Genomic DNA, 57070 nt, shown 5'->3' with positions numbered 1-57070 from the left:
CGCCCTGGCCGCGGTGCTCGGCCCGGCCCTGGCCCGGCTGTCGATGACCTTCCCGGACCGGGCCGCCTACCGGGAGTTCTGGCAGCGCCACCCGGCCTTCGGGCCGGTCTGGTCGGCGGAGCTCGACGCCTACACCGGGCGCGACCTGGTCGGGGTGGAGCCCGACCTCCGCTCATCCTGCGTGCTGGAGGCCGTGCAGGCCGACGGCGCCCAGGTGCTGCTGGACCGGGAGGCGGCGGCCGCCGTGCACCGGCTTTCCTGCCCGGCCGAACTCATCTGGGCCGAGCGCGGTCTGCTCGACGAGCCGCAGGGGCTCTACGACCACCGGCGGATCGGGCTCGCCGGGCTCGATCCGGCCCGGGTGCCCGCCTCGCCGGTGCCGGACACCAACCACTACTCGATCCTCTGGGGCGAGCGGGGGGCCGAGCGCATCGTCCGCGGCCTGCTCGCGGACGCCGGCGTCGGGTGACCGACCGGGCGGCACCGGCCCGGTCGGCGGAACGGGTGCCCGCCGACGGGGCCGCCGGCGCCCGGGTCGGCCGTCCGGCCGGGACTCAGCCCCGCGGGTCGGCTGTCCGGCCGAGCCTCAGCCCGCCGCGCCGAGGAACGTCTCCCAGCCCCCGGCCGGCGCCTGGCCGACGTTGAGGGTGCGCAGCTTGCGCAGGGTGGACTGGTCCTGGACCTCGAGCCATTCGACGAGCTGCCGGAAGGAGACCAGCCGGACGTCCGGCTTGCCCGCGATCGTCTTGAGGGTCTCCTCGACGGCGTCCATGTAGATGCCGCCGTTCCACTGCTCGAAGTGGTTCCCGATGAAGAACGGTGCGCGGTTGCTGTTGTAGGCGCGGTCGAAGCCGGCGAGGTAGGCGTCCTTGGCCTGGGTGCGCCAGTCGTTGTACTTGGCCGGGTCGCCCTTGGTGCTGCCGGCGGACTGGTTGGCCAGGATGTTGTAGTCCATCGAGAGCACCTGGAAGGTGTGCCCGGGGAACGGGATGGACTGCAGCGGGAAGTCCCAGACCTTGCCGTCCTGCACCTTCTGCGGCCATATCTGGAGGCCGCCGGAGGAGCTGGCGTCGTACTTCCAGCCCAGCTTCGCGGCCGTGGGCAGCAGTGCCTTCTGGCCCTCCAGGCAGGGGGTGCGGCCGCCGATGAGCTCCTTCTTGTAGTCGAAGGGGAGCGGGTCGACGTCGGTGAAGCCGGTGTTGGTCCGCCACTGGGTGACGAAGCCGATCGCCTGGTCGATCTCGCTCTGCCAGTCGTCGGGGGTCCACATGTTGACCCCGTTCTTGTCGGGGCGGCTGGAGCAGAAGTGCCCGTTGAAGTGGGTGCCGATCTCGTGCCCGGCCAGCCACGCCTGGCTGACGAGCTTGAGCGTGGCCTTGACCGCGCCGTCCGACAGGTACGGGATGTCGGAGGCCCCCACCGAGTGCTTCGGCGGGTGGTACAGGTCGGCCTTGCCCTTGGGCAGGGCGTATATACCGGAGAGGAAGAAGGTCATGGTGGCCTTGTACTGCTCCGCCAGCTTGAGGAAGCGGGGGAACTGGCCGTCGTCGGTGCCGCCCGCGCCGTCCCAGGAGAAGACCACGAACTGCGGGGGCCGCTCGCCGGGCTTGAGCTTCTCGGGCTTGGGCTGGTTCGGCTGCGGACCGGTGTCGGCGGTGGAGCCGTCGCCGATCGGGGTGCCCTTGGGGACGGTGGTCCTGGTCGGGTCGGCGGTGTCGGCCGAGGTGGTGCCCGGGCTGCCGCCGGCACCGGGGGAGGACGTGGAGCCGTGGCTCGAACCGGATCCGCCGCTGGAGCAGGCCGCGACCGCGCCGAGGGCCGCGGTCGCAGCGGTCGCACTGAGCACCGTCCTGCGCGAGATGCTGGTCATGGTCTCCCCTGGGTGCCGATGCCGGTGGTGAGGGCGGGTCGGGTCCGCAACCGGCCAAATCGGGCAATTGATGTATTTTCCGCTGTAAGCATGTCATGTGGTCGCAGCGGCGACCAAGGCCGCCGATGTCCGACGTAGGACAACACGCCGACCGCACCGAGCCGGGCTGCAGGAAATTCTCATCTGTTGCCGTCCTGTGACGCTTCGCACCTCGCGCCGTCGGGGCAGTACGGTACCCCCGGTTCGACCGTGTGATCAGAGTTCGTCAGCGCTCGGTCCGGCCGGTCGCCCGTCCGGGCGGACGGCACTCGCCGAGGGGTCGGTCCGGCCGGGTCGAGGGTCGGAGGGGGGTGCTCGCCGGGAGGCTTCGGCGAGCGGTCAGAGCGCGGCCAGTCGCCGGTTGCGGCGGACTATTCGGGCGATCGCGGTGCTGACGAAGGTGGCGGCGGTGCAGGACACCGCCAGGCTCAGCCAGGCGGTGTCGAACCAGTGGCTGTTCAGCCAGCCCAGCGTCACGATGTAGGCGGCCCAGACCAGTGCGGCCAGCGCCGACCAGTGCAGGAAGCGGTGCGGATGGGCGGGTGAGTGGCCGATGGCCACGTCCAGGACGGTCCGGCCGGCCGGGACGAACCGGGCGATCACCACCATCGCCGCGGCCGCCCCGTGGGGGCGTTCGACCAGGGCCTGCTGGACCCTCGCCACGCTGGCGGCCAGCTTCGGCCGCCGGGCGAGCCGCCGTTGCAGGACGGGCGCACCGCGCCGGGCGAGGTGGAGCAGCAGCAGGTCGCCCAGGAACGAGGCGACGGCCACGCCCAGGCCGAGCAGTATCGGGGCGCCGTCGATCCGCGCCGTCTTGAGGACGGCCAGGATGACCAGCGTGCCGCTGGGGATGAAGGGGAGGAGGGCGTCTCCGAGTACGGCGAAGAGCGCCAGGGCGCAGATCCACGAGGATCCGATCGCCGCCACGAAGTTCAAGGCCCGTACTCCCTCCACGCCGCCCGGGGGAGCAGGTGGCTGCTGGGGTCAACGCTAGCGCCTCGACTTTTCATGCCATGAAGCACCCCGGTATGCCGCGGATCACAGGAGGTGGGCGGTTTGCCGGGAATTGGCGCGAGCCCCCGGAGCGGTGTGCCGCTCCGGGGGCTCGCTGGGATCGGTCGGCACTGGTCCAGCCCGCCGATCTTGTTCGCGGAGGACGGATCCCGTCGGGTCGTCCGCTCCTGATCACCAGCCTGCCGGAGGCCGCCGCCGATCGCGAGCCCTGGGCCTGGCGACTTCCGGCTCTGGCGTGAAGTCGCCATCCGGGCGGCGGTGCTGTCCCTCCGTCAGGTGAACGGAGGGGCGGGCCCGGGGCGGCCCCGTCGGCAGCGCCGGGGCGGATCCCGTCGGAGCGCGGGAACAGCCGGCCCGGCGGCGTGGTTGACCCCGGTCGGCAACAGCGATCGCCGGGCGTTCGACACCGGCGGTCGACCACGACGGGCCGGCTCAGGGAAGGCCAGGAGGGCGGACGGCATGACCACCGAGGACCAGCAGGAGCACGGGGCCGGACCGGGGCCCGGCGCGGCGGTCCGCGGCACCGCCCGCGGTACCGCACCCGCCCCGCTCTCCATCCTCGACCTCGCGACCGTGGGCGTCGGCTACACGCCCGCCGAGGCCCTGGCCGCGACCACCGCGCTGGCCCGCAGCGCCGAGCAGTGGGGGTACCACCGCTTCTGGGTCGCCGAGCACCACGGCATGCCCGGCGTCGCCAGCTCCACCCCGGCCGTCCTGCTCGCCCACCTCGGGGCCCACACCACGACGCTGCGGCTCGGCTCGGGCGGCGTCATGCTCCCCAACCACGCCCCGCTCGCCGTCGCCGAGCAGTTCGGCCTGCTGGAGGCGCTGCACCCGGGCCGGATCGACCTCGGGCTCGGCCGCGCCCCCGGGACGGACCCGGCCACCGCCCGGGCACTGCGCCGGGGCCTCTCCGAGGGGGCGGACGACTTCCCGCAGCAGCTCGCCGAGCTGACCCACTTCCTCGACGCGGACTTCCCCGACGGGCACCCGTACGCGCGGCTGACCGCCGTCCCCCGCGGGGACGGCCGCCCGCCGGTCTGGCTGCTCGGGTCCTCCGGCTTCAGCGCCCGGCTGGCCGGTCGGCTCGGTCTCCCGTTCGCCTTCGCGCACCACTTCAGCAGCGTCAACACCGTTCCGGCCCTCGACCTCTACCGGGAGTCCTTCCGGCCCTCGGAGGTGCTCGCCGAGCCGTACGCGCTGATCGGGGTGAGCGCGGTCGCCGCCGACGACCGGGCCTCGGCCCGCCGCCTCGCGCGCTCCGCGGCCCTCGGGATGCTCCGGCTGCGGCGGGGCAACCCCGGCCCGATCCCCACCCCGGAGGAGGCCGAGGCCCACCCGTACAGCCCGGCCGAGGCGGACTTCATCGACGGCTGGCTGGAGAACGTGGTGCTGGGCGCGCCGGGCGAGGTCGCGGACGGCCTGGAGGCCCTGCGCAAGCGGACCGGGGTGGACGAGCTGATGGTGACCTCGCACATCCACGGCCACGAGGCCCGGCTGCGCTCCTACGGTCTGATCGCCGAGGCCTACGGCCTGACCGCCGGGGCCTGACCGCCGGGGCCTGACCGCCGGGGCCTGACGGCCCCGGCCCACCGCCCGAGCCCGCCCCGGGTCAGCGGCCGGCGCCCCGGCCGGTGCGGTCCTCGCGCAGTATGGCCGCGACCAGCTCGGCCTCCCCGGGCCGGGCGAAGTACCAGCCCTGAGCCGTGTCACAGCCGGTCAGCCGCAGCCGCTCGGCCTGGGCGGCGCTCTCGATGCCCTCGGCGGTGACGGTCAGGCCGAGCGTGTGGGCCAGCTGCACCATCGCGCCGACGATCTGCTCGTCGGCGTCGCTGCGGCGGGAGCCGAGCTCCGGGCGCTCCGGGCGGCCGCCGCCGGCCGGGGCCGGGTCGCGGAAGCCCTCGATGAAGGTGCCGTCGAGCTTCAGCACGTGCACCGGCAGCCGGGAGAGGTAGGCCAGGTTGGAGTAGCCGGTGCCGAAGTCGTCGATCGCGATCCGCACGCCCATGTCGGCCAGGGCCTGCAGGGCCTGCAGCGGTCGGCCGCCGGGGCCGAGCAGGGCGCTCTCGGTGATCTCCAGCTGGAGCAGCCGGGCCGGCAGTCCGGTGCGTTCGAGCGCGCGGGCGACGTCCGCGACCACGTCGGAGTCCCAGATCTGGCGGGCCGCCAGGTTGACGCTCACGAAGGTCTCGGTCTCGGGGAACTCGGTGAGCCACCGTTTGGCCTGGCGGCAGGACTCCTCCAGGACCCAGGTGCCGAGCGGCACGATCGCGCCGGACTCCTCGGCGAGCGGGATGAAACGGTCCGGCGAGAGCTTCCCGTACCGCGGGTGGTGCCAGCGGACGAGGGCCTCGGCGCCGTGCACGGCGCCGTCGGCCAGGCCGACCAGCGGCTGGTACTCGATGGTGAACTCGCCGCGCTCCAGGGCGGGCCGCAGTGCGGTGGCGAGCAGCTGGCGGGTCAGCTGGTGGGCGCCGCGGTCCGGGTCGTAGAGGGTCCAGCGGGCGCGTCCGTCGGCCTTGGACCAGTAGAGGGTGGCGTCGGCGTCCTTGACCAGGTCGGTCGGGGTGGTCTCGTGCACGGACCGTTCGACGACGCCCACGCTGGCGGTGACCACCAGGCGGTGCCCGGCGACGTCGAAGGGGCGTTCCAGCTCCCGGAGGATCCGGGCGGCCAGCTCGGTCAGCTGCTCGCTGCCCCGGCTGTCGGTGACCAGGACGGCGAACTCGTCGCCGCCCATCCGGGCGACCAGGTGGGCGTCGCGACCGGAGAACCCGCGGCGCAGCCGGGTGGCGACGGCGATCAGCAGCTGGTCCCCGATGTGGTGGCCGAGCGTCTCGTTGATCGCCGCGAAGCCGTCGAGGTCCAGGTAGCAGACGCCCACCCGGCGCCCGTCCGCCGGCGGGAGGGCCGGCTCGGCGGCCTGGAGGACGTCGGCGGCCTGTACGGCGGCGTCGAGGGCGAGGGCGTCGGAGGGGGCGACGGTGGCGGTGGCCGTGAGGCAGGCGGCGTCGAGCCGCTCGAAGAAGAGGGTCCGGTTGGGGAGCCGGGTCAGCGGGTCGTGCAGGGCCTGGTACTCGAGGCGGTCGCCGAGCCGGCGCTGCTCGGTGATGTCCTCCACCAGCGCCAGGGTGTAGAGCGGTCGCCCTGCGCCGTCCCGGATCAGCGAGACGGTGACCTTGCTCCACACCGTGCGGCCCTCGCGGTGCTTGAGCTGCTTCTCCACGCGGAACCGCTCGCGGCCGCCGTGGACGAGTTCGGGGAAGAGCCGGTGCGGCATGCCCTCGGGGTCGATGATCTCGTGCAGGTGGGTGCGGACCAGCTCGCCGACGCCGCGTCCGATGAGGGCCGCGAAGGCGGGGTTGACCTCGATGATCCGGTCCTCGGGGTCGATCAGGGCCATGCCGATGACCGCGTCGCAGAAGGCGGCCCGGAACCGGGACTCGCTGGCCCGCAGGGCGGCGAGCGGCCGGTCCGTCCCCCCGTCCTCCGGGTCGGCGCCGCCGGCGGGGCCCCGGTGCGCGCCGTCGTTCAGCGGCTTCGAGCAGGTGGGGCAGAGGAGCGCGCCGGGGTCGGCCGGGGAGATGCCCGCCGTTCCGGACGGGTCGATCGGACCGACGGAAGCGACCGACCCGACCGGGTCGACGGTGCCGACCGCCGCGCCGACCGCCGTGCCGGCGGAGCCGACGGCGGGCCGCCGGGCCGGTGCCGTGAGGTGACGGTGGTGCGGTGAGTCCTCGTGCCGCACGCCCGGGTGGTGTGCGTCGGCCCCCTCGTTCTGGCCCGGCACGGCATGCTCCCGTCCGCTGCTGACGCCTGATGCTGGTCCGGCCGGCCACTCGGGACTCCGGCGGCCGGCTCCGCACTCTGTCGCGGTCCTCGGAGTCGGTCCGGTGCGGGGCGCCCGGCGTGGGGCGCTGTCGCGCGGAGACCCGCGTGAAGGACAGGGCGCTGCGGCCGATCATAGGCCGCGGTGACAACGGGCGGTGACCGCCGCCAGGGTGATTCGCCCGCTTCGTGGCCATGAGTGGCGGTACGGGTGGACGCCCCGGGTGTACATCACATGAGGTGTGCCGGGGGCGTGTGAGCCGAATCCGCGCCCCCGGGCGCTGGTTGCGCGCCGGGAGCGGGAACGAGCTGACGCCGCGCCGGATCCGGCGGGGCGTCAGGCCAGCGTGGCGGTCAGGGTGATGGTGGTGCCGGTGAGCGCCTTGCTGACGGGGCAGTTGGCCTTGGCGTCCTCGGCGGCCTTGACGAAGCCGGCCTCGTCCAGGCCGGGCACCTGTCCGGTGACGGTCAGGTGGATGCCGGTGATCCCGGTGCCGGGCTGGAAGGTGACGTCGGCCTGGGTGTCCAGGGTGGTCGGCGGGGTGCCGGCGCCGGCGAGGCCGTGCGAGAGGGCCATCGAGAAACAGGCCGAGTGCGCGGCGGCGATCAGTTCCTCCGGGCTGGTCTTGCCGTTGGGCTGTTCGGCCCGGGCCGGCCAGGAGACCGGGTACTCGCCGATCCCGGAGGAGGCGAAGGTCACCTGCCCCTTGCCGTCGACCAGGTTGCCTTCCCAGGCGGTGCGGGCGGTGCGGGTGGTTGCCACGATCGGTACCTCCATCACTGAGGGACTGCTGTGTCGTCACTTCCGGTCATGCACGCACCAGCCTACGGGCCGCGCCCCCGGGGCCCGGGAGGGTCGGGGCGGCGGGTGGCGCGGGTCGTGGGACGGCGCGGGTCCGCCCGGGTCCGCCCGGGGCCGGCGGGGGAACGCGGGGGGACTGCCGGGTGACCATCGGGGCCGCCGGGGGTCCGGGGGACGTCCGGATCGTGGACGGAACCCCTTCGGCGTGCGGTTCCGGCACGGGGGCCCTGTTAGATTTGCCCGGGCCCGAGCCCGGCCGCCCCGCGCGCCGGGTGCCCAACCCAGACACCGGGAGCCGCCCCGATGACGGACCACCCCACGACCCCCGACGCCGGCCTGCCCCAGGGGGTCGACGACGCCGTGCGGGCGGAGCTGACCAGCCTGCGCGAGAGCATCGACAACATCGACGCCGCGGTGGTCCACATGCTGGCCGAGCGGTTCAAGGCGACCCAGCGGGTCGGCCGGCTCAAGGCCGAGCACAAGCTGCCCCCGGCCGACCCGGCGCGCGAGCGGGACCAGATCAAGCGGCTGCGGGAGCTGGCCGCCGGGGCGAAGCTGGACCCGGTCTTCGCCGAGAAGTTCCTGAACTTCATCATCGCCGAGGTCATCCGCCACCACGAGGCCATCGCCCGCGCCTGAGCGCCCCTCGCCTGAGCGCCCCCCGGCGGGGCGGCTCCCCGGGGCCGTCCGGTCCGGGGGAGCCCGGGGAGATGTCGGGGACGGCTAAACGCCCGATTTCGTGAGGCTCCACGGTTGGCGTAGCGTGCAGGTTTCCCCAGCCGGAGAGGTGGAGCAGCGACGATGGCGGTGAACCTGCCCGAAACGCCGAGCGATGCCGGGTCCGGCCCGGCCCCTGCTGCCGGCCGCGGTCCCGGGGCGTCCGACGCCCCCGGCGGCCGCGCCGAGGCCCGCCGCCGGGCCCGGGGCTCGCGCGTCCGCAAGGCCCGCCGGGCGGGGCGCCGACCGCGGCCCTGGTGGATCGAGGTGCCCGCGATGGCGGCGGTCGGCCTGGTGGTCGCCCTGCTGATCAAGACCTGTCTGTTCCAGGTGTTCACCATCCCGTCCGGCTCGATGGAGAACACGCTGCGGATCGGCGACCGGGTCGGCGTGAACAAGTTCGCTCCGCTGACGGGCTGGAAGCCGGAACCCGGGCAGCCGGTGGTGTTCAAGGACCCGGGCGGCTGGCTCCCGCCGCAGCCCACCGACTCGAACCCCCTCACCAACGCGGTGACCTCGGTGCTGAGCTTCGTCGGGCTGGTGCCGCCGAAGGACGACAACTACCTGGTCAAGCGGGTCGTCGCGACCGGCGGCCAGACCGTGCAGTGCGCGGGCAGCACACTGACCGTCGACGGGAAGAAGGTCGACGAGCCGTACCTGCACCCGGGCGACGACTCCTGCGCCGGCCTGAACTTCGGCCCGGTGACGGTGCCCTCGGGCTCCGTCTGGGTCGAGGGCGACCACCGGAGCGACTCGGCGGACTCCCGCTACCACCAGCGCGGTCCGGGCGGCGGGGCCGTGCCGGTGGCCAACGTGGTCGGGCCGGTGGCGGCCGTCGTGTGGCCGCTCAACCACCTCGACTGGTTCGGCTGGGTCGGTCGCTGACCCCCCGCTCGGCGGCCACCCGCTCCCGGTCGGCCCGAGGACCCCGGTCGACCGGGGAGTCCCCGGCGACCCGCGCGCCGCTCGGCGCGCCAGGACCGCCGGGCCCGCCCGGTCCGTCCGGCCGGTGCAGCTCGTCGAGCCCGTCCGGGACGCCCGGGACGCCCGGGACGCCCGGGGCGGCGGCGCCGGCGACGGCTGCGGCCACCGTCTCCGGGTCGGCCGGCGGCTTGCTGGCCTGCGCTGCGAAGGCGCCCGCCAGCACCAGCAGACCACCGGCGATCTGCGGCAGGCCGAGGTGCTCGCCGAGCAGGACCCAGGCCAGCACGGTGGCGACGACCGCCTCGAGGTTGGCCACCACCCCGGCGATGGGCGGCGAGAGGTAGCCCACCGAGATCACGCCGGTCAGGTAGGCGAGCACGGTCGCGACCAGGATCATCCAGGCGGCCGGGAGCAGCGCGGGCACCGTGTGCCCGTTCATCAGCACGGATCCGCCGAGCGGGCTCCAGTCGGCCTGCCACGGCCGGGTGAAGGCGGTGAGCAGGACGGCGCCGATCAGCAGGCCGTAGGCGCTGACCGCCATCGGGTCGACGGGCCGCTCGCCCCGGCGGCCGGCGTCGGCGAGCAGGAAGTAGCCGACCTGGCAGCAGGCGGCGCCCAGGGCGAAGAGCACGCCGAGCGCGTCGAAGCCGAGGCCGTTCCAGACCTCCACCACGCAGGCCAGTCCGCTCACCGCGACCCCGGCGCCGATCGCCGCGCCCCGGCTGATCGGCTTGCGCTGGACGAACCTGACGTAGCCGATGAGCAGCGGCGGGCCGAGGTACTCGATGAGCAGGGCGACGCCGACCGGGATGCGGGAGATCGCCGCGAAGTAGCAGGCCTGGACGCCGGCGACGGCGAGCAGGCCGAAGCCGAGCAGCAGGCCGGGGCGGCGCAGGACGGCGTCCCGGTGCCGGTAGGCGATCGGGAGCAGGGCCACGGCCGCGCCGGTGACCCGGAGCCACACCACGTGCAGCGGTGAGAGGCCGGCCTCGATCAGCGGCTTCGCGGCGGTGCCGGAGCCTCCGAAGGCGAAGGCGGAGACCAGGGCGAGGCTGAGGCCGAGGGTCCTGCCGGTGGGGCGGGTGGATGGGGCTGTTGATCCGTGCACCGACGCATTGTGACAGTCATACCGGAGCTTCGGTAAGGCGCCATTCCGGCATTTGGTCCTGCACGGAACTGTGCGCAGCGGCGCAATCACCTGCGCCGTCCCGCACCCGCCCGCGCACCCGCCCCGCAGGCCGCCCGAGGCCGCGCGAACCCCCTGGTGGCCGGCGCCCCGCGCCCGCGCCCCGGGTTCGGGGCCCGAACCCGGGGCCCCCGCTACTGACCGGAGGACGTCCCCGCCCCGGCCAGCGGGTCCGTCCCGCCGGTGGGCTGGGTGGTCGGCTGGGTGGTCGGGGCCGTGGTCGGGCCGGTGGTCGGCGTCGGCCTCGTGGTGGGCTTGGTCGTGGGCTTCGTCGTCGGCTGGGTGGTCGGCGGCGCGGTCGGCTGCCCGGTGGCGGGGTCGGTGGGCGCGGTGGTGGCACCGCCGCCCGGGTTCGGCCCGCCCGCCGGCGTCGACGCACCGGAGCCGTTGCCGTTGCCGTTCCCGGAGCCGGTCCGGGACCCGTCGCCGGGCTGGGCGCCCGGCGCGGTGGTGGCGCCCGAGCCGGTGCCGGTCGACGGCGTGGCGCTGGGCGAGAACGGCGCGGTCGGCAGGTCGCCGGGGTCGGCGGAGTCGCCGCCGTCGGCCGGGTCCGGGAAGTCGGAGACCGGCAGCCCCTTGAGCGCGGCCTTCATGTAGCCGGTCCAGATCTGCGCCGGGTACTGGCCGCCCGCCGCGCCGTCGATCCCGCCGACGCCGCTCAGGCTGACCTGCGCGCCGGTGCCCGGCTCCTGGCCGAACAGGGCGACCGAGGTGACCAGCTCGGGGGTGTAGCCGACGAACCACACCGACTTCTGGTCGTCGGTGGTGCCGGTCTTGCCGGCCACCGGGCGCCCGAGCGCCTTGGCCCGCCAGCCGGTGCCGCCCGGGTCGCTCACCACGCCCTGGAGCATCGAGGTGACCTCGTTCGCGGTGTCCGAGCTGATCGCCTGGGTGGTCTTGTGGGCGGGCAGCGGGACGGCCTCGCCCTCGCGGTCGACCGACTGGACCAGCCACGGGGTGATCTGCTTGCCGCCGTTGTCCAGCGTGGCGTACACGCCGGCCATGTCGAGGACGCTGGGGGTGGCCGCACCCAGCGGGATGGACGGGACCGGGTCGAGCCCCGGGGTGTTGCCGGGCAGGCCCAGCGCGACACCGGTGTCCTTGACCTTCTGCAATCCGGTGTCCTGGGCCAACTGCGCGAAGGCCGAGTTGACCGACCAGTCGGTGGCCTGCTGCAGGGAGATCTGGCCGTAGCTCCTGTCGCCCTCGTTCGGCGGCGCGTACGGGGTGCCCTTGCCGCCGCGGACCTTGCGGCCGCTGGTGCCGTCGTAGACGGTGCGCGGGGTGACCGTCCGGCCGTCCTGGGTCTTGGCGTCGTTCTCGAACGCGGCGGCCAGGGCGATCGCCTTGAAGGTGGAGCCGGCCTGGTAGTCCCGCCGGGTCGCGTTGTCGACGTAGTGCTTGACGTAGTCCACGCCGCCGTAGAGGGCGACGACCGCCCCGGTCTTCGGGTCCACCGAGACGGCGCCGGCCTGGGCGGCCGCGTCCTTCTTCCGCTTGTCCGGGTTCAGGGTGTCGTGCAGCTGCGTCTGGACGGAGTCCTGCAGGGCCTGCTGGCGGCCCGGGTCGATGCTCAGCTTGATCGTGTAGCCGCCCTTGGCCAGCTCGCTCTCGCTGATGATCTGGTTGGCGGTGAGGTACTGGGTGGCTTCGTTGACCAGGTAGCCGGACTGGCCGGACAGGCCCGGGTTGGGCTGCGGGTCCCTGACGTCGGGGAAGGTGGTGGCGGCGCGGTCGGCGGCGGAGAGCCAGCCCTCCTTGACCATGCCGTCCAGCACGTAGTTCCAGCGGTTGACGGCGTTCTGCTTGCCGGCCGGGGTCGCGGTGGCCACGTCGTAGGCACTCGGCGCGTTCAGCAGGGTGGCCAGGTAGGCGCCCTGGGCGGGGGTGAGCGCGGAGGCGTCGACGCCGAAGTACGCCTGGGCGGCGGCCTGGATGCCGTAGGCGCCGCGGCCGTAGTAGGAGGTGTTCAGGTAGCCGGAGAGGACCTCGTCCTTGCTCTCGGTGGCGTCCACCTTGATGGCTATGAACAGCTCCTTCACCTTGCGGGTGACGGACTGCTTCTGGTTCAGGTACGTGTTCTTCACGTACTGCTGGGTGATCGTGGAGCCGCCCTGGGTGCCCTCTCCCTTGGCGGTGTTGACCGCGGCCCGGAGCAGGCCCTGCACGTTGACGGCGCCCTCGTGGTAGAAGTTGCGGTCCTCGGCGGCCAGCGCGGCGTGCTGCGCGGCGGGGGACACCTTGTCCAGCCCGACGTTCTGCCGGTTGGTCTGCCCGGTGCGGGTGATCACCGAGCCGTCCGCGTAGAGCCAGGTGTTGCTCTGCGCGGTGGCGGCGGCGTGCGCGTCGGGGACCTTCACCAGCGCGACGCCCAGGGCGAACAGGCCGACGCCGAGCAGCAGCGCCACGGCGAGGCCGAGCAGGCTCATCCGCCAGGTGGGGAGCAGCCGGCGCCAGCCGGTCCGCTTCGGACGGCGGGGCTTCTTGCCCCCGGGCGCGGGGGCGGTGCGCTTGAGGCGCTCGACCGGCCGGAGGCCGGCCAGCAGCGCGCGACGGCCGCTCTGGGCGTTCTCGGACAAGGCGCGGCCTTTCCTGCGGGCGGACGGACCGGCCTGCACAGACGGGGACATCGGCGGTTGGGGACCTTTGCCCCGATTCCGGTTTACTGCCCAGGACGAGCCGGGCGGGCCGGATGGCTCCGCCGGAACGGCAATCGAGACCGACATCACACGCAAAACGGACGTCGAGGGCCAAAAAATTGAGGAGCCCCTCGCTGTTGCGAGAGGCTCCCCAACTGTCTGTGCGCCGCCAGGGACTCGAACCCCGGACCCGCTGATTAAGAGTCAGCTGCTCTAACCAACTGAGCTAGCGGCGCCTGCTGACCTGGAAAACAATACACGGTTCCGGGGGGTGCTTCGAACCGGCCTCCGGGGGCCGCCAGGGCGCCCCGCCGGTGCCGCCGCCGAGGTGTCCGTTTCCGCCCGGTTGGGGTGCAGTTCGCCGCCGGTTAGGGTGGAACCGTGCCCAGCTCCCAGCCCGGACACCCGAACGCGCGGACGGCGACCGCCGCGCTGCTGCTGCTCAGTGCCGTGGCGTACACGGCCTGGGTGCTGGAGGTCGTGCTGAGCACCGGACTCGACCCGGTGCAGGCCTACATCAGCGAACTCGCGGCCGAGGACCAGCCGCTGGGCGGCCTGTTCCGGGCCACCGACCTGGTCGCCGGGCTCAGCGTGCTCGCCGCCGCCGTCACCGCGCTCGCCGGAGGCCGGGCCCGGCCCCGCGCTCCCCGCCCGGGGCGCCGACAGGCCCTGGTCGGCTGGTCCGCCCTGGCCCTGTTCGGTGCGGCGACGGCCGCCGACTCCCGGTTGCCGCTCAGCTGCGCCCCCACCAGCGACGAGATGTGCGCCGCCCGGGAGACCGCCGGGCTCGTCCCGGCGACCCACACCGCGCACGCCGTCACCAGCAGCCTGGCCATGCTCGGCGCGCTCACCGGAATGGCCGTGCTCACCCTCGCCGCCCGCCGGTACGGGTGGTGGCCGGCGGTGCGCAGGGCCGGGCCGTGGCTGCTCGGCGCCGAGCTGCTCGCCACCGGCTGGAGCCTCGCCGCGATCGCCGCCTTCGAGGCCGGTCGCGGCACCTGGGCGCTCGGGGCCGGGCAGCGGCTCCAGGTGCTGTTGGTCGCGTGCTGGCTGGCCGTGCTGGCCCGCGGCCTGGCCCGCCCGGACGGTGCGGCGGAGGACGCGAGGGTCGGGGCGACGGGCGACGTGACGGTCGGCGCGGCGGCGAACCGGGCACCCGGGGTGGCGGCGACCCCGGAGCCCGGCGCGGACCGGCGGGCCGGTCGGCCGGGGGGCCGGGGCCCGACATGACCGCACCCGCCGACCCCCGCACCCGGGCGCGCTTCCTGCGCGTGGACGGCGTCCCGCTGCACGTCCGCGTCGAGGGCGGCGGCCCGGTCTGCCTGCTCACCGGCGGCCTCGGCAGCAGCTGGTTCGACTGGGACCTCGTCGTGCCCTTCCTCACGCCGTACCGCACCGTCGTCCGCTTCGACCGTCCCGGTTACGGGCTGAGCGCTCCGGAGCCCGCCGCGGGGCGGCCCGTGCCGACGCTGGCCGGTGAGGCCGGGCGGATCCGCGCGGTGCTGGACGGGCTCGGGCTGGCCGGCCCCTGCACCGCCGTGGGCCACTCGCTGGCCGCCTTCCACGTCGAGGCGTTCGCCCGGGTGCACCCGGACCGGGCCGCCGGGCTGGTCCTGGTCGACGGCAGCGTCGAGCCGGCGGCCCGGCCGTACCCGGCCCCCGCCGCCCGCGACCTGGCGGCCAGGGCGCTCGCCGGGGCCGCCACCGCCGTGGCCGTGCCGTACCTGTTCGGTCCGGCCGCCCGCCGGGCGGTGGCCCGGCTCTGCACCGTCCGCCGCGAGGACCTCGCCCCGCCGCCGCTGGTCCGGCGCTGCTACCGCACGGGCCGGTCGCTGCGCGCCCTGCTCCGGGAGAACACGAGCTACCTCGACATGGCCGCCGAACTGGACGTGCTGCGCGCCGCCCGGCCGTTGCCCGAGGGGCTGCCGGTCACGGTGCTGGCCGCCGACGACGGGTGCCGGACCCGCCGGACGGAGGCCTGGCTGGCCGGGCAGCGGGAGCTGGCCGCGCTGCTCGGGGCCGACTACCGCCCCACCGCCCCCGCCGGACACCTGGTGATGTTCGACCGCCCGGACGCGGTGGCCTCGGCCGTCCTCGACACCGGCTGACGCCCCCGGGGGCGCCGGTGCCACCCGGGCACCCGGCCCGGAAACGCCTCAGGCCGCCCACCGGAGTGGACGGCCTGAGACCTTGCCATGTGCGCCGCCAGGGACTCGAACCCCGGACCCGCTGATTAAGAGTCAGCTGCTCTAACCAACTGAGCTAGCGGCGCCTGCTGACCTGGAGAACATTACACGGCGCCGGGCCGATCCGCCGAATCGCTTTCGAGTGGTCACCCACCGTGACGATCCGCCGGTCGGCCCGGCCGGCCTACGCCGCCGGGAAGTGGCACGCCGCCTGGTGGTCCGACGCCCCGGCCGCAGCCCCCGGCCGCTCCCCGAGGCCCGGCCCGTCCCCGAGGCCCGGCCGCTCCTGCTCGCACCGCGCCCGCTCGGCGGAGCCGGTGAGCCCGGCGTACACCGGGCAGCGGGTCCGGAAGGCGCAGCCCGTGCGGCGCTCGGTGGGGGAAGGAGGGTCCCCGGCGAGCAGGATGCGCTCCCGGGCGCGTTCGGCGGCCGGGTCGGGCAGCGGGACGGCGGAGAGCAGGGCCCGGGTGTAGGGGTGCCGGGGGCGTTCGAAGACGGCGGAGACCTCGCCCTGTTCGACGGTCCGTCCGAGGTACATGACGCTGACCCGGTCGGCGAGGTGCCGGATCACCGAGAGGTCGTGGGAGACGAACAGGTAGGAGAGGCCGAGCTCGGCCTTGAGCGACTGGAGGAGGTTGAGCACCCCGGCCTGGATGGAGACGTCCAGTGCGGAGACCGGTTCGTCCAGCACCAGGAGCTTCGGCCGGACGGCCAGGGCCCGGGCGATGGAGACGCGTTGGCGCTGCCCGCCGGAGAACTGGTGCGGGTAGCGGACGGCGTGCGCCGGGTCGAGGCCGACCTGGCGCAGCAGCTCGGGCACCCGGCGGGCGATCTCGCCGGCGGCGGCGTGCTGGGCGCGCAGCGGCTCGGCGACGATGTCGCCGATCGGCATCCGGGGGTCGAGGCTGGCCATCGGGTCCTGGAAGACGATCTGCAGTTCGGCGCGGAGCCGGTGGGCCTCGGCCCGGGTGAGCTCGGCCGTGTCGCGGCCGAGCACCTCGATCCGGCCGGTCTCCGGGGCGGCGAGGTTCAGCAGTTCGAACAGGGTGGTGGACTTTCCGGAGCCGGACTCGCCGACCAGGCCGAGGGTCTCGCCCTCCCGCAGGTCGAGGTCGACGCCGTCGACCGCGTAGACCTCGCCGACCCGGCGCTTGAACACCGTCCCCTTGAGGAGGGGAAAGGTCTTTCCGAGGCCGCTGACCGAGAGCACCGGGGCCCGCGAGCCGCGGTCCGCCGGGGCGGCGGCGGCCGGCGGCAGCGCCGGCACCGGGTAGACCTCGGCTGGTGCGGGCCGGCGCCCGGCCAGCTCCGCCGAGCGCACGCAGGCCGCCAGGTGCTCCCCGTCCCCGGCTCCGCTCCCGTCCCCGTTCCCGGCTCCGCCCCCGGTCAGCGGCGGCTCCGCCGTCGTGCAGCGCTCCTCGGCCATCGGGCAGCGGGCGGCGAACGGGCAGCCCGGCGGCAGGTCGGCCATCGGCGCGGGGGTGCCGGGGATCGGCACGAGGGCGCCGCCGCGCCCGTCCAGCCGGGGCACCGCACCGATCAGCCCGAGGGTGTAGGGGTGCTGAGGGGCCGTGAACAGTTCGTCCACCCCGGCCGACTCGACCACCCGGCCCGCGTACATCACCGCGACCCGGTCGGCCATGCCGGCGATCACCCCGAGGTCGTGGCTGACCAGGACCAGGGCCGCGCCGGTCTCCCGCCGCGCGGTGCGCAGCACGTCCAGCACCTGGGCCTGGATGGTGACGTCCAGGGCGGTGGTGGGTTCGTCGGCGAGCAGGACGTCGGGGTCGTTGGCGATCGCCATGGCGATCATGGCGCGCTGGCGCATGCCGCCGGAGAACTCGTGCGGGAAGCTGTCCAGGGCCCGTCCGGGGTCGGGGATCCCCACCAGCTCGAGGAGTTCGGCGGCCCGGCGGCGGGCGGCGGCCCGGTCGACCCGCTGGTGGATGCGGACCGCCTCGGCGATCTGGTCGCCGATCCGGTAGACCGGGGTGAAGGCGGACAGCGGGTCCTGGAAGACCATCGCGACCCGGCGGCCGCGGATCGCGGCGAGCTCCCGGCCGGGCAGTCCGACCAGCTCCCGCCCGTCCAGGCGCACCGAGCCGCGGAGTTCGGCGGTACCGGGCAGCAGGCCGAGCACGGACAGCGCGGTGACGGACTTGCCGGAGCCGGACTCGCCGACGATGCCGAGGGTCTCGCCGCGCCGCAGCGTGAGGTCCACCCCGCGGACGGCGGGGACCGGACCGTGCGGCCCGGCGAAGTCCACCCGGAGGTCCCGGACGGCGAGCAGGGGGGTGTCGACGGTGGTGGTCACGGGCGCTTCCTACGGGCGGAGCGGCGGCGGGGCGCGCTCCCGGCGGTGGGGTCGAGGGCGTCGCGCAGCCCGTCGCCGATCAGGTTGACGGCGAGGACGAACAGCACCAGCAGTCCGGCGGCGAAGTAGAACATCCAGGGGAAGACCGGGGCCTCGCTGGTGCCGGCGGCGAGCAGGGTGCCGAGCGAGACGTCCGGCGGTTTGACGCCGAACCCGAAGTAGGAGAGCGCGGTCTCGCTCATCACGGCGCCGCCGACGGCGATGGTCGCGTCGATGATGAGGAAGGAGGCGACGTTCGGCAGGACGTGCCGGGTGATGATCCGCAGCGGCCGGACGCCCATGAACCGTGCGGCGCGGACGAACTCGCGCTCGCGCAGGGAGATGGTCATCGAGCGGACCACCCGGGCGGTGATCATCCAGTTGAACAGGGCGAGCAGCAGCACGAAGGCGATCCAGCCGGCGCTGCGCAGCCGGGGCGAGACGACGGTGATGATCAGGAAGCTCGGGAAGACCAGCAGGAGGTCCACCAGGAACATCAGCACCCGGTCGGTCCAGCCGCCGAAGTAGCCGGCGCAGGCGCCGACCAGGGAGGCCAGCACGGTGGAGAACAGTGCCACCAGCAGGCCGATCACCAGGGACTTCTGCAGGCCCCGGACGGTCTGCGCGAACACGTCCTGGCCGATCCCGTTGGTGCCGAACCAGTGCTCGGCGGAGGGGGGTCGGTGCAGCGCGGTGAAGTCGGGGGTGGCGTAGTCCCAGGGCGTGAGGTACGGCCCGCCGAAGGCGAGCACGAACAGCAGCAGGACGACGACGGCTCCGGCGAGGGCTCCGCGGGCGGCGAGCAGCCGGGCGAGGACGAGCCGCCCGCGGCCGGCGGTCCGCGGCGCGGGGGTGGGGGCGGGCGCGGCCGGCTCCGCGGCGATGGTGGTCACGTCAGGTCACCTCCGGTCAGGACCGCACGCGCGGGTCGAGGGCGGCGTGCAGGGTGTCGGCGAGGAAGCCGGAGGCGAGGACGACCACGGCGGTGAACAGGTTGACCGCCACCACGGAGTTGACGTCCTGTTCGTTGATGGACTGGATCAGCCATTCGCCCATGCCGTGCCAGCCGAAGATGGTCTCGGTGAAGATCGCGCCGGTGAAGACGCCCAGGAAGCTGTAGGCGAACATCGTCGACATCGGGATCACGGCGGTCCGCAGCCCGTGCTTGAGCAGCGCCCGGCGCCGGGTGAGGCCCTTGGCCTCGGCGGTGCGCAGGTAGTCGGAGCCGAGCACGTCGAGCATGGTGCCGCGCTGGTAGCGGCTGTAGGTGGCGAGGCCGCCGAGGGCGAGCGAGACGGTGGGCAGCAGCAGGTGCAGCGCCCAGTCGGCGAGGTGGGCGCCGAGTCCGCCGGTCAGCCCGGGGGTCTCGTAGCCGGTGAACGGGACGACGTCGTGGCCGGCCGCGTCCTTGGCGGCGATGGCGCCGTTCTTGAGGAACAGGGCGACCAGGAAGACGGGGGTCGAGAGCAGGACGAAGGAGGTCACGGTGAGCAGCCGGTCGGAGAACCGGTACTGCCGGACGGCGCCCCACGCCCCGACGGCGACGCCGAGGAGCATGCCGAGCAGGCTGCCGACCAGCAGCAGGCGCAGCGAGACCCAGACCCGGCGACCGAAGTCGTCGGTGACCGGGGTGTCGTGGATGGTCCGGCCGAGGTCGCCCCGGAGCAGGCCGCCGGCCCAGTGGCCGAAGCGTTCGACGACCGGCGTGCGGTCGTTCAGGTTGAGCGCGGTGAGCTGGCGCTCCACCGACTCGGCGGCGGGGCGCGGGACCTTGGCGTCGAAGTAGGTGCGCGGTTGCAGGGCGGTCGCGGATATCGCGTACGCCAGGAACACGGCGGCGATCAGGAGCACGGCGTAGTAGCTCAGCCGCTTCGCCAGGTAGCGGAGCATCAGCGTCCGCCCGGGGTGGCGGGGGCGGGGCCGACGCGTCTGGTGGGCATCGGGTGGTGGCCTTCGGTCGGAGGCCCGGTCCGGGCCCTCTGGGAAACAGCAGGTCAGAGTCTTGCACCGGCGCACGGCCGGGGTGTTGCGGTGGTGTTGCCGCGTGTGACGTCTGGATCAGGTGTGCGTTCCTCCCCCTGGTGGCGGATCTGATCCGCTGTTACGTTCTGCTGGCCCGGTGCCGAATTGGCTGCCCACGCTCAAGCCCCGCCACACCTCGCGCGGCCCAACTCCCGCTCTGAAGAACTCAGAAGAACTCACCAGGGGGACTCCCATGGACGCTTCCACCACGGCCCGCCGACTCGGCCGGGCCACCGCCCTCGCGGCCGCCGTCGCGCTGGCGGTCACCGCGTGCACCTCGGGCGGGGGCGGGTCGGCCGACACCGTGGCCAAGAGCGAGCCGCCGAGACAGGACTCCCAGGACATCAACGCCAAGCCGCTGGACCAGGTGAAGGACGGCGGCGAGCTGCGCCTGCCGCTCTACCAGTGGATCAGCCAGTGGAACCCGTTCCAGGTGGACGGCACCTACGGCGACGCGGTCTCGATCATGCGCGCGCTGGAGCCGTCGCTGTTCAACACCGACCCCTCCGGCAGCTTCCTGCCGAACACCGACTACCTGTTGGAGGCCAAGGTCACCTCGACCTCGCCGCAGGTGATCACCTACAAGCTCAACCCCAAGGCCAAGTGGTCGGACGGGAAGCCGCTGAGCTACCTGGACTTCAAGGCGGACTGGCAGACCAGCAACGGCAAGGACCCGGCGTACAACATCTCCGACCCCTCCGGCTACGAGCAGATCTCCGCCGTCGAGCAGGGCGCGGACCCGTCCGAGGTGAAGGTGACCTTCTCGGAGCCGTACGCGGACTGGCAGAACCTGTTCCGCCCGCTGATCCCGGCGGCCGGCATCGCCACCCCGGACGACTTCAACAAGGGCTGGGTGGACAGGATCCCGATCACCGCCGGCGCGCTGAAGGTCGGATCGGCGGACAAGACCGCGCAGACCCTCACCCTCGTCCCGGACCCGGCCTGGTGGGGCACCCGGGCCAAGCTCGACCGGATCACCTTCCGGGTGATGTCCCAGTCGGCGACCACCCAGGCGTACCTCAACAACGAGATCGACCTCGCCACGGCCGGCACCGCGACCGCGTACGGGCAGCTCAAGGACGCCAAGGACACCGTGATCCGCAGCGCGAGCCCGTGGGACGAGGTGCACATATCCTTCGGCGGCGGCGGCGCGCTGGCCGACCAGAAGGTCCGCCAGGCGCTCGGCAAGGCGCTCGACCGGTCCGCGTTGATCAAGATCGCCAACAACGGGGTGCCGGTGGAGTTCAAGCCGCTCGGCAACCACATCCTCATGCCCAACCAGGCCGGCTACCAGGACAACTCCGGCGAGTGGGCCAGGTTCGACCTCGCCGCGGCCAGGAAGCTGCTGGACGAGGCCGGCTGGAAGGACGCCGGCGGCGGTCAGCCGCGCACCCGGGACGGCAAGCCGCTGGAGCTGCACTGGGTGGTCAACGACGCCACCCCGCAGGCCCAGATCGACCTGGCCACCGCGGCGGCGGCGATGTGGCAGGCGGCCGGCGTCAAGGTCGACCTGGACAAGGTGCCGTCCAACGACTTCTTCACCAAGTACGTGAACCCGGGCAAGTTCGAGATCGCGAGCTGGCGCAACACCGACTCCTTCCCGCTCTCCAAGAGCCTGCCCAACTTCCGCCTGCCGGTGGGCGACAACACCTTCAACAACCCGTCCCGGCTGGGCAGTCAGGAGATCGACGACCTGCTGAAGAAGGCGGCCGGGACGGTCGACGCGGCGGAGGCCGCGAAGCTGTACAACCAGGCGGACGCGAAGATCTGGGAGCTCGGCCACACCGTCGAGCTCTACCAGCGGCCGGTGGTGCTGGCGACGCGCAAGGGCCTCGCCAACTACGGCGCCTTCGGGCTCGCGGGGGAGGACTACGCCAAGGTCGGCTGGGAGAAGTAGCCCCCGTCGCGGGTGCGGCGGCACCGGCCGCACGGCAGGCGCTGGCGAGCAGCGCGGTGATCACGAGGCCGGTGGTGCGGACACGGCTGGGTCGGCTGCGCCGCCCCCGCTGTCCTGCCACCGGCCTTGACCTTCCGCGTTGCCCGCAGGCCGCCCGTGTCGTGGGGCCCCGCAGGGCCCGCGCTCTTCCAACCGGGGACGAATCTAGCCGGATGGTCCGGCGGGTCGCGCGCGCAGCGCGCGGGCGCGCCCGGAAACCCGTCGCGCTGTCACCCGGTTCGCGCACCCGGACGTCAACTACGGCTGACGGCAAGGAAAAAAGGGGCGAACCGGCACATCGTGCCCGGGTGTACGAACGGCCGGACCCGTCGCGCCGGTGCGTGCGCCGGGCCCGGGCCGCTGCCAGGATGCGCGGGAGAGCCCGCCCCTCCCACCCCGGAGCAGCACCGATGGCCAGCGATTCCGCCGCAGCCCCCCACCCGCGTCCCGCCGATCCGCGCCCGGTGCGCCGGATGGTCCCGCGCGACCGCAACGAGCCGCACCGGGTCGCCACCCCGCTGGAGCTCTTCTTCGACCTCTGCTTCGTGGTCGCGGTCGGGCAGGCCGGGCGCGAGCTCGCCCACGACCTGGCGGCCGGCCACTACGGCGAGGGCCTGCGCGGATACGTCCTCGCCTTCTTCGCGATCTGGTGGGCCTGGATGAACTTCACCTGGTTCGCCTCCGCGTACGACTGCGACGACGTGCCGTACCGGATCACCACGCTGGTGCAGATCGCCGGCGTGCTGATCCTCGCGGCCGGGGTGCCGCGCCTGTTCGCCACCCAGGACCTGACGCTGGCGGTCACCGGGTACGTGGTGATGCGCCTGGCGATGGTCACCCAGTGGCTGCGCGCGGCGGCCAGCGAGCAGGGCGAGGCGAGGCGGGTCGCACTGCGGTACGCGCTGGGGATCACGCTGTGCCAGATCGCCTGGGTGGTGCTGCTCTTCCTGCCGGACGCCGCCCGGCCGTACGTCATCCCGATCGGCGTGCTGGCCGAACTGGCCGTGCCGGTGGTGGCCGAGCTGCGGATGCAGACCACCTGGCACCCGCACCACATCGCCGAGCGGTACGGGCTGTTCACCCTGATCGTGCTCGGCGAGACGGTGGCGGCGGCGACCATCGCGGTGCAGTCGGCGGTGGACGAGCACGAGGGGCTGGGCCGGCTGCTGCCGGTGGCGGCCGGCGGCCTGCTGATCTGCTTCTCCGCCTGGTGGATCTACTTCGCCCGGTCGGTGCACGAGCACCTGCGCTCCAACCGGCAGGCCTTCGCCTGGGGCTACGGCCACTACCTGGTGTTCGGCGCGGCCGCCGCGATCGGCACCGGGCTGGAGGTGGCGGTGGAGTCGGCCGTGCACAAGGCGGAGATCTCGGCGACGGCGGCCACCGCGACCGTCACCGTGCCCACCGCGCTCTACCTGTTCACCGTCTGGCTGCTGCACTCCCGGCACACCAAAGCCGGTCTGGCGCAGGCGCTCGCCCCGGCGGGGGCGGTGCTGGTGCTGGCCTGCACCGCGCTCGGCGGCTCCGGGGTGCTCGCGGCGGGCCTGGTCTGCGCGCTGACCGTGGCGGTCGGGGTGGTGCTGCACACTCGCGAGGGCTGACCGCGCCGCCGGGAGGCCGGCCGCACCGGGCCGGGCCGGGGCGGGACCGGCCGGGTCGGGCGCTCTGGCGGGACCCGGCCGGTCCGGTCAGGCGCACTCCAGCAGGACCGGCTCGTGCCGGGCCAGCCAGTCCAGGTACGCCGGGTTGACCCTGGCCAGGTCCAGGTAGGCGGCGCGCAGTTCGTCGTACAGCGTGTCCAGGGCGGGCGGGCTGAGCGAGCGCGCCCGCCAGGTGAACAGCAGCCGGACGGCCAGCGGGTCCCCGTGCACGGGGCGCACCACGGTGCCCGGCCCGGGGGCGGAGGTCGGCTGGCACGGCCGGACGGCCTCGCCGGAGGCGACCAGTTCGGCGGCGGTCGCGTTGTCCCGGACCTGGACGACCCGGGGGTTGAGCCCGGCCTCGCTGAACACCCGGCGCATCGCCGCGTACTCGTGGTCGGCGGTCGGGTCGACCATCCAGGTGTCCTCGGCGAGGTCGGCGAGGTGGACGACCGTCCGGGCGGCGGCCGGGTGGCCGGTGGCGAGCGCGACGAACTGCGGCTCCCGGGCCATCAGCACCCGGTGCTCGGCGTCCGGCGGCACCCGCAGCGGGAAGCCCTCGCTCTCGTTCACGAAGGCCACGTCCAGCTGGTCGGCGGCGACCAGCCGCAGCAGCGCGCTGGCGGAGACGTCGACGTGGATGGTGGTGTCGGTCTCCGGAAGCCGTTCGTGGACCCGGCGCAGCCAGGCGGCGACCGCCCGGCTGCCCACGCTGCCGATGCGCAGCCGCCGCTGCCGACCGGGCCCGGCCGCGTCGCGGGCCTCCTGGCGGGCGGCGGCGACCAGGGCGGCCATCTCGGCGATCACCGGCCGGGCCCGGGACAGCACCGAGTGGCCGAGCGCGGTGGGCCGGCTGCCGGTCTGCTCGCGGGTGAACAGGGCACCGCCGACGGCCCGTTCGATGCGGTGCAGCTGGGTGGTGAGGGAGGGCTGGGTCATGCCGAGTTGGAGCGCGGCCTTGCGGAGGCTGCCGGCGTCGGCGACCGCGCACAGCACCCGGAGGTGTCTCACGTCGAGCTCCACCCGGGGAGCATAGACGTCGACGGCCTTTCTCGCCAAGGACATGACAGAGGGTCAAGCGGCGGGGACCGCCGGTATGCGGCCGCGCTATCGCCGGTTGACATCATCCGCGCCGGGCGCGGACGGGTCGAAGCTCGGGTGCAGCGAATCCGCCCCGGCCTCCGGTCGGGGCGCCCCACCGTCCGCCGCCGCCGCGTCCGGCCCCCACCGGTCCGGCGGTCGGCGCACCGCGAATCCGGAGCCCCCACATGAATCGATCCGTGCTGTCCGCCGCCCTCGGCCTGGTCCTCGCCGCGGGCCTCGCCGGCCTGCCCGCCACCGCCGTCGCCGCACCCGCCACCGCCCCGCCCGCCGCGGCCGTCCAGGGCTACACCGCCCCGGCGTACGCCGGTTCGGCCGCCGAGGCCGCGGACAACCAGGCGTTCTTCCGGGCCGTGACGGCCTCCGTCCGGGCCAAGCGAGCCGCGAACCCGTGGCTGCAGACCGTCACCGTCACCTACGACACCGCCAACGCGCCCTCCTTCACCGGCCAGATAGCCCAGGCCGCGCAGATCTGGAACAGCTCGGTGCGCAACGTCCAGCTCCAGGAGACCGGCGGTGGCGGCGACTTCTCCTACTACGAGGGCAGCGACAGCCGTGGCTCCTACGCCAGCACCGACGGCCACGGCCACGGCTACGTCTTCCTCGACTACCAGCAGAACCAGGAGTACGACTCGCTCCGCGTCACCGCGCACGAGACCGGTCACGTGCTCGGCCTGCCCGACGACTACTCGGGCCCGTGCAGCGAGTTGATGTCCGGCGGCGGCCCCGGCCCGTCCTGCACCAATCCCTACCCCGACGGCAACGAGCGCGGCCAGGTCGACGCCCTCTGGGCGAACGGTGTCGCGCCCGCGAACTGACCGGCACCGCCGGCGAACACGCGCCCCGGCAGCCGAGTCGGCGCCGGCCTCGGGAGCAGCGGGCCGCCCGGCCGGAATCGGGCGGCCCGCCGCTTCGGTTACTTCCCCGCGCCGAGCCTAGCCCCCGGCGGAACCGAAAGCCAGGGGCACGCGCGGGTCAAGGCGAGGAAAAGGACGTTCCAAATCCCGCCGCCCGAAGGGGTATTGGGTCGGGCTATCACCGGTTGACATCATCCGCCCGCCCGCCGGGCTGCCCGAAGCTCTGGGACATCACCCGCTGACCAGGTGTCCCCCCAAGCCGGCCCCCAACCCGGCCGGACACCACCGGAATCGGAGCCCCCACATGAAGCGATCCGTGCTGTCCGCCACCCTGGGCCTCGCCCTCGCCGCCGGCCTCGCCGTGCTGCCCACCACCGCCGCGGCCGCCGCCACCCCCGCCGCGGCCGTCCAGGGCTACACCGCCTCGACGTACGCCGGCTCGGCCGCCGAGACCGCGGACAACCAGGCGTTCTTCCAGGCCGTGATGGCCTCCGCCAAGGCCAAGCAGGCCGCCAACCCGAACCTGGCCACCGTGGTCGTCACCTACGACGCCAGCTCGGCGCCGAGCTTCCGCAACCAGATCTCCCAGGCCGCACAGATCTGGAACAGCTCGGTCAGCAACGTCCAGCTGCGCTCCGGCTCGGCCGCCGACTTCCGCTACTACGAGGGCAACGACAGCCGCGGCTCCTACGCCAGCACCGACGGCCACGGGCGCGGCTACATCTTCCTCGACTACCAGCAGAACCGGCAGTACAACTCGGTGCGGGTGACCGCGCACGAGACCGGGCACGTGCTCGGCCTGCCGGACCACTACTCGGGCCCGTGCAGCGAGCTGATGTCCGGTGGCGGCCCCGGCACCTCCTGCACCAACCCCTACCCGAACAGCACCGAGCGCAGCCGCGTCAACTCCCTCTGGGCGCGAGGCTGATCCCCCGGTGACCGCCCCGGCCCGGCCGCCGTCCGCAGCGGCCGGGCCGGGGCGCCCGCGCGTCACGGCCCGTCTCCTGCCCGTCTCCTGCCCGGCGTCGCGGCCCCGCGCGTCGCCCGGGCCGGGCGCCCGGCGTGCTCCGGGGCGTTGTCGGTGCCGCGTGCGAGCATGCGGACGAGATCCGTCCGACCGCCGCGACGGCTCCGGCCGGCGCCGACCGCTCCGGTCGTCCGTGCCGCCCGACCGTGAGGTGCCCGCCATGCCGCGCTCCGTCCCCGACCAGCTCGCCGACCTGCCCTACGCGGAGCTGCTCAGCCCGCACACGGGGGCGCTGCGCAGCGACGAGCACTACGACACCGTGCACTTCGACGGTGGCGAGCACACCGACGAGTCGGCCGCCGGGGCGGCCTTCCTGGAGTGCGCCTTCACCGGGGTCGCGCTCAGCGGGGTCAAGCTGCGCCAGGCCCGGTTCAACGAGGTCTGGGTGCAGGCCGGCCGCTGGGTGGCCTGCGACCTGAGCGACTCCGAGTGGCAGGACACCGCCGTCCTGGGCGGGGTGCTCGCCGGGGTGGCCGCGCACGGCTCGGCGCTGCGCCGGGTGGTGTTCCGGGGCTGCAAGCTGGAGGCGGTCAACCTGCGGGCCGCTGTCCTGCGGGACGTCGTCTTCGAGGACTGCCTGCTGCGCGACGTGGACTTCGGCGGGGCCAGGCTGACGGAGGTCTCCTTCCCCGGCTCGACGCTGGAGGAGGTCCGGCTGCGCGGCGCCACCCTGAGCGGGGCCGACCTGCGCGACGCCGCCCGGCTCGGCCTGGCGGACGGCCACGAGGGTCTGCGCGGGGCGGTCATCAGTTCCACCCAGCTGCTGGAGCTGGCGCCGCAGTTCGCCCACGCCCTGGGGATCACGGTGCGGGACCGCTGACCCCGGCCCCGCCGTCCCTCCGGCCCCGGCCCCCGCCGTCCCTCCCCGGGGTTTCCGCCGCCCGTTCAGCCCGCCGTCGTTCGGTGACGGCCGGACGAACAGTCCACCAACCCTGCCGCGGGCATCTGGTGGGCCGCTCGGGCCGCGGTGGAAGATGCTGCGCGATCGATGAGCCCCGACTTGTGTACACAACATCGCCAGCGAAGGGACGGGCCGGACTGATGGCCGAGCTGAGTCGTAGGAAGTTCGTCACGCTGTCCGGAGCCGCGGCGGCGGGCCTCGCCGTGGCCGGCAGCGGGGCGGCGGGGGCCGCCCCGAGCACCGCGGGAACCACCGCCACCACCGCCACCGCCGGCCTCCGGCAGAGCGGCACCATCGCCGACGCGCAGCACGTGGTGATCCTGATGCAGGAGAACCGCAGCTTCGACCACTACTTCGGCACCCTGCGTGGCGTGCGCGGCTTCGCCGACCGCAGCGCCATCCAGATCTCCGGCGGCTACAGCGTCTTCAACCAGCCCAACGGGCTCGGCCGCCAGTACCCGTGGCAGTTCAGCCAGACCAAGCCGGCCGGCGGGGCCGACCCCGAGCGCCTCGCCCAGTGCAACGGCGACCTCGCGCACGGCTGGAGCGACCAGCACAAGGCCTGGAACGGCGGCAAGCTCGACTCCTGGGTCGCCGCCAAGGGCAACGTCCGCACCCTCGGGTTCCTCACCCGCCAGGACATCCCGTTCCACTACGCGCTGGCCGAGAACTGGACCATCTGCGACGCGTACCACTGCTCGGTGCTGAGCGCGACCGGCCCCAACCGCACCTACCACTGGTCGGGCCAGATCGACCCGGCCGGCGCCGCCGGCGGTCCGGCCTACGACGGCGGCGACGAGAAGGGCCTGCGCTGGCAGACCTACGCCGAGGCGCTGGAGAACGCCGGCGTGAGCTGGAAGGTCTACCAGAACGCCGCCGACAACTACGGCGACAACGCCCTGGCCTACTTCACCCAGTTCGCGAACGCCCCGGCCGGCAGCCCGCTGGCCGTCAAGGGCATGGGCTCGGTGCCCAAGGTCACCGGCCGTACCCCGGACGACATCGTCGCCGCGATCAGGGCCGACGTGCTCAACGGCACTCTGCCGCAGGTCTCCTGGATCGTCCCGGACCAGGCCTCCTCCGAGCACCCCTACGCCACCCCGGCCGACGGCGCGCACTTCGTCCACAACGTGGTCGACGCGCTGAACGCGAACCCGGACGTCTTCAACTCCACCGTCCTGTTCGTCAACTACGACGAGAACGACGGCTTCTTCGACCACGTCCCGCCGCCGGTCGCCCCGGCCGGCACGCCCGGCGAGTTCTACAGCGGCACCAACATCGGCCTCGGCTTCCGCGTCCCGCTGATCGCGGTCTCGCCGTGGACCCGCGGCGGCTGGGTCAACTCCGAGACCTTCGACCACACCTCGGTGCTGCGCTTCCTGGAGGCCTGGACCACCGCCCTCGGCACCCCGGCCACCTGTCCGAACATCAGCGACTGGCGCCGCCGCGTCTGCGGCGACCTCACCAGCGCCTTCGACTTCGCCAACCCGGTCTACGGCCTGCCCGCGCTGCCGGACACCTCGCAGACCATCGGCCTGTCCGCCTGCGGCCCGCTGCCCAACCCGGCGCCGGTGAACAACCAGCTGCCGCTCCAGGAGTCCGGCACCCGGCAGGCCCGCGCCCTGCCGTACCAGCCGAACGCCAACCTGGACCACCTGGAGTTCGGCTCCGGCGGGGTGATGAAGGTCTGGATCGCGATGGCCAACCAGGGCGCGGCCGCCACCAAGTCCGCGCACTTCGCGGCCTACGCCAACGCCTACCGCAGCGGCGGCCCCTGGCAGTACACCGTCGACCCGGGCGGCAGCACCAGCGACTTCTTCAACTGCGGCACCGGCTTCGGCGGCGGCCCGTACGACCTCACGGTGGTCGGCCCCAACCGCTTCCTGCGCCGCTTCAAGGGCGACGCCACGAAGGCGGGCAAGAACGCGGCCGTCACCGCCTCGTACGCGGTCGAGCCGGGCACCGGCAAGCTGGCGCTCTACTTCCGGCTCGCCAACTCCGGCAGCACCCCGCTCACCTTCACCATCGCGTCGAACAACTACCGCACCGACGGCCCCTGGACGTACCAGGTGCCGGCCGGCGGCAGCGTGAGCGACTACTTCAACGCGGTGGCCTACGGCAACGGCTGGTACGACTTCACCGTCACGGTGGACGCGGACGCCACCTGGTCGCAGCGGTTCACCGGGCACCTGGAGACCGGCGCGCCCAGCGTCAGCGGCTGACCGCGCCCCTCAGTACAGCGGGCCCCGGGGGAACCACGGATCGTGGACCTCCCGGGGCCCGTAGGGCGTCAGCAGGGTGAGCGCCTGCGGCCCCGCCGCGTACTCCGCCAGCAGCACCGCGCCGTAGCGGGTCTCCAGTTCGGCCTGCACCGGCACCGGCAGCTTGCTCAGCGCGCGCCGCAGCTGGAGCGCGTCCCGCCGGCTGACCGGGTGCGGGGCCCGCAGCACCAGCCGCAGCGGGCTCAGCGGCCCGGCGACCGGCACCCCGCTGCCCAGCTCGTAGCCGACCGCGCCGATCGGGCCCCAGGCCAGCCGGTGGTCGGCGACCAGCCGGTCGACCTCCGGCAGCAGCGCCAGCGCCGGGACGTCGGCGAGCCGTCCGGGGGCCAGCCGGGCCCGCCGGGCCACCAGCTGCTCCGGCCGCAGGGTCCGGGCGACGGCCGCCCAGGGCGCCAGCGCGTCCAGGCGCTGACCGGGCCGCGCGCCGCGCACCGTCACCGGGATCCACTGGTCGGGCGCCGGGGCGTCGTCCCGGGCGCAGCGCTGCGGGCCCGGCGCGGTCGGCGCCGCGAGCAGCACGGGCGCCCGCCCGACGGTGACCCACGGGTGCGCGCGCAGCACCGCCCGGGCCCAGGGCGGCAGTGCGCCGCCGGCGAGCGGCCGCAGCGAGCCCGGGCACTGCATCAGCAGCAGGTCGTGCGGTCCGGGCAGCCGTCCGTCCAGTGCGGCCAGCGGGCCGACCCGGCGGCGCGGTCCGTCGTGCAGGTCCTCGGCGGGGCGCCGGGTGGGGCGTTCGGGGTGGGCGACGGTCACAGCGGGCTCCAGACGGTGGACGTCAGATCGGCCGACGGCTCCACCCTGCGCCCGCCGCGGGCCGCCCCGCTACGGCCCTTGGACGCGTCCGACCGGGACCAAGGACTCAAGGTGCGGCGGTCCGGCACCGGTGTGAGAGTGGGGGCAGCCCGGTATCCGTCCGGAGGAGGAGTCATGGGCATCTTCGACAGGTTCCGCCACAAGACGCACGACACCGCCGGGCAGGACGCCACCGAGCGCGCCGCCCTGGCCCACGACGAGGCCGCCGACGCGTACAGCGACGAGGTCGAGCGGGCGCGGGGGACCCGCGAGTCGGAGCGGCTCTCCGCGCAGTCCGCGCAGGAGGAGGCCGACCGGCGCGCCGCCGAGAACATGACGGCCGAGGGCGACCCCTGGGACTGACCGGGCCGTGACCCCCGCGCCCCCCGGGTCCCGCGCCCGGGGGGATCAGCGCGTGCGCGGCGGCAGCGGCGGGCGCCGCAGGTCCGGCCGGGGCGTGGACTCCGGCGGGGGCGCCGCCGCGGGCAGGTCCTCCAGCAGATCCAGGGCGAGCTGGACGGCGGCGACCAGTTCGGGGTGGCGCCCGCGGGCCCAGTCCTGCGGGGTGCGCAGCACGTGCACGTCCGGTTCGACGCCGCGGTTCTCGATCGACCAGCCGAGGCCGCCGCCGAACCAGGAGGCGTTCTTCGGCACCGAGATCTGGGTGCCGTCGCCGAGGGTGTGCCGCCCGGTCATCCCGACCACCCCGCCCCAGGTCCGGTTGCCGATCACCGGGCCGAGGCCGAGCAGCTTGATCGCGGCGATGACCACGTCGCCGTCCGAGCTGGTCGCCTCGTCGGCGAGGGCCACCATCGGGCCGCGCAGCGCGTCCCGGGGCCAGCGGACCGGTTGGCGGTCCCGGCTGAAGTCCCAGGCGAGGACGTGCCGGGTGAGCTTCTCCAGCACCAGTTCGGAGACGTTGCCGCCGGCGTTGCCGCGCACGTCCAGCACCAGGGCGGGCTTGTCCAGCTCGCGGCGCAGGTCGCGGTTGAACTGGGCCCAGCCGGAGCCTCCGAGGTCCGGGATGTGCAGGTAGCCGCACCGGCCGTCGCTGAACTCCCGGACCAGGGAACGGCGTCTGGCCACCCAGTCCTGGTAGCGGATGGCCCGCTCGTCGGTCAGCGGGGTGACGGTGATCCGCCGCACCGGCCCGTCCGGGGCGCTGCGCAGCGCCAGCTCCACGGTGGTCCCGCCGGTGCCGGCCAGCAGCGGCAGCGGTCCGCGGACCGGGTCGACCGGGCGGCCGCCGACGGTCAGCAGCTCGTCGCCGTCCCGCACGCCCTGGGCGGCCAGCGGGGCCCGGGCGCGCGGGTCGGAGGACTCGCCGGGCAGCACCCGGCTGACCAGCCAGCGCCCGTCGGGGGAGCGGTGCGCGTTGGCGCCGAGCAGGCCGAGCGGCTGCTGGGCGAGCGAGGGCCCCTCGCCCCGCCGGGACGGCGTGACGTAGGCGTGCGAGGTGCCGAGCTCGCCGAGGAGTTCGCGCAGCAGGTCGGCGAAGTCGTCCGGGGAGCAGATCCGCTCCAGCAGCGGCTCGTACTGGGCGACCAGCGCCGGCCAGTCCAGGCCGGACATCCGCTCGTCCCAGAACTGGTCCCGGACGATCCGGGCCGCCTCGTGGTAGGCCTGGTGCCACTCGGCGGCCGGGTGCACGGTGTGGGTGATCCGGCGCAGGTCGACGGTGGTGCCGGCGGAGGGGGCCCCGACCGGGACGATCCGCAGGGATCCCGCCGAGTACACCGCGACCGAGCCGCCGTCTCCGGAGACCGCGTAGCCGTCCAGCTTGTCGACCAGGGTGCTCCGGGTGCCGCGGGCCAGGTCGAAGTACTCCAGGGAGGGGCGCCCCGAGGTGTCGTCGGGGCTGGCGAAGGTCTGGCCGAGGGTGCCGGAGATCGGCCAGCGCAGCCAGACCAGGCCGCCGCGCACCGCGTCGGTGGCCGAGTACTTGGAGGCGATCACCGGGAACTGCACCAGCCGTTCGCCGATGCCCTGCGGCTCGACCCGGACGGTGCCGTCGCCGCCGCCGTCCCCGCGCGGGGCGCCGTCCCCGGCGGGGGCGGCGAACGGGGACGGCGTGTCGGCAGTGAGCGGCACGAGGTAGGGGCGGCAGCCCACCGGGAAGGAGAGGTCGCCGGTGTGCACGTCGTGCACCGGGTCGAAGCCGCGCCAGGACAGGAAGGCCAGGTAGCGGCCGTCCCGGGTGAACACCGGCTGCTCGTCCTCGAACCGGCCGTCGGTGACCTCGGTGATCGGCGCGGGGGCGTCGGTCCGGGTGAGCCGGATCCGGCGCAGCGAGCGCCCGGCCACCGGTTGGGACCAGGCGAGCCAGAGCGAGTCGGGGGAGAACCGGGCGCTGGAGACCGGCCCGTAGCCGGACGCGGCGATCTCGCGGACGGCCCCGTCCGCGGCGGAGACCAGCAGCAGCCGCCCGTCCGAGGAGGTGGCCGCCAGGTGCGTGCCGTCGGGGGAGGCGGTGAGTTCCAGGACCCGCCCCAGCCGGCCGGCGGCGAGCACCCGGTGCCGGTGCCGGCCGCCGCCGTCGTGCCCCGGGTCCGGGGTCGCCGGGTCGCCGTGCCCGGGAGCGCCCTCGTGGCCGGGCAGCGGCACCACCTCGACGGCGTCGGCGCCCTCGGCGTCGGTGATCCAGGCGGCCTCGCCGGTGTGCCCGAGCATGACCGGCAGCCGGGTCCGCACGCCCGGGGTGTCGGCGAGGGCGCGGGCCGGGCCGTCCTTGTGGGTGAGCCAGTACTGGCTGCCGCGGACGGTGATCACCCCGGCCCGGCCGCTCTGGTCGCAGGCCAGGTCCTTGACCTGGGAGGCGGCGCTGACCTGGTACGGGCGGCGGCCGGCGCGGGCGCCGCCGAGCGGGACGGCCAGCCGGCGGGGGGCGGGGGCGTCCAGGCCGTCCAGCAGCCAGAGGTCGCCGGCGTGCTGGTAGACGATCCTGGTGCCGTCGGTGGCAGCCTCGCGGGCGTAGTAGGAGGCGTGGTCGGTGTGCCGGCGCAGGTCGGTGCCGTCGGGGCGGCAGGAGTAGAGGTTGCCGATGCCCTCGTGGTCGGAGAGGAAGGCGATCCGGTCGCCGACGGGCATCGGTGAGGCGAGGTGGCCGGGGTGGCCGGCCAGGACCTGCTCGCCGTCGACCCAGAGCCGGCCGGTGGCCCCGCCGCGGTAGCGCTTCCAGGCGGCGGGTTCGTGCGGGGCGGCGCCGGTGAGCAGGACGGTGCGCCGGCGGCTCATCTGGGCGTCGCCGACCGGGCCCCAGGGCATCCGGCGGCCGGGGGAGCCGTCGGGCGGCAGGGCGTGCGCCCAGGTGTAGTGGCCGAACGGTTCGTGGTACGAGGTGACGGCCAGGACCTCGCCGTCGGGCAGCCAGCCGCGCACCCGGGTGTCCTGGCTGCCCCAGTAGCTGAGCCGGCGGGCGCCGCCGCCCTCGACGGGGGCGGTCCACACCTCGGGGGTGAGGCTGAGCCAGCTGGTCCAGGCGAGGGAGCGGCCGTCGGGGGAGAGGCGGGGGTGGCTGACCCGGGTGCGGTCGCAGCCGATCCGCCAGGCCCGGCCGGTGCCGCCGGCGCCGTCCAGCGGGGCGACCCACACGTCGTCCTCGGCGGTGAAGGCGAGCAGGTCGCCGTGCAGGTGCGGGTAGCGGAGGTAGCCGGGCGGGGTCACCCCTCCATCCTTCGACGGGGTGTCACACCCGGCAACCGGGGCGGATCCCCCGCCGGCGCCCCCGCCGGCCCCCGGCGCCCCGCAACCGGTCTGGACCATTGACACCGAAGCGTCGGATCCACTTCAGTGGTCTAGTCCAACTAGGGTGCCAGGCCGGGCCGTTCCCCCCACTGGCGCGTGCTCCGGCGTGCCCTCGGACGTCCCCCACGACCGTGTCACCGCAGGAGCCCCCATGCCCAGAAGCTCACCCCCGCGTCCCCGCGCCCTGATCGCCGCCGGCATCGCCTCCGCCGTCGCCGCCGCCACCCTGGTCGGCCTCACCCTGGGCCTGGCGCCCGCCGCCTCGGCCGGCGAGTTCCTGGTCAACGGCGGCTTCGAGTCCGGCTCGCTCGGCCCCTGGAGCTGCAGCGGCGGCACCGGCAGCGTCGTCACCGCCCCCGTGCACGGCGGCACCCGTGCGCTGGCCGGCGCCGCCACCGCGGGCGACACCGCGCAGTGCGCCCAGACCGTGGCCGTCGCCCCCGGCACCACCTACACGCTCAGCGCGTACGTCAACGGCTCGTACGTCTACCTGGGCGTCGACGGCGGCGGCCCCAGCACCTGGACCCCCGGCACCGGCGGCGGCTACCAGAAGCTCAGCCTCAGCTTCACCACCGGCGCCAACCAGACCAGCGCCACCGTCTACACCCACGGCTGGTACGGCCAGGGCACCTACTACGCGGACGACGTCTCGCTGGACGGCCCGGGCGTCCCCACGCCCACGCCGACCGCGACCGCCTCGCCGACGGCCACCGCCTCGCCGACCGCGACCGCCAGCCCCACCGCCACGGCCTCGCCCACCGCGACGAGCAGCCCGACCGCCACCGGCACCCCGACCACCCCGCCCGCCGGCGGCCACACGCTGGTCGGCTACCTGCACGCCAGCTTCGCCAACGGCGCCGGCTACACCCGGATGGCCGACGTCCCGAACTCCTGGGACTTCATCGACCTCTCCTTCGGCGAGCCCACCTCCGTCACCTCCGGCGACATCCGCTTCAACCGCTGCTCCGCCGCCGACTGCCCGGGCGTGGAGTCCGACGCCGACTTCAAGGCCGCCATCGCCGCCAAGCGCGCCCAGGGCAAGAAGGTGCTGATCTCGATCGGCGGCCAGAACGGCCAGGTCCAGCTGACCACCGCCGCCGCCCGGGACACCTTCGTCAGCTCGGTCTCGGCGATCATCGACAAGTGGGGCCTGGACGGCCTCGACATCGACTTCGAGGGCCACTCGCTCTCCCTCAACACCGGCGACACCGACTTCAGGAACCCGACCACCCCGGTCATCGTCAACCTGATCTCGGCGCTGAGGACCCTGAAGGCCAAGTACGGCCAGGGCTTCGTGCTGACCATGGCGCCGGAGACGTTCTTCGTCCAACTCGGCTACCAGTACTACGGATCCGGCCCCTGGGGCGGTCAGGACCCGCGGGCCGGCGCCTACCTCCCGGTCATCCACGCGCTGCGCGACGACCTCACCCTGCTGCACGTCCAGGACTACAACTCCGGCTCCGTCATGGGCCTGGACAACCAGTACCACTCGATGGGCGGCGCGGACTTCCACGTCGCGATGACCGACCTGCTGCTCACCGGCTTCCCGGTGGCGGGCAACACCGCCAACGTGTTCCCGCCACTGCCCGCCTCCAAGGTGGCCGTCGGCATGCCCGCCACCACCAACGCCGGCAACGGCTACGTCTCCCCGGCCGAGGTGGACAAGGCCCTGGACTGCCTCACCCGGCTCGCCAACTGCGGCTCCTACGTGCCGCGTTCGGGCGCCCAGCCGAACCTGCGCGGGCTGATGACCTGGTCCGTCAACTGGGACCAGTTCGGCGGCCGGGAGTTCTCCAGGAACTTCGACGGGTACTTCCACCGCTGACCGGCCGCCCGGCCCCCGCGCCGTGCGGGGGCCGGGCACCGCACCGGAGCACGCGAACGCACGCGAACGGCACGCGAACGCATGCCAACGCGCCTGAACACACGTGACCGCACGTGAACCGCGCCGGAACGCACTTGAACCTGACACCGGTGTGAGGTTCGAGCATGGTCCCCATGGCGACCACACAGCTCCCGACCCCCGCGGCGCGCGGGCGGTCCCCGTTCCCGCTCCCGTCCCTGCTCGCACTGGCCACCGCCGTCTTCGTCACCGCACTGACCGAGACCCTGCCCGCAGGCGTCCTGCCCGGCATGGGCGGGGCCCTCGGCGTCGGCGAGTCGGCGGCCGGGCAGACCGTCACCGTCTACGCACTCGGCACCGCCGCCACCGCGATCCCGCTGACCGCGGCCACCGCCGGCTGGAGCCGCAAGCGGCTGCTGCTCGGTGCGATGGCCGGCTTCGCCGTGGCCAACACGGTGACCGCGGCCTCCACGAACTACCCGCTCACCATCGCCGCCCGCTTCCTCGCCGGGGTCGCGGCCGGCCTCGCCTGGGCGCTGCTGGCCGGCTACGCCCGCCGTCTGGTGCCGGCCGGGCAGCAGGGCCGGGCCATGGCCGTCGCCATGGCGGGCGTGCCGGTGGCGCTCTCGCTGGGAGTACCGGTCGGCACCTTCCTCGGCCGGGTGCTGGCCTGGTGGGTGCCGTTCCTGGCCATGACGGCACTGGCGGTCGGCGTGATCGGCTGGATCGCGGCGGCCCTGCCGGACCAGCCCGGCCGGGCGGACGGCGACCGGACCCCGGTACGGCGCGCGCTCGCCCTGCCCGGAGTCCGGCCGGTGCTCGCCGTGACGGTGCTCCTCGTCCTCGCCCACACCGTCCTGTTCACCTACGTCGCACCGTTCCTCGACCGGGCCGGCCTCGGGACCGCGACCGACTCGGTGCTGCTGGTCTTCGGGCTGGCCTCGCTGGTGGCGATCTGGTTCACCGGCGTGCACATCCACCGCCGGCTGCGGTGGCTGACCGCCGGCGGCGTCCTGCTGATCGCGGCGGCGGCGGCCCTGCTGGGCCTGTGGCCCGACGGCTCGCCGCTGGTCCACCTCGCGGCGCTGCTCTGGGGCCTGGGCTGGGGCGGCGCGCCGACCCTGCTGCAGACCGCCGCCGGCGACGCGGGCGGCGCGCAGGCGGACGCCGCCCAGGCCGCGCTGGTCACCCTGTGGAACGTCGCGATGGCGGGCGGCGGTGTGGCCGGCGGCCTGGTGCTGGGCCGGTTCGGCACCGGGGCGCTGCCGTGGACCGTCCTGCTCCTGCTGGTACCGGTCCTCGCGGTGGTGCTCGGCGCCCGGGCCCACGGCTTCCCGGCCCGGCGCACCTGACGCCCGGCCGGGAAGCCCCGGGGCCGACGGAGGACCCTAGAGCAGCAGCCCCTTCGCCAGCAGGTCCTCGACCATCCCGGCCGGCGCGGTCGCGGTGGAGCCCGTCGAGTAGGGCGGCTGCGGGTCGTACTCGATGACCAGCTGGATCGCCTCCGCGACGGAGTCCCCGGCGAGCCGGCCGGTCAGCGACAGCGCCAGGTCGATCCCGGCCGAGACCCCGGCCGCGGTGGCGTACTTGCCGTCGATCACGACCCGCTCGGCGGCCGCCGGCTCGGCGCCGTACCGGGGCAGCTGGTCCAGGCAGCACCAGTGCGAGGTGGCCCGGCGCCCGGTCAGCAGTCCGGCGGCGCCGAGCAGCAGGGAGCCCGAGCAGACCGAGGTCGTCCAGCGCGTGGTGGCGTCCACCGCGCGGACCCACTCCAGCAGGGCCGCGTCCGCGAGCCGCTCCTGCGTCCCGGGCCCGCCGGGGACGAGCAGCACGTCGGCCGCGTCCACCTCGTCCAGGGCGGCGTCGGCGGTGAGCGCCAGGCTCGCCATGTCGGTGCGCACCGGCCCGCGCCGGGCGGCGGTGAACACCACCTCGGCGCCCGGGATCCGGGACAGCACCTCGTAGGGGCCGACGGCGTCCAGGGCGGTGAACTGGTCGTACAGCAGGACGGCGATGCGCATCAGGTTCCTCCGGTTCGGTGGGTGGTGGGGCCGGGGTGGAAGCGGCGCCGGTACTCGGTGGGGGCGACGGCCAGGGCCCGGACGAAGGCGCGTCGCATCGCCTCCGGGGTGCCGTAGCCGCAGGAGCGGGCGACCTCCTCGATCCCGTCCGCGGTGTCCTCCAGCCGGCGCCGGGCCGCCTCCAGCCGCACGCGGTCCACGTACCGGCCGGGGGTGACCCCGACCTCGGCGGCGAAGGCGCGGGCGAAGTGCCGCGGGGACAGCGCCGAGCGGCGGGCCAGTGCCTCGACCGAGAGGTCGTCCTCCGGGTGTTCGGCGATCCAGCGCTGGACCTCGCGCAGCGGGTCGCGGGCCGCGACCTGGGCGGCCAGCTGGGTGCTGAACTGCGCCTGGTTGCCCGGCCGGCGCAGGAAGACCACCAGGTGACGGGCGATCAGCAGCGCGGCGTCGCGCCCGAGGTCCTCCTCGACCAGGGCGAGGGCCAGGTCGATCCCGGCGGTCACCCCGGCGGAGGTGGCCACCGGCCCGTCCCGGACGTGGATCGGCTCGGGGTCGACCCGGACGTCCGGGAAGCGCCGGGCCAGCGTGTCGCAGTACGCCCAGTGGGTGGTGGCCCGGCGGCCGGCCAGCAGTCCGGCCTCGGCGAGCAGGAACGCCCCGGTGCACACCGACGCCACCCGCTCGGCCCCCTCGGCCAGCTCCCGGATCCGCGCCACCAGTGCCGCCCGGCCCGGGTCGTCGGCCTCCGCCCCGCCGGGGACCAGCAGGGTGTCCGCCGGGCCGGCCCCGGCCAGGTCCGCGTCCGGCAGCAGCCGCAGGCCGCTGCGGCTGCGCACCGGGGCGCCGCCGGGCGAGGCGGTGGTCAGCCGGTAGGCGCCGGGCCGCCCGGCGGCGGCGCCCGCCCCCGCGAACACCTCCAGGGGGCCGGTCACGTCCAGGCTCTGCACGCCGTCGTAGAGGACGACGAGCACGCTGCGTGCTCTCATGCGGCCAGCCTGTCAGCGGGCTCCGATGGCGGCAATGACCTGTTTCCCACCTTTCCTGCCACCGCGGGCGCCCGGCCGCGGCGGCAGGTGTGCCGGAGACGGAAGGGCCCCTGGACGGGGGAGCGGCGGAAGCCCCTGGACGGGGGAGCGGAGCCGGAAACGCCGGAAGGCCCCTCGCTCTCGCGAAGGGCCTTCCGGCTGTCTGTGCGCCGCCAGGGACTCGAACCCCGGACCCGCTGATTAAGAGTCAGCTGCTCTAACCAACTGAGCTAGCGGCGCCTGCTGACGTGGAGAACATTACCTGGTCAGCAGCCGAAACACACAATCGGCCCGGACGGGCTGCAGCCGGAGCGGCCGGCGCCCGGGCCGGGGTCGGCCGGCGGCCGTCAGGGGACCAGGACGACCTTGCCCCGGACGTGCCCGGTGCCGACCATCCGGTGCGCGTCCGCGGCGCGCTCCAGCGGGAAGGCCTCGGCCACCTCCAGCCGCAGGCCGCCGGCCTCCCAGAGCCCGACCAGCTCGGCCAGCCGGGCGGCGGTCCGCTCCGCCCGCAGCCCGCGCACCCCGAGCCGTTCGGCGCCCGGGTAGTCGACCACGGTGCCGATCCGCGCCCGGTCCGCGACCAGCTCGACCGAGGCCTCCAGCGCGCCCCGCCCGGCGGCGTCGAAGGCGGCGTCCACGCCCTGCGGCGCCACCGCCCGGACCCGCTCGACCAGCCCCTCGCCGTAGGCGACGGGAACGGCGCCCAGCCCGCGCAGGTACGCGTGGTTGCGCTCGCCGGCCGTGCCGATCACGGTGGCGCCCCAGGCCCGGGCGAGCTGGACGGCGACGGTGCCGACTCCGCCGGACGCACCGTGCACCAGGACGGTGTCGCCGGGGCCGACGCCCAGCAGGCGGAGGGCCATGTGCGCGGTCTGGCCGGAGGCGGAGAGCGAGCCGGCCTGCTCCCAGGGCATCGCGGCGGGCTTGGCGACCAGCTGGGCGGTGTCCACGGTGACGAACTCGGCGTGGCAGTTCAGGAGCCGGAAGCCCAGGACCTCGTCGCCGACCTGCCAGCCGTGGCTGCCGGGGCCGAGCCGGTCGACCACCCCGGCGAACTCGTTGCCGAGGACGAACGGCGGCTCGATCCGCGCCCCGGGCGGGGAGAAGCCCTCGCGGACGGCGAGGTCGACCGGCTGGACCCCGGCCGCGCGGACCCGGACCCGCACCTCGCCCGGCCCGGGCAGCGGGTCGGGGGTCTCGGCCGCCCGCAGGACCTCCGGTCCGCCGAACCCGGGAACGGTGACTGCCTTCATGGGTGCTCCTGTCCTCTCGGTCGTGCGCGCGTGCCGCGGCGGGTCCGCGCCGGCGTGTCCGCGTCCGCGGGGGAGCGTCCGCCGCGGGCCGCGCCCCGATCCTCGAACCTGAAGCGCGCTTGAGGTCAAGCACCTCCCGGCGTGTCCCCAGGGATAGGCGCATTGTCAGATTTATCCTGGCGGCGCTCAGCCGTCCGCCGTCGAGAGGAACCTCCCCGTGGGTCAGCTGCCCCTGCTCTTCCTGGTGCTGCTCGCCTCCGTGGTGACCATGCCGCTGGCCCGCCGGACCGGGGTGCCGCAGCCGGTGCTGATGACCCTGCTCGGCATCGGCATGGCGCTCGTCCCGCAGATCCCGGACATCACCATCGAGCCCGAACTGATCCTGCCGCTGGTCCTGCCGCCGCTGATCTTCGCGGTCGCCCGGCGCTCCTCGGTCCGCTACTTCAAGGCCAACGTCCGCTCGATCCTGCTGCTCGCCGTCGCCCTGGTCGTGGTCACCACCGTCGCCGTGGCCGGCACCGTGCACTGGCTCCTGCCCGCGCTGCCGCTGGCCGCCGCGATCGCGGTCGGCGCGCTGGTCTCCCCGCCCGACCCGGTCGCCGCCGTCGCGGTGGCCGGCAGCGTCGGACTGCCCCGCCGCCTGGTGGCGATCCTGGAGAGCGAGGGCCTGTTCAACGACGTCACCGCGATCGTCATCTACTCGCTGGCCATCGACGCCGTGGTGAGCGACGACTTCTCGGCCGGCCACGCGATCCTGCGCTTCGTGCTCTCCGCGGTGCTCGCCGTGGTGGTCGGGATCGTCCTCGGCTGGGTGAACAGCAAGCTCGCCGAACTGCTGGACGACCCGACCCAGCAGGTCGCGCTCAACCTGCTGGTGCCCTTCGCCGCCTACACCATCGCCGAGGAGATCCACGGCTCCGGCGTCCTCGCCGTGGTGATCTGCGCGCTCTACCTCGCCGAGCGGGCCGCCGACGCCGACGCCGTCTCCTACCGGCTGGTCGGCAACGCCTTCTGGGAGGTCGTCGAGATCCTGATCACCGGCGTCGCCTTCGGCCTGATCGGGCTGGAGCTCGCCACCGTGCTCAAGGAGGCCGGCACCGGCTGGACCGGCATGCTCGGCGACGCCGGGGTGGTGATCGCCGTCGTCGTCCTGGTCCGGCTGCTCTGGCTGCTGCCGGCCGGCTGGGTCTCCCGACGGCTGCGCTCGGGCGAGGAGGAGGACACGCCGTTCAGCTGGCGGGAGAGCGTGGTGCTCTGGTGGTCCGGCATGCGCGGCGTGGCCACCGTCGCCCTGGCCCTCGCCATCCCGCTGACCGTGCACTCCGGCGCGGACTTCCCCGAGCGCGGCCGACTGGTCTTCATCGCCTTCAGCGTGGTGCTCTTCACCCTGCTGGTCCAGGGCCTGACCCTGCCCTGGCTGGCCAAGCGGCTGCAGCTGGACATCGACCAGGACCGCCACGAGCAGGCCGTCCGCCGGCTCTGGTGGCGGGCCGCCAAGGCCGGGCTGCTGCGGCTCGGCGAGCTGGAGGAGCAGGACCGGCTGCCCGCCGAGGTCGCCGACCGCCTGCGGGACCGTCAGCACGACCGGCTGGCCCGGCTCTGCCCGGAGAACTACGCGGAGGAGGAGGCCGCCGAGGCGAAGCTGCGGCTCTCCCAGTGGCGGGCTGCCCGGGAGGTCGAGCAGGAGATGATCGCCGCGTCCCGGCGCGAGATGCTGGTCGCCCGCAGCGAGGCGGGCACCGACCCGGAGCTGGTCGACCAGGTGCTGCGCGGGCTCGACCTGCGCTCCGAGAGGAAGTGACGCACCGTCGGTCCACCCCGCTGACACCTCCCCGTCACCGGGCGGCCGACCCGCCTCGGGACGTGACCGAACGGAATGTGCGCGGCCCCGCCGGACGTTGCATAGGCTGAGCCCGGGCAGGCCGTCAACGGAGTCGGCGCACCACCAGTACCCGCACGACCTCGCGAAACCCTCACCGCCTGGCCCTGCCGGTATCTGCACCCAGATGAATCGAGGAACCACCGATGTCGGAGACCCGCGCCGACGCCCGCACCCCGCTCGACCGGACCCCGCAGTGGGCGGCCCTCGGCAAGCACCGCGCCGAGCTGGGCGAGACGCACCTGCGCGAGCTGTTCGCCGCCGACCCGGAGCGCGGCCGCCGCTACACCCTCCAGGTCGGCGACCTGCACGTGGACTACGCCAAGCACCTGGTCACCGACGAGACGCTGGAACTGCTGCGCGAGCTCGCCGCGGCCACCGGGGTCGCCGGGCTGCGGGACGCGATGTTCCGCGGCGAGAAGATCAACAACACCGAGCAGCGCGCCGTCCTGCACACCGCGCTGCGCGCCCCGCGCGGTGCCGTGGTCGAGGTCGACGGCGAGAACGTCGTGCCCGCCGTGCACGCCGTCCTGGACAAGATGGCCGGCTTCGCCGACCGGGTCCGCGGCGGCGAGTGGCGCGGCCACACCGGCAAGGCGATCCGCACCGTCGTCAACATCGGCATCGGCGGCTCCGACCTCGGCCCCGCGATGGCCTACGAGGTGCTCCGCTCCTACGCCGAGCGCGACCTGGACGTCCGCTTCGTCTCCAACGTGGACGGCGCCGACCTGCACGAGGCGGTGCGCGACCTCGACCCGGCCGAGACGCTGTTCATCGTCGCCTCGAAGACCTTCACCACCATCGAGACCATCACCAACGCGGTCTCCGCCCGGGACTGGCTGCTCGCCGGGCTGGGCGCCGGCACCGAGGCCGTGGCCAAGCACTTCGTCGCGCTGTCCACCAACGCGCAGGGCGTGCACGACTTCGGCATCGACACCGCCAACATGTTCGAGTTCTGGGACTGGGTCGGCGGCCGCTACTCCTACGACTCGGCGATCGGCCTCTCACTGATGATCGCCATCGGCCCGGACGCCTTCCGCGAGATGCTGGACGGCTTCCACCTGGTCGACGAGCACTTCCGCACCGCCCCGCCGGAGCAGAACGTCCCGCTGCTGCTCGGCCTGCTGGGCGTCTGGTACGGCGCGTTCTTCGACGCCCAGGCGCACGCCGTGCTGCCGTACTCGCACTACCTCTCCAAGTTCACCGCCTACCTGCAGCAGCTGGACATGGAGTCCAACGGCAAGTCGGTGACCAGGGACGGCACGCCGGTGAACTGGCAGACCGGGCCGGTGGTCTGGGGCACCCCCGGCACCAACGGGCAGCACGCCTACTACCAGCTGCTGCACCAGGGCACCAAGGTGATCCCGGCCGACTTCATCGGCTTCGCCCGGCCCGTCGCCGACCTGCTCCCGGGCCTGGTCGCCCAGCACGACCTGCTGCTGGCCAACTTCTTCGCGCAGACCCAGGCGCTGGCCTTCGGCCGGACCCCGGAGGAGGTCGCGGCCGAGGGCGTGCCCGCCGAGCTCGTCCCGCACAAGACGTTCCGGGGCAACCACCCGACCACCACCATCCTGGCCGCCGAGCTGACCCCCTCGGTGCTCGGCCAGCTGGTCGCGCTCTACGAGCACAAGGTGTTCGTCCAGGGCGCGATCTGGAACATCGACTCCTTCGACCAGTGGGGCGTCGAGCTGGGCAAGGTGCTGGCCAAGCGGATCGAACCCGTGCTGCTCACCGGCGAGGGCGCCGACCAGCTGGACGGCTCCACCGCGGAGCTGGTGGCCCGCTACCGCGCACTGCGCGGCCGCTGAGCCCCGGCCGGGCCGTCCGCTCCCGCGGGCGGCCCGCCGCCCGGCGCTCCCGGGCCCCGCACGCGGAAACGCCGAAGGGCCCCTCGCTCTCGCGAGGGGCCCTTCGACCGTCTGTGCGCCGCCAGGGACTCGAACCCCGGACCCGCTGATTAAGAGTCAGCTGCTCTAACCAACTGAGCTAGCGGCGCCTGCTGACAGAGAAGACTCTAGCAGCGGCCCCGGGCCGCGCCAAAATCGAATACCGTCCGTCCGGGGTTCACCCGCCGGTCACCACCGCCGCGCCGACCGGCACCGCCGCACCGGGCTCCCGGGCCGCCCGCACGCAGGCCCACAGCACCACCGAGGCACCGGGCAGCCACGGCTCGCGGTCCTCCGGCGCGACGATCCACCGGCCGGAGCCCAGCCCCGGGGAGTCCGGGCCGTTCACCATCCGCTGCACCGGCGGCACCGTCACCGTGTCGCCCCGCCCGTGACAGAACAGCGGCGGCACGTCCCGGGCCCACTCCTCCCAGGCCAGCAGCCGGCGCAGCCTGGGCGCCGCGCCGGGCCGCACGAACAGCAGGGTCCGCCCCCGGTAGGAGGCCACCGGGCCGCAGCCGGGGCCGGAGGCCCACAGCTCGTCCAGCACCCGGCGGCCGAACAGCGACGGCATGCTGATCACGTCGAAGGCGCGACCGCAGGGCAGCACCGAGGGCGCCCACGGGCGGGCCTCCCAGAGGGCGCGCATGCTGCGCGGGTACTCGCTGGCGGAGGCGAGCCAGGCCTCCCCGGCGACGGTGACGTACTCCACCGACTGATAGGTCCAGATGTCCACGCACAGCAGCCTGCGCGCTCGGCGGGCCGGACGGGAGGGAAAGCGCCGTTCGTCGGACAGGGCGGCGCGGCACGGCGTACCCTTCCCGCCGCGCATATGCCAGCGGCCCGTGTCCGGGGCCCGTGTGGCGGACGGGGCGGATGCGGCGCCGGGGCTCAGTCCTCGTGGCGGCGGGGCTGGAGCAGCCCGCGGCCGTACTCGATCATCTTGGCCGCGTAGTCCGGGGTCCAGTCCGCGCGTCGGGCGATCTCGGTGTCCGGCAGCGCGTCGAACCGGCGCGGGTCGGCCAGCTGCGCGGCGGCGACGGCCTGGAAGTCGGTGGCCCGCTCCGCGGCGGCGCGGAAGGCCAGGGCCAGCTCGGTGGAGCGGCGCAGCAGCTCGGCGGGGTCGTCGATGGACTCCAGGTCGAAGAACCGTTCCGGCTCCGGCTCGGCGGACTGCGGCTCGAACAGCAGCTGCGCCGGACGCTGGCGTCGCGCGGGGTCGGACGGACCACCGTGGTCGGACGCCTTCGTGTGGGAGTCGGGCATGGACGGACACCTCCGGGGCTCGATGAGGGGGTGGGCGGCGGCTGCTCCGGGCCGCGCCGCCCGGTCGTGGCCGTCGTCCATTGTCGCGCGGCGACGGCCGGTAACGGAACGGTGCGCGTGCGGGCGCTATTCCCCCGCACGCGCCGGGGGCGCGCCCCCGCGGCCCGGGTACCCCTTCGGGTGGTCCCGGCGCCGTGCCGTCATCGCGGCCCGGCCTGCGGCGTTGTCCCGGGTGAACCGGCACCGGCCGACGTGCCGACGCAGGCCGATTGCCCACCGACCACCGACCGCCGTCCGACCGCCGTCCAAGGAGGACCATGCGCACCGGGAAGACCCTCGCGACCCTGTCCCTCGCCCTGCCGCTCGCCCTGCCGATCGCCGCCACGGCCCCCGACGCCGTCGCCGCCGAGACCACCGTCGTGGTGACCGGCGGGCAGAGCGCACCCGGCGGCTGGTCGACGGCGACCTGCCCGGCCCGCAGCCACCTCACCGGCGGCGGCTACACCCTCACGCCGGCCGATCCCGCCGACGCCGTCCTGGTCAGCGCCCCCGTCCCGGACGCCCCGGCCACCTGGGCGGCCCGGGCGGCCCGCGGCGTCGTCCGGGCCTACGCGCTCTGCGAGACCGAGGACTGACCGAGGACTGACCGGCACCGGCCGAGGACCGACGCCGGACCGGCCCGGGAGCGACCGCCGGGCCGCCCACGGCCGCCCCGGCGGTCAGCGCAGCCGGACCCGGTGGCCGCCGAGGTGGTGCAGCACCTCGTGATTGGCCTCCCAGCCGTCCGGGAAGCTCACCGGGGCGCCCAGCTGCACCGGCTCGGTCGACGGGTGCTCGTCCAGCAGCTCGCCGATCCCGGCCCGGGCCACCACGATGCAGGCGTGCCGGTGCCGGGAGGCGAGCACGCACAGCCGGCCCGTCTCCAGGTGGAAGGCCGTCGCGTCCGGTCGCCCGGAGAGCGGGTGCAGCACCACGGTGACGTCGTACTCGCGGCCCTGCAGCCGGTTGGCGGTGTCCACCGTGACGGCCGGGCCGGCCGCCACGTCCACCGGGACGCCCGCCCTGAGCAGGGCCGCCCGGACGGCCGCGGCCTGGTCCCGGTGGGCGGTCCCGACCGCGATCCGGCCCGCGGTGAGCGGGGCGGAGCCCTGCTCGGAGTGGGCGGTCAGCCCACGGTCCAGCAGTCGGCGGACGGTGGCCGCGACGGCCGCCACCGCCTGCGGGTCGGTGCGCACGGTGTGCCGGGCGGGCAGCTCCAGCAGGGCCCAGCCGTGCTCGGCGGCCCGGTCGATCGCGGCGTCCAGCGCCGAGCCGTCCGGCCGTACCGCGGCCGTGAGCCGGCGGTCGTCCGGCCCGGTGCCGGAGCGGAACGGCGTGTACGGGTAGAAGGCCCGCGAGATCAGCGGCGCCGCGCTGGCCGGCAGCCGCCAGGAGACCGGCAGCCGGTGCGGCTCGATCTGCGGGTTGTGCGCCAGCATGGTGACCACGGCGCTGCTCGACGGGTCGTAGGACAGGCCCGCCCACTGCTCGGTGCCGACCACGGTGAACGGGTCCAGCTGGCCGGGGTCGCCGACGAACAGCGCCCGCTCGAACAGCCGGGCCACCGCGAGCAGCGCGTCCGAGCGCATCTGGTACGCCTCGTCGACGATCGCGTGCCGCCACGGCGCCTCGGCCCGCACCCACTGCCACTTCGCCGAGGTGGAGATCACCACGTCCTGCTCGACCAGGTCGGCCACCTTGTCGGAGGGCGTGACGTTGGCGTGCCGCAGCACCTCCGGGCCGGGCCGGGCGTCCGCGGCGTGCAGCCGTCCGATCGTCAGCTCCGGCGCCTTCTCGGCCAGTCGGCCGACGAGGTCGTCCACCTGGCCGTTGGTCTGGGCGACGATCATCAACCGCTCGCCGGCCCCGACCAGTTCGCGGGCGGCGCGCACCACCAGCGTCGACTTCCCGGCCCCGGGCGGGGAGTCCACGACCACCCCGCGCGGGGCGCCGGCCGGCGGGTGGACCGTCGCCGCCAGGATCCGGGCCACGGCGGCGTCGGCGGCCTCGCCGGGCGCCTGCTCGGTGCTCATCCCGCCCATCACTCCCACTCCTCGGCGGCGGACGGCCCGGCCGCGGGCGCGGCGCCGGGCGGGCCGCCGTGCGTCCACGGGGTCTCGTCCGGATCGGGCAGCGGGGCGGACTGGCGGACCGTCAGCTCGAAGAGCGTGAAGGTCACCGGTTCGCCGGGCTCCGGCAGGCTGCCCGGCTCCGGCTCCTTCCTGCGGCCCATGCCGGACAGCACGCGCAGGGTGATCGTCCCCGCGGCCTGGTCGACCGCGGCGATCTCTGCCTTCTGCGCGGACGGCCCTGCGCCGCCCTCCGGCCGGGGGAACCCCCGGACCCGGTGCGCCTCCCGCCCGAGGTCGGCGTGCGGGCGGTCGGTCGTCCGCAGGGTGACCAGCGGGCGCGGCTTGGGGGAGCGGCCGGAGGTGTCGTAGTCCGGCACCACCTCCGTCACCACGCCGGTGAACGCCTCTCCCGCCAGACGGTGTTCGGCCATCGCCAGCGGATCGTCCAGCGCCTCCTGGACGTCCAGCCGGGCCTGCTCGCGCTCGCGCTGGGCGAGCTTGCGGGCGGCCGTCACCGCGTCGTCCTGCCGGGGCTGCGGCGGCTCGCCGGCGGCCAGCCGGTCCCGGTGGCCGGTGTAGGACCAGCGGTCGCCCGTCCAGCGCTCCGCCAGGTGCCCGGCCGGCGGCAGCGCCCGCAGCAGGTCCAGGCCGTGCCAGACGTCCCGCCAGGTGGGCAGCAGTACTGCCGTCAGCGCCTCGCGCAGCTGCCCGACGGCCGCCCGGACGGCGTCCCGGGCCCGTTCGGCGGCGGGCTCGTCCCCCTGCTCGGCGGCGTGCCGCAGGGCGGCCGCGGCGGCGTCGTAGCGGGCGATCGCCGGGGCGAGCACGGCCTCGTCGAACTGCGGGTCCGTGGCCGGACCGGCCGGCGGGTGCAGCAGCTGCCCGCGGTCGTCCCGGGCCGACTCGGCGCGCTCGGCGGCCTCGGCGCCGGTCAGCCCGTCCGGCGGTGCGTGCCAGGCCAGCCGGGCGGCCAGGTGCTGGTCCTCGAGGTGGCTCTGGCCGGTGGCCCAGTGCCGGGCCAGCAGGCCGGTCATCGACAGCAGCAGGCAGGTGCCGGGCACCTGGGCGCGGTCGGTGAGGTGGGTCAGCCAGCGGCCGAGCAGCGGCACCCGCACCGGCGCCGGGTAGGGGCCCGGTTCGGCGTCCTCGGCCGTGCGGCGGAACCGGGTCGAGCGTCCGAGCAGGGCGAGGTGCTGCACGCCGGCGCCGTTCGGCACGATCAGCTGCGGCGCGTCGGAGCACAGCTCCCGGAACACCTGGGTCTTCTCGCCCGTCTCCGGGTCCTTCTCGGAGCCCTCGATCTGCTCCACGTCCTCGGCGAAGGACTCCAGGTAGGGCAGCAGGTCGGCGGCCAGGCCGGCCAGGAAGTCGAAGCGCAGGGTCCGGTTGAGCGGCTGCGGCACCAGGTGCACCCGGGGCCGTTCCCGGTCGGTGCCCAGCATCACCGCCAGCGGCGCGCCGGACTCGCCGGCCGCGGTCAGCGGCACCAGCACCATCGGGCGGTCCGACAGGTGCCGGTGCCGGACGGTGGCCAGCGGCTCGGCCCGGCCGCTGCGGACGGCCTCCAGCCGGGCGAGGGTGGTCAGCAGGCTCATGCGCCCGCCCCGCCGCGGCCGGGCACCGGCCCGTCGCCGCGCCCGCTCACCGTGCGGCTCCGACCAGTGCCCGGCCCAGCGCCTCGGCGCGCAGGGCGGCCGCGTAGGCCAGCCGTTCGGCGGCCTCGTCGGTGTCGGCACCCGTCTCCTCGGCGGCGGCCAGCGCCTGCGCCACCGTCCGGATGCTGCCCAGCTCGCCGCGCACGCCGCGGCCCAGCTGCTCGACCCGGTCGTCGCAGCGGGCCCGGGCACGGCAGTGGAAGCCGAGCTCGCAGGTGGAGAGGCAGTCCGGGCTGTACGCGGCCGGCACCGCCTCCACCGAGGCGGTCAGCTCCTCGGCGGAGCGGGCGGGGTCGCCGTCCTCGCGGGTGGCCAGGTCGAAGTCGGCCCCGGCGGGCAGCTCCGCGAGCAGCCGGCCGATGCCGGTCAGCCGGCTCAGCTGGCGGCGGGTGGTGGCGAGCTCCCGGCGGACGTCGACGGCGACGGCCGTCGGCCGGTTGCCGAAGTCCTTCGGGCAGACCAGCAGCACGCTCGACCGGGGGCTGCCCGGCAGCGCCTGCTCGGTGTACGGGTCCTCGGCGAGCGGCCGGCCGGCCCGTGCGGCGGCGGCGTGCTGGAGCGCCAGCACGTAGACCGCGGCCTGGCGGGCGGCGGCACCGACCTTGGCCGGGTCGGCACCGCCGTCCAGCACCGGGAAGGACTTGATCTCGACCACGGTGCACCGCCCGCCGTGCACCACGACGGCGTCCGGCTCCAGGTAGGCGGTGCCGCCGGCCACGTCCAGCCGCAGCATCGGGTGGTCCAGCAGCGTCCAGGCCTCCGGCTCGGCGGCGGCCCGGGCGAGCGCCTCGGCCGTCCGGTCGGCCCGGACGGCGGGGCCGGAGCGGTGCAGCAGGTCCGGGACCAGCAGCGGGGCGCCGCCGCCGTCCACCGGGACGCCGAGGCGGGCCCGCAGCGGCTCCAGCAGTGCGGCGTAGTCGTCCGCCTTCAGCCGGGCCTCGAAGATCACGCCGCGGGAGATCGCGAACGGGGACTGCCCGAAGGGGGCGGGGCGGCCGAGCCGGGCGGCCAGTGCCGACTTGTCCACCCCGGCCGCGTCGAGCACGGCGCGGCGGTGGCAGCCCGGATTGGCGGCGAGCGCGGCGAGGGAGCGGGCGTTCAGACTGCGCTGCGGTGCCGGTCCGCGCAGCTCGGCGAGCCGCTGGGCGAGCGGCTCAGCGTGCCCGCTGGACGGGACGTTCGTCGAGACGTTCATGGTGCGGCCCAGTGTCGCATCCGGGTCCGACAACGCGGTGCGGCCCGGCCCGTTCCGGCCTGCGGCCGCCCGCCCCCGCCAACTCCCCCCGCCCGGGATCGTGTCCGCCGTCCGGGTGAGGGATCATGGAACCCGGTGCTCAAGGGTGAGACCGAACGTTGCCACCGCCCCGCTGCGAGGAGCCCCCCCATGCCCGCCCGAATCGTGCTGGTCCGCCACGGCGAGACCGAATGGTCGGCCACCGGCCGCCACACCGGCCGCACCGACATCCCGTTGACCGAGGAGGGCCGCGCGATGGCCCGGGCGCTCGGCGCCCGCCTCGCCAGGGCCCCCTGGAACGGGCTCTCGGACGCGCTCGTCTACACCAGCCCGCTCGGCCGCGCCAGGGAGACCTGCGAGCTGGCCGGCCTCGGCGACCGCGCGGTCGACCGCCCGGAGCTCCTGGAGTGGGACTACGGCCAGTACGAGGGCCGCACCGGTGCGGACATCCGCGCCGCCGACCACCCCGGCTGGCTGATCTGGCGCGACGGCGTGCCCGGCGGCGAGAAGCTCTCCGAGGTGGCCGCCCGGGTGGACGCCCTGCTCGCCGACCTCAACGAGGAACACGGCGTCCCGGACGAGGACACCACCGTCATGCACTGCGCGGACCGCGACGTCGTGCTCTTCGCGCACGGCCACCTGCTGCGCATCCTGACCGCCCGCTGGCTGGGCCTGCCGCCCGAGTTCGCCCAGCGGTTCAAGCTCGGCACCGCCGCGCTCTGCGTGCTGTCCTGGGAGTACGGCGCCCCGGCCGTCGAGGTCTGGAACGACCTCTCCCACCTGGAGGGGACGGGCGCCGCCCACTGACGCGTCGTTCACGGCGCGCCGCCCACTGGCGCACTGCCCACCGACGCTTCGCCCACCGACGCGCCGTCGACCGCCGTGCCTCAGGCGGCCGCCGCCCGGTCGTACCCGACCAGGAAGCGGCGCACCTCGGGCACGGCGGCGTGGCCGCGCAGCCGTCCGGCGGTGTCCGCCAGCATGCCGCGGATCCGCGCCGAACGGACCTCGCCGAACAGCGCCACGGCGGCCGAGCCGTGGTGCGCCGCGCCCACCAGGTCGCCCCGGCCGAGCCGGTCGTGTGCGAGTTCGGCGGTGTAGAGGACCCGGTTGCGCACGAAGTGCGGCTCCTGAAGCGCTATGGCCAGCGCGGCCTGCTCGCTGGCGCGGTCCCAGTCGCCGAGCGCCGACCAGCACTGCGACTGCAGACCGGCGAGCTCCGCCTCGCCGAAGAAGGACATCCACTCCGGGTCGGCGTCGACGGGGCCGTGGTCGAAGAGCGTGCGGGCCCGGGTGAGGGCGCGTTCGCAGGCGGTGCGGTCCTGCAGCACGGCCCAGCCGCCGGCCTCGCGCATGGCCAGCAGGGCGAGCAGCCGGTCGGAGCCGAGCCGGCGGGCGGCGACCTGGCCGGCCTGGGCGGCGCGCAGCGCCTCGCGGGGCCGGCCGGCGTCGCGGGCGAGGAAGGCGCTGTTGCAGAAGACATGCGCCTCCAGGGCGGCGTCGCCGGCCATCCGGGCGGTGGCGAGCGCTTCCGCGTAGAGCGAGCGGGCGTCCGCGAGCCGGTTCGAGTCGTGGGCCAACCAGCCCACCGAGATGGCGAGTTCGCCGGCCCCGGCCTGGAGCCTGCGTTCGGTCTCCGCGCTGTACTCACCCTCGTTGAGCAGCACGTAGGCGGTGCGCAGCGACTGCCCGGCGCGTTCGAACAGGGTGTCGCCGCCGTGCGCGTCGTCGGCCAGCCGGATGTCCCGGACGGCCTGTTCGACGCCGAGCACCTCGGCGACGCCGACCTTGCGCAGCGGCGGCACCGGTCCCGGGCGGCCCGGCACCAGGGGGCCGGGTCCGGGGCCGAACAGTCGCGGCACGGCGGGGTCGGTGGCGGGGCCGCCGGCAGCGGTGGCGCGGCCGGCGGCGGCCGCGGCCGGCCGCTCGATGCCGATCACGGCGGCCAGCGCGGTCGAGCCGCCGGCCAGGAACGTACGGCGACGCACGTCGTCGTTCTCCTCGTCGAGATAGGGCGATCCGTCGGACCCCCGGGGCACCGCGCCGGCCCCCGGCCACGGGGGCCCGTCCGGAGCGGTTGGATCCGCGTACGGCGAGGCAGCGTACGGGAGTTGGGTGGAGAGCGGTGAGCGCGGGGCGGGCAGGGGCGGGAACGGGGGGTGGCACGTGGGGGGTTCGGCCCGCAGGCCGCCGGGGGTCGCCGTGCGGCCCCGGACGGCGGTGCGGGGGGAGAAGCCGAGGTCGGTGAGCGTGCGGTCCGGCCACATGTGCCGGAACACCCGCTCGTAGGCGTAGTTGGGACAGCGGATCTCACCGGACTCGACCCGCCCGACGTAGCGCGCGTCGCAGGACACGTGCTCGCCGATCTCGCGGGCGGCCCGGCGCACCGCCGTGGCGAACTCGCCGGGAGAGCGATCGCCGCGCAGCGCGCGCATCACGGAGTTGGGGGACGGGCGGTTCGGCTCGGCCGGTGGGGTGGCTGCCATGCCGCCGACAGTACCGGGCGTGACCGGTCGACCACGGCGGGTTCACGGGAGATGTGCTGTCAATCCGGTACATACCGGGCTTTGTTGCGGGTATCCGCCATGAAATGCCATGGCTTGCTGTAAGGCGCCCCGTGGCCTGCCGGGCGTCCACCGCGTTGTCCTGATACGTGGAAGCCCGGGCCCCGCCCCGGCCCGTCGCCCGCCCCGCGGCCCCCACCTCCCGGACGGCGGCGGCTTCCGACCCGACGAGGTACAGGAGGGCCCATGATGGCCACCGGACTGCCGCAGTACCGACCCGTCGTCGGAGGGGCGCTCGCCGGCGCCGCCCCCGCCCTGCTCCCCGAACCCGCCGACGAACGGATCCCCGGTCGCGGGCCGGTCGAGGGCGGCCGGGCCCCCTGCGGCGCGCGGAACCGCACCGGAGCCGCCGAGGACACCCCCGCCACCTCCTACGACACCGTGACCGTCGCGCTGCGGCACGGCCTGGAGGCGGTCGACATCCTGCGCCTGCGCCGTGCCTGCGGCGCCGTCCTGCAGAGCCGCAACGGCAGCACCGTCGTCTTCCTCGTCCCCGCCGGCACCTGCGACACCTGGCACCTGCCCGGCAGCTCCTGCACGGCCGGCGCCCTGCTGCCCGGCGCCACCGACCCGCGCTGGGTGATCCCCCCGGCCGGCGTCGCGCGCCCCACCGACGCCTGGGTGCTCCGTTCCGCCCTGTGCGAGGCCGCCTGCACGCTCACCGCCGGCGGACTCGGCCCGTTCTAGCGTGCGTGCCGTGCGGATCCCGCCGGGCCCGCGAGCCCGACCCGCCCCTCCGGCCGGATCCACCCGGTACGCCCCTCGACGCCCCTGACCTGTGACGACCGGCCTGTGACGCCGCCCCGTCCGGCGGCGATAATGGCCGGCATGGGACGAAGCAGAGCCGCCCGCGGCACGGGCCGCGACACCGAGCGCGACACCGGACCGGCCGCCACCGGCCCCGGCGGCCGCACCCGCGCCCAGGGCCCGCTCACCCGCCCCGTCGGCTCCGGCCTCGCCGAGCTGCGCCCCGACCGCGACCGGCCCGACGCCTGGTCGCTGCTGATCGACGGCGCCCCGCAGTCCCTGGTCGACCTCGCCGACCCCACCCACCTGGGCTTCGAGTACCAGCGCCGGCTCGGCCACCTGATCGACCTGGCCGCCCCGCCGGGCCGACCGCTCACCGTCCTGCACCTCGGCGGCGGCGCCCTCACCCTGGCCCGCTACGTCGCCGCCACCCGGCCCCGCTCCCGCCAGCAGGTCGCCGAGATCGACACCGCGCTCACCGAACTCGTCCGCACGGAACTCCCGTTGGAGCGCGGCTGGCAGATCAAGGTGCGCGGCGCCGACGCCCGCAGCGTGCTGGAGCGCACCCCCGAGGGCAGCGTCGACCTGGTCATCACGGACGTCTTCTCCGGCGCCCGCACCCCGGCCCACTGCACGACCGTCGAGTTCACCGCCCTCGCCGCCCGCGCCCTCGCCCCCGGCGGGCGGTACGCGGCGAACATCGCCGACGGCTCGGCCCTGCGCTTCGCCCGCTCCCAGGTGGCCACCCTCGGTGCCGTCTTCCCCGAGCTGTGCCTGATCGCCGACCCGGCCGTGCTGCGCGGCAAGCGCTTCGGCAACCTCGTCCTCGCGGCCGGCCACGACCCGCTGCCGCTGGCCGACCTCACCCGCCGGGTCGCCTCCGACGCGGCGCTCGGCCGGGTCGAACACGGGCCCGGGCTCACCGACTTCACGGCCGGCGCCGTCCCGGCCACCGACGCCACCGCCGCCCCTTCGCCGGCCCCGCCGCCGGGCGTCTTCCGCTGACCGGTCCGGCCGTCCCGTCCGCCTGGGCGCCACCCTGACGGGCCCGACCTGACCTGGCCCGCCCCGACCCGACCTGACCGGGCCTGACCGGCCTGCCGTCCGGCCGCCGTCCGGTCCGGCTCGCGTGCGAACTCCCGCCGCGCCTCCGGCGGGTGGGCCCGTTGCCGTCCTCCCGGGCCGGGCCCGTCAGTGTCCGCGCGGCAGGCCGCGGTGCTTGCACATGGCCGCGCCGGTCAGCAGCAGTCCGGCGGCGATCGGGGCGAGGACGGCGGTCACCGTGGCGGAGTCGTCGCCGACGGCCGTGACCGGGGCGGTCTCGGCGAGGGCGATCGGCGCGGCCGGACCGTCAGGCGTGACGGTGCTCACCGGCGCGGCGGTGGCGGTGCCGGCGACGCCCCGGTCGGCCGTGCTCCGCGGGTCCGGGGCGACGGTCTCCCGGGCGGGCGGGGGCGTGGCGGCCGCCCGGGGCTGGTGGGGCGCGTGGGCGGTGGCCGCGGTGCGGCCGGGGCCGCTGCCGGGCCGGGCGGCGGTGGGCGGTGCGGACGGTTCGCCCTCGCGGGGCGCGCGGGCCTCGACGCGGCGGCCCTGCGCGGGGGCGGTGTCGAGCAGGCCGGAGGCGATCGCGAAAGCGTCGGGGACGGCGGCCCGTTGGCCGGGGAGGGGGAGCCCGCCGGCCCGGATCCGGTCCTGGAGGAGGCCGCCGACGGCGCCGGTGGTCCCGGCGAGTCCGGTGCCGGGCGGTTCGCCGACGGGCCCGGAGGGCCGGGCGGTCTCCCCGCCCGGTTGGTGCCCGGCCTCGGGGGGCGGTCCGGCTGATGTCCCGTCGGGCGGGGATCCGCCGGTGGCGGGGCGGCTCCGGGGCGCCCCGCGCGGGGCCGGTCCGCCGTGCGCGCCGCCGTCGTGCGGCGCGGTCCGTCGGACGGCGGGCCGGGTCCCCTCCGGCGGGGGTTCGGCGGAGGCCGCGTACGCTCCGGGTGCGCCGATCCCCCAGAGCTGGGCGAGGAGCGCGCCGCCGGCCGCGACCGCGCGGGGGTGCGGCAGCCACCGTCGGATCGCGCGCCGCGCTCCGGTGACGCCGCGGGGGGCGGGCTCCTGGGGCCTGGTCGCGTGATTGGCTCGCACGTGAGTCGAGAACGAGCGGACGGGGCGTGAGGTCACGCCGGCCGTCACGGACGGTCATCGCGCGAGTGGCCCGGGGGGTCGGACCCCCGGGGCCACCGGCCGCGGGGTGGTCAGGAGTTGGGGCGCAGGGTCCAGGTGACCGTCATCACACCGGTGACGGCGCCGTCGGCGCGGGTGATCTCGACGGTGACCGGGAACTCGGGGCGGCCACCGGCGTCCAGCTCGGCGACGACCTCGCCGGCCGGGCGGCCGAGCAGGGCGGTGGCGGTGACCTCGCCCATGGCGAGCTTCTTGTAGGCGATCTCGGCGTTCACGGCGAGCGGCACGGCCCGGGAGAGCTGGTCGCCGAAGGCGGCGAGCACGATGCAGCCGCTGGCGGACTCGGCGAGGGTGAACATCGCGCCGGCGTGCGGGCCGCCGACGTGGTTGTGGTACGCGGGCTGGTCGGGCAGCCGGAGCACCGCGCGCTCCGGGGTGGTCTCCAGGTACTCGAGCTTGAGGGTGTGCGCCATCGGCACGGTGGAGTCGAGCAGCTGGCCGATCGAAGGAGTCGTCATGGCGGCAATGTTACTTGTCGGTAGCTTCTGGCGGCAGGTCTGCGCCGGGAAAACCCGAACCGCCGGGGAGAACTGAGGGAACGCGAAAACGCCCGAGGGGCCGACCTCTTGAAGAGATCGGCCCCTCGGGCTCTGGGGTGAGTGACGGGACTCGAACCCGCGGCCACCTGGACCACAACCAGGTGCTCTACCAACTGAGCTACACCCACCATCTGTCCGGTCCGTTCCCGCTCTCGCGTTCCCGTTCCGACAGGAAGAACTCTACAGGATCCGAGAGGGTGCTCGCGCCAGGGTTTCGTTCGGGCGGACGCGGGCACTCCGCGCACCCCTGCGGGCCCGCGGCGGCGGGGTCGGGTGGCGGCCGTCGGTGGCGGGGTCCGGGGCGGCCGGGGCCCCGCCACCGGGGACGGTCCGCCGGTCAGGCCGTCGGAGCCTGGTACTTCTCGGCGATGGCGCGCGCGGTGTCGGTGTCCGGGCCGGGCTGCGGGACGAACACCGCCTCGCGGTAGTAGCGCAGTTCGTCGATGCTCTCGCGGATGTCGGCGAGCGCCCGGTGGTTCCCGCCCTTCTGCGGGCTGTTGTAGTAGGCCTTCGGGTACCAGCGGCGGGCCAGCTCCTTGATCGAGGAGACGTCCACGATCCGGTAGTGCAGGTGCTTCTCCAGCGCCGGCATGTCCCGGGCCAGGAAGCCGCGGTCGGTGGCCACCGAGTTCCCGCACAGCGGCGTCCGGCCGGCCTCCGGCACGTGCTCGCGGATGTACGCGAGCACCCGCTCCTCGGCCTCGGCCAGCGTCACGCCGTGCTCCAGCTCCTCCAGCAGGCCGGAGGAGGTGTGCATGGCGCGCACCACCTCGGGCATGTTCGCCAGCGCCTCCGCCGGCGGGCGGATGACGACGTCCACGCCCTCGCCGAGGATGTTCAGCTCGGAGTCCGTCACCAGCGCCGCCCTGGGGATCGATGTCCAGTCCCAGGACGTTGCAGCCGAGGTGGTGGATGTTGCGTTCGATGCCCGACCGCGTGCTGAGCCCGGGGGTCCTGG

At 75.1% G+C, this 57070-nt stretch carries 44 protein-coding genes, 5 tRNA genes and 1 pseudogene (1 of these 50 cut by a window edge); 21 read left to right on the top strand and 29 right to left on the bottom strand.

Translation table 11 applies throughout. The annotated features are described in order from the left end of the window. Positions 1 to 469, top strand: partial view of an alpha/beta hydrolase gene (locus AB0N04_RS23420; RefSeq protein ID WP_360209385.1) — the 3' portion only. 434 nt of this gene lie to the left of the window's left edge; only the last 469 of its 903 coding nucleotides appear in the window; its start codon lies beyond the left edge, outside the window; the stop codon is at positions 467 to 469. Positions 470 to 586: 117 nt separating this feature from the next. Here AB0N04_RS23420 and AB0N04_RS23415 read toward each other — a convergent pair whose 3' ends face one another. Both AB0N04_RS23415 and AB0N04_RS23410 read right to left on the bottom strand, forming a co-directional pair. Then, the gene (locus AB0N04_RS23415) at positions 587 to 1870 is read right to left on the bottom strand and encodes a hypothetical protein (RefSeq protein WP_360209382.1); all 1284 of its coding nucleotides are present in this window, start codon (positions 1868 to 1870) and stop codon (positions 587 to 589) included. A gap of 378 nt (positions 1871 to 2248) precedes the next feature. Continuing rightward, positions 2249 to 2836, bottom strand: a complete 588-nt coding sequence (locus AB0N04_RS23410) for a VTT domain-containing protein (protein ID WP_360209521.1) — start codon at positions 2834 to 2836, stop codon at positions 2249 to 2251. Between the two features lie 546 nt (positions 2837 to 3382). On the opposite strand from AB0N04_RS23410, the gene AB0N04_RS23405 reads away from it, so the two are divergent. Continuing rightward, on the top strand, positions 3383 to 4474 hold the full coding sequence (locus AB0N04_RS23405; RefSeq protein ID WP_360209379.1) for an LLM class flavin-dependent oxidoreductase: 1092 nt from the start codon (positions 3383 to 3385) through the stop codon (positions 4472 to 4474). A 61-nt stretch (positions 4475 to 4535) separates the two neighbouring features. Here AB0N04_RS23405 and AB0N04_RS23400 read toward each other — a convergent pair whose 3' ends face one another. Both AB0N04_RS23400 and AB0N04_RS23395 read right to left on the bottom strand, forming a co-directional pair. Further along, the gene (locus AB0N04_RS23400; RefSeq protein ID WP_360209376.1) at positions 4536 to 6713 is read right to left on the bottom strand and encodes an EAL domain-containing protein; all 2178 of its coding nucleotides are present in this window, start codon (positions 6711 to 6713) and stop codon (positions 4536 to 4538) included. A 375-nt stretch (positions 6714 to 7088) separates the two neighbouring features. Beyond that, positions 7089 to 7514 carry an OsmC family protein gene (locus tag AB0N04_RS23395; RefSeq protein WP_360209373.1) on the bottom strand — a complete coding sequence of 142 codons (426 nt, stop codon included), beginning with the start codon at positions 7512 to 7514 and terminating at the stop codon, positions 7089 to 7091. 342 nt (positions 7515 to 7856) lie between these two features. Here AB0N04_RS23395 and AB0N04_RS23390 point away from each other — a divergent pair, with 342 nt between their 5' ends. Together AB0N04_RS23390 and lepB are read left to right on the top strand one after the other, a co-directional pair. Beyond that, on the top strand, positions 7857 to 8192 hold the full coding sequence (locus AB0N04_RS23390; protein ID WP_360209370.1) for a chorismate mutase: 336 nt from the start codon (positions 7857 to 7859) through the stop codon (positions 8190 to 8192). Between the two features lie 162 nt (positions 8193 to 8354). Beyond that, positions 8355 to 9155: a signal peptidase I gene (gene lepB, locus AB0N04_RS23385; RefSeq protein ID WP_360209367.1), complete on the top strand. Its 801-nt coding sequence runs from the start codon at positions 8355 to 8357 to the stop codon at positions 9153 to 9155. Here lepB and AB0N04_RS23380 read toward each other — a convergent pair. The 3 genes from AB0N04_RS23380 to AB0N04_RS23370 form a co-directional block, all read right to left on the bottom strand. Beyond that, on the bottom strand, positions 9118 to 10302 hold the full coding sequence (locus tag AB0N04_RS23380; protein WP_363365190.1) for a DMT family transporter: 1185 nt from the start codon (positions 10300 to 10302) through the stop codon (positions 9118 to 9120). The two genes, lepB and AB0N04_RS23380, sit on opposite strands and share 38 nt — an antisense overlap. Before the next feature lie 212 nt (positions 10303 to 10514). Continuing rightward, a complete protein-coding gene (locus AB0N04_RS23375; protein ID WP_360209362.1) occupies positions 10515 to 12959 on the bottom strand; it encodes a transglycosylase domain-containing protein in 2445 nt (814 codons plus the stop codon). 222 nt (positions 12960 to 13181) lie between these two features. Continuing rightward, positions 13182 to 13255: transfer RNA gene (locus AB0N04_RS23370), tRNA-Lys, on the bottom strand. A gap of 196 nt (positions 13256 to 13451) precedes the next feature. Here AB0N04_RS23370 and AB0N04_RS23365 point away from each other — a divergent pair. Further along, positions 13452 to 14249 (top strand): DUF998 domain-containing protein, encoded by a 798-nt coding sequence (locus tag AB0N04_RS23365; RefSeq protein ID WP_360209518.1) that lies wholly within the window; start codon positions 13452 to 13454, stop codon positions 14247 to 14249. Continuing rightward, positions 14246 to 15127, top strand: coding sequence for an alpha/beta hydrolase (locus AB0N04_RS23360; protein WP_360209360.1), 882 nt, complete (start codon positions 14246 to 14248; stop codon positions 15125 to 15127). Before AB0N04_RS23365 ends, AB0N04_RS23360 begins: the two co-directional genes overlap by 4 nt. A 90-nt stretch (positions 15128 to 15217) precedes the next feature. Here AB0N04_RS23360 and AB0N04_RS23355 read toward each other — a convergent pair. The 4 genes from AB0N04_RS23355 to AB0N04_RS23340 form a co-directional block, all read right to left on the bottom strand. Beyond that, positions 15218 to 15291: transfer RNA gene (locus AB0N04_RS23355), tRNA-Lys, on the bottom strand. Between the two features lie 98 nt (positions 15292 to 15389). Continuing rightward, positions 15390 to 17519 (bottom strand): ABC transporter ATP-binding protein, encoded by a 2130-nt coding sequence (locus tag AB0N04_RS23350; RefSeq protein WP_360209357.1) that lies wholly within the window; start codon positions 17517 to 17519, stop codon positions 15390 to 15392. Then, positions 17516 to 18442: an ABC transporter permease gene (locus AB0N04_RS23345; protein ID WP_360209516.1), complete on the bottom strand. Its 927-nt coding sequence runs from the start codon at positions 18440 to 18442 to the stop codon at positions 17516 to 17518. The genes AB0N04_RS23350 and AB0N04_RS23345 overlap by 4 nt, the downstream gene beginning before the upstream one ends. A gap of 25 nt (positions 18443 to 18467) precedes the next feature. Continuing rightward, a complete protein-coding gene (locus AB0N04_RS23340; RefSeq protein WP_360209354.1) occupies positions 18468 to 19448 on the bottom strand; it encodes an ABC transporter permease in 981 nt (326 codons plus the stop codon). Positions 19449 to 19773: 325 nt separating this feature from the next. Between AB0N04_RS23340 and AB0N04_RS23335 the strand changes: the two genes are divergently transcribed. Together AB0N04_RS23335 and AB0N04_RS23330 are read left to right on the top strand one after the other, a co-directional pair. After that, on the top strand, positions 19774 to 21477 hold the full coding sequence (locus tag AB0N04_RS23335) for an ABC transporter family substrate-binding protein (protein WP_360209351.1): 1704 nt from the start codon (positions 19774 to 19776) through the stop codon (positions 21475 to 21477). Positions 21478 to 21926: 449 nt separating this feature from the next. Continuing rightward, a complete protein-coding gene (locus AB0N04_RS23330; protein ID WP_360209348.1) occupies positions 21927 to 23117 on the top strand; it encodes a low temperature requirement protein A in 1191 nt (396 codons plus the stop codon). Positions 23118 to 23204: 87 nt separating this feature from the next. Here the strand turns inward: AB0N04_RS23330 and AB0N04_RS23325 are convergent, their stop codons facing one another. Beyond that, positions 23205 to 24179, bottom strand: coding sequence for a LysR family transcriptional regulator (locus tag AB0N04_RS23325; RefSeq protein WP_360209345.1), 975 nt, complete (start codon positions 24177 to 24179; stop codon positions 23205 to 23207). Positions 24180 to 24424: 245 nt separating this feature from the next. Here AB0N04_RS23325 and snpA (AB0N04_RS23320) point away from each other — a divergent pair, with 245 nt between their 5' ends. The 4 genes from snpA (AB0N04_RS23320) (at position 24425) to AB0N04_RS23305 (ending at position 29264) form a co-directional block, all read left to right on the top strand. Then, positions 24425 to 25075 carry a snapalysin gene (snpA, locus tag AB0N04_RS23320; RefSeq protein WP_360209342.1) on the top strand — a complete coding sequence of 217 codons (651 nt, stop codon included), beginning with the start codon at positions 24425 to 24427 and terminating at the stop codon, positions 25073 to 25075. Between the two features lie 343 nt (positions 25076 to 25418). Beyond that, positions 25419 to 26042, top strand: a complete 624-nt coding sequence (gene snpA / locus AB0N04_RS23315; RefSeq protein WP_360209339.1) for a snapalysin — start codon at positions 25419 to 25421, stop codon at positions 26040 to 26042. A 259-nt stretch (positions 26043 to 26301) separates the two neighbouring features. Continuing rightward, entirely contained in the window at positions 26302 to 26961 is a 660-nt protein-coding gene (locus AB0N04_RS23310) for a pentapeptide repeat-containing protein (protein WP_360209337.1), read from the top strand. Positions 26962 to 27182: 221 nt separating this feature from the next. Beyond that, positions 27183 to 29264: a phosphocholine-specific phospholipase C gene (locus tag AB0N04_RS23305; protein WP_360209334.1), complete on the top strand. Its 2082-nt coding sequence runs from the start codon at positions 27183 to 27185 to the stop codon at positions 29262 to 29264. Positions 29265 to 29273: 9 nt separating this feature from the next. Here AB0N04_RS23305 and AB0N04_RS23300 read toward each other — a convergent pair whose 3' ends face one another. After that, positions 29274 to 30077 carry a phosphoribosyl-dephospho-CoA transferase MdcG domain-containing protein gene (locus AB0N04_RS23300; protein ID WP_360209331.1) on the bottom strand — a complete coding sequence of 268 codons (804 nt, stop codon included), beginning with the start codon at positions 30075 to 30077 and terminating at the stop codon, positions 29274 to 29276. A 174-nt stretch (positions 30078 to 30251) separates the two neighbouring features. On the opposite strand from AB0N04_RS23300, the gene AB0N04_RS23295 reads away from it, so the two are divergent. Further along, entirely contained in the window at positions 30252 to 30479 is a 228-nt protein-coding gene (locus AB0N04_RS23295; protein ID WP_360209329.1) for a hypothetical protein, read from the top strand. Between the two features lie 45 nt (positions 30480 to 30524). On the opposite strand, the gene AB0N04_RS23290 is transcribed toward AB0N04_RS23295, so the two are convergent. Further along, positions 30525 to 33779: a S41 family peptidase gene (locus AB0N04_RS23290; RefSeq protein WP_360209327.1), complete on the bottom strand. Its 3255-nt coding sequence runs from the start codon at positions 33777 to 33779 to the stop codon at positions 30525 to 30527. Between the two features lie 232 nt (positions 33780 to 34011). Here AB0N04_RS23290 and AB0N04_RS23285 point away from each other — a divergent pair, with 232 nt between their 5' ends. After that, entirely contained in the window at positions 34012 to 35685 is a 1674-nt protein-coding gene (locus tag AB0N04_RS23285; RefSeq protein WP_360209324.1) for a glycosyl hydrolase family 18 protein, read from the top strand. A 173-nt stretch (positions 35686 to 35858) separates the two neighbouring features. Beyond that, positions 35859 to 37055 (top strand): MFS transporter, encoded by a 1197-nt coding sequence (locus AB0N04_RS23280; RefSeq protein WP_360209322.1) that lies wholly within the window; start codon positions 35859 to 35861, stop codon positions 37053 to 37055. Positions 37056 to 37091: 36 nt separating this feature from the next. Here AB0N04_RS23280 and AB0N04_RS23275 read toward each other — a convergent pair whose 3' ends face one another. The 4 genes from AB0N04_RS23275 to AB0N04_RS23260 form a co-directional block, all read right to left on the bottom strand. Next, a complete protein-coding gene (locus tag AB0N04_RS23275; protein ID WP_360209320.1) occupies positions 37092 to 37724 on the bottom strand; it encodes a DJ-1/PfpI family protein in 633 nt (210 codons plus the stop codon). Further along, positions 37724 to 38710 carry a GlxA family transcriptional regulator gene (locus AB0N04_RS23270; protein ID WP_360209317.1) on the bottom strand — a complete coding sequence of 329 codons (987 nt, stop codon included), beginning with the start codon at positions 38708 to 38710 and terminating at the stop codon, positions 37724 to 37726. Before AB0N04_RS23270 ends, AB0N04_RS23275 begins: the two co-directional genes overlap by 1 nt. A 205-nt stretch (positions 38711 to 38915) precedes the next feature. Beyond that, positions 38916 to 38989 (bottom strand) — tRNA-Lys (locus AB0N04_RS23265). Between the two features lie 107 nt (positions 38990 to 39096). Then, positions 39097 to 40005, bottom strand: coding sequence for an NADP-dependent oxidoreductase (locus AB0N04_RS23260; protein WP_360209315.1), 909 nt, complete (start codon positions 40003 to 40005; stop codon positions 39097 to 39099). A gap of 217 nt (positions 40006 to 40222) precedes the next feature. Between AB0N04_RS23260 and AB0N04_RS23255 the strand changes: the two genes are divergently transcribed. Together AB0N04_RS23255 and pgi are read left to right on the top strand one after the other, a co-directional pair. Next, entirely contained in the window at positions 40223 to 41806 is a 1584-nt protein-coding gene (locus AB0N04_RS23255; protein ID WP_360209313.1) for a Na+/H+ antiporter, read from the top strand. Positions 41807 to 42030: 224 nt separating this feature from the next. Further along, positions 42031 to 43692, top strand: a complete 1662-nt coding sequence (gene pgi, locus AB0N04_RS23250) for a glucose-6-phosphate isomerase (RefSeq protein ID WP_360209310.1) — start codon at positions 42031 to 42033, stop codon at positions 43690 to 43692. Between the two features lie 114 nt (positions 43693 to 43806). Here pgi and AB0N04_RS23245 read toward each other — a convergent pair. The 3 genes from AB0N04_RS23245 to AB0N04_RS23235 all read right to left on the bottom strand — a co-directional run bounded on the left by AB0N04_RS23245 (position 43807) and on the right by AB0N04_RS23235 (position 45036). After that, positions 43807 to 43880, bottom strand: a tRNA-Lys gene (locus AB0N04_RS23245). Between the two features lie 68 nt (positions 43881 to 43948). Next, positions 43949 to 44506, bottom strand: coding sequence for a bifunctional DNA primase/polymerase (locus tag AB0N04_RS23240; RefSeq protein WP_360209307.1), 558 nt, complete (start codon positions 44504 to 44506; stop codon positions 43949 to 43951). A 155-nt stretch (positions 44507 to 44661) separates the two neighbouring features. Next, entirely contained in the window at positions 44662 to 45036 is a 375-nt protein-coding gene (locus AB0N04_RS23235) for a hypothetical protein (RefSeq protein WP_360209305.1), read from the bottom strand. 317 nt (positions 45037 to 45353) lie between these two features. On the opposite strand from AB0N04_RS23235, the gene AB0N04_RS23230 reads away from it, so the two are divergent. Then, the gene (locus AB0N04_RS23230; RefSeq protein ID WP_360209303.1) at positions 45354 to 45671 is read left to right on the top strand and encodes a hypothetical protein; all 318 of its coding nucleotides are present in this window, start codon (positions 45354 to 45356) and stop codon (positions 45669 to 45671) included. 84 nt (positions 45672 to 45755) lie between these two features. Here the strand turns inward: AB0N04_RS23230 and AB0N04_RS23225 are convergent, their stop codons facing one another. Genes AB0N04_RS23225 through AB0N04_RS23215 form a run of 3 tightly spaced genes read right to left on the bottom strand, consistent with a single transcriptional unit; the run spans position 45756 to position 49997 of the window. Then, positions 45756 to 47108, bottom strand: coding sequence for an AAA family ATPase (locus AB0N04_RS23225; RefSeq protein ID WP_360209513.1), 1353 nt, complete (start codon positions 47106 to 47108; stop codon positions 45756 to 45758). Between the two features lie 8 nt (positions 47109 to 47116). Further along, entirely contained in the window at positions 47117 to 48742 is a 1626-nt protein-coding gene (locus AB0N04_RS23220; protein WP_360209300.1) for a hypothetical protein, read from the bottom strand. Positions 48743 to 48788: 46 nt separating this feature from the next. Further along, positions 48789 to 49997, bottom strand: coding sequence for a hypothetical protein (locus tag AB0N04_RS23215; protein WP_360209297.1), 1209 nt, complete (start codon positions 49995 to 49997; stop codon positions 48789 to 48791). Positions 49998 to 50186: 189 nt separating this feature from the next. Here AB0N04_RS23215 and AB0N04_RS23210 point away from each other — a divergent pair, with 189 nt between their 5' ends. Then, positions 50187 to 50843, top strand: coding sequence for a histidine phosphatase family protein (locus AB0N04_RS23210; protein ID WP_360209294.1), 657 nt, complete (start codon positions 50187 to 50189; stop codon positions 50841 to 50843). Between the two features lie 80 nt (positions 50844 to 50923). Here AB0N04_RS23210 and AB0N04_RS23205 read toward each other — a convergent pair whose 3' ends face one another. Continuing rightward, positions 50924 to 52522 carry a tetratricopeptide repeat protein gene (locus tag AB0N04_RS23205; protein ID WP_360209291.1) on the bottom strand — a complete coding sequence of 533 codons (1599 nt, stop codon included), beginning with the start codon at positions 52520 to 52522 and terminating at the stop codon, positions 50924 to 50926. A gap of 264 nt (positions 52523 to 52786) precedes the next feature. Here AB0N04_RS23205 and AB0N04_RS23200 point away from each other — a divergent pair, with 264 nt between their 5' ends. Together AB0N04_RS23200 and AB0N04_RS23195 are read left to right on the top strand one after the other, a co-directional pair. Beyond that, positions 52787 to 53287: a hypothetical protein gene (locus tag AB0N04_RS23200; RefSeq protein WP_360209288.1), complete on the top strand. Its 501-nt coding sequence runs from the start codon at positions 52787 to 52789 to the stop codon at positions 53285 to 53287. A 141-nt stretch (positions 53288 to 53428) separates the two neighbouring features. Next, a complete protein-coding gene (locus tag AB0N04_RS23195) occupies positions 53429 to 54352 on the top strand; it encodes a fused MFS/spermidine synthase (protein WP_360209286.1) in 924 nt (307 codons plus the stop codon). Positions 54353 to 54538: 186 nt separating this feature from the next. Here the strand turns inward: AB0N04_RS23195 and AB0N04_RS23190 are convergent, their stop codons facing one another. The 4 genes and pseudogenes from AB0N04_RS23190 to orn all read right to left on the bottom strand — a co-directional run. After that, positions 54539 to 55474: a hypothetical protein gene (locus tag AB0N04_RS23190; protein WP_360209284.1), complete on the bottom strand. Its 936-nt coding sequence runs from the start codon at positions 55472 to 55474 to the stop codon at positions 54539 to 54541. 110 nt (positions 55475 to 55584) lie between these two features. Beyond that, on the bottom strand, positions 55585 to 56031 hold the full coding sequence (locus AB0N04_RS23185; RefSeq protein WP_360209282.1) for a DUF4442 domain-containing protein: 447 nt from the start codon (positions 56029 to 56031) through the stop codon (positions 55585 to 55587). 133 nt (positions 56032 to 56164) lie between these two features. After that, positions 56165 to 56240: transfer RNA gene (locus AB0N04_RS23180), tRNA-His, on the bottom strand. A gap of 209 nt (positions 56241 to 56449) precedes the next feature. Continuing rightward, positions 56450 to 56977 (bottom strand): annotated as a pseudogene (gene orn, locus AB0N04_RS23175) (oligoribonuclease); the annotation flags it as partial. Positions 56978 to 57070 lie beyond the last annotated feature (93 nt).

It is taken from the genome of Kitasatospora sp. NPDC051702 (genome assembly GCF_040681575.1).
In the GTDB taxonomy this organism is placed as follows: Bacteria; Actinomycetota; Actinomycetes; order Streptomycetales; family Streptomycetaceae; genus Kitasatospora.
Note: the sequence above shows the minus strand (reverse complement) of the source record. Positions and strands in the feature narration are given on the sequence as shown.

Coding starts and splice junctions, on each gene's coding strand:
- AB0N04_RS23390 (WP_360209370.1), top strand. CDS start 7,857: ATGACGGACCACCCCACGACCCCCGACGCCGGCCTGCCCCAGGGGGTC.
- AB0N04_RS23230 (WP_360209303.1), top strand. CDS start 45,354: ATGCGCACCGGGAAGACCCTCGCGACCCTGTCCCTCGCCCTGCCGCTC.
- AB0N04_RS23200 (WP_360209288.1), top strand. CDS start 52,787: ATGATGGCCACCGGACTGCCGCAGTACCGACCCGTCGTCGGAGGGGCG.
- AB0N04_RS23225 (WP_360209513.1), bottom strand. CDS start 47,108: ATGAGCACCGAGCAGGCGCCCGGCGAGGCCGCCGACGCCGCCGTGGCC.
- AB0N04_RS23285 (WP_360209324.1), top strand. CDS start 34,012: ATGCCCAGAAGCTCACCCCCGCGTCCCCGCGCCCTGATCGCCGCCGGC.
- snpA (WP_360209342.1), top strand. CDS start 24,425: ATGAATCGATCCGTGCTGTCCGCCGCCCTCGGCCTGGTCCTCGCCGCG.
- AB0N04_RS23260 (WP_360209315.1), bottom strand. CDS start 40,005: ATGAAGGCAGTCACCGTTCCCGGGTTCGGCGGACCGGAGGTCCTGCGG.
- AB0N04_RS23295 (WP_360209329.1), top strand. CDS start 30,252: ATGGGCATCTTCGACAGGTTCCGCCACAAGACGCACGACACCGCCGGG.
- AB0N04_RS23330 (WP_360209348.1), top strand. CDS start 21,927: ATGGCCAGCGATTCCGCCGCAGCCCCCCACCCGCGTCCCGCCGATCCG.
- AB0N04_RS23185 (WP_360209282.1), bottom strand. CDS start 56,031: ATGACGACTCCTTCGATCGGCCAGCTGCTCGACTCCACCGTGCCGATG.
- AB0N04_RS23235 (WP_360209305.1), bottom strand. CDS start 45,036: ATGCCCGACTCCCACACGAAGGCGTCCGACCACGGTGGTCCGTCCGAC.
- AB0N04_RS23305 (WP_360209334.1), top strand. CDS start 27,183: ATGGCCGAGCTGAGTCGTAGGAAGTTCGTCACGCTGTCCGGAGCCGCG.
- AB0N04_RS23280 (WP_360209322.1), top strand. CDS start 35,859: ATGGCGACCACACAGCTCCCGACCCCCGCGGCGCGCGGGCGGTCCCCG.
- AB0N04_RS23275 (WP_360209320.1), bottom strand. CDS start 37,724: ATGCGCATCGCCGTCCTGCTGTACGACCAGTTCACCGCCCTGGACGCC.
- AB0N04_RS23335 (WP_360209351.1), top strand. CDS start 19,774: ATGGACGCTTCCACCACGGCCCGCCGACTCGGCCGGGCCACCGCCCTC.
- AB0N04_RS23205 (WP_360209291.1), bottom strand. CDS start 52,522: ATGGCAGCCACCCCACCGGCCGAGCCGAACCGCCCGTCCCCCAACTCC.
- lepB (WP_360209367.1), top strand. CDS start 8,355: ATGGCGGTGAACCTGCCCGAAACGCCGAGCGATGCCGGGTCCGGCCCG.
- AB0N04_RS23210 (WP_360209294.1), top strand. CDS start 50,187: ATGCCCGCCCGAATCGTGCTGGTCCGCCACGGCGAGACCGAATGGTCG.
- AB0N04_RS23405 (WP_360209379.1), top strand. CDS start 3,383: ATGACCACCGAGGACCAGCAGGAGCACGGGGCCGGACCGGGGCCCGGC.
- AB0N04_RS23340 (WP_360209354.1), bottom strand. CDS start 19,448: ATGCTCCGCTACCTGGCGAAGCGGCTGAGCTACTACGCCGTGCTCCTG.
- pgi (WP_360209310.1), top strand. CDS start 42,031: ATGTCGGAGACCCGCGCCGACGCCCGCACCCCGCTCGACCGGACCCCG.
- AB0N04_RS23360 (WP_360209360.1), top strand. CDS start 14,246: ATGACCGCACCCGCCGACCCCCGCACCCGGGCGCGCTTCCTGCGCGTG.
- snpA (WP_360209339.1), top strand. CDS start 25,419: ATGAAGCGATCCGTGCTGTCCGCCACCCTGGGCCTCGCCCTCGCCGCC.
- AB0N04_RS23415 (WP_360209382.1), bottom strand. CDS start 1,870: ATGACCAGCATCTCGCGCAGGACGGTGCTCAGTGCGACCGCTGCGACC.
- AB0N04_RS23215 (WP_360209297.1), bottom strand. CDS start 49,997: ATGAACGTCTCGACGAACGTCCCGTCCAGCGGGCACGCTGAGCCGCTC.
- AB0N04_RS23195 (WP_360209286.1), top strand. CDS start 53,429: ATGGGACGAAGCAGAGCCGCCCGCGGCACGGGCCGCGACACCGAGCGC.
- AB0N04_RS23270 (WP_360209317.1), bottom strand. CDS start 38,710: ATGAGAGCACGCAGCGTGCTCGTCGTCCTCTACGACGGCGTGCAGAGC.
- AB0N04_RS23310 (WP_360209337.1), top strand. CDS start 26,302: ATGCCGCGCTCCGTCCCCGACCAGCTCGCCGACCTGCCCTACGCGGAG.
- AB0N04_RS23220 (WP_360209300.1), bottom strand. CDS start 48,742: ATGAGCCTGCTGACCACCCTCGCCCGGCTGGAGGCCGTCCGCAGCGGC.